The organism is Streptomyces sp. MB09-01 (assembly GCF_033794505.1).
Taxonomy (GTDB): domain Bacteria; phylum Actinomycetota; class Actinomycetes; order Streptomycetales; family Streptomycetaceae; genus Streptomyces.
In genome coordinates, this window is sequence record NZ_JARAYQ010000045.1 from 1 (window position 1) to 40,442 (window position 40,442).

Below are 40,442 nucleotides of genomic sequence, written 5' to 3' on the forward strand. Positions count from 1 at the left end.
CTCTGGGGGCAGGGGGGCCGGGCTACGCCAGCCCAGGGCCCCGGACCGGGATGTGGGTGAACGTCGGCTCCGGGGCCGGGTTCTGGAAGAAGTCGTTGCCCTTGTCGTCGACCACGATGAAGGCCGGGAAGTCCTCGACCTCGATCTTCCAGACCGCCTCCATGCCGAGCTCCTCGTACTCCAGGACCTCGACCTTCTTGATGCAGTCCTGCGCCAGGCGCGCCGCCGGGCCGCCGATCGAGCCCAGGTAGAAGCCGCCGTGCGTGCCGCACGCGTCCGTCACCTGCTGGGAGCGGTTGCCCTTGGCCAGCATGACCTTCGAGCCGCCCGCCGCCTGGAACTGCTCGACGTAGGAGTCCATACGGCCGGCCGTGGTCGGGCCGAAGGAGCCCGAGGCGTAGCCCTCCGGGGTCTTCGCGGGGCCGGCGTAGTAGACCGGGTGGTCCTTGAGGTACTGCGGCATCTCGGCGCCCGAGTCCAGCAGTTCCTTGATCTTGGCGTGTGCGATGTCGCGCGCCACGACCAGCGGGCCGGTCAGCGAGAGGCGGGTCTTGACCGGGTGCTTGGTCAGGGTCGCCAGGATCTCGTCCATCGGCTGGTTGAGGTCGATGGAGACCACGTCCGCGGAATCGTCGAGGTGAGAGTCCGTGGTGTCCGGCAGGAAGCGCGCCGGGTCCGTCTCCAGCTGCTCCAGGAAGACGCCCTCGGCGGTGATCTTCGCGGTCGCCTGGCGGTCGGCCGAGCAGGACACGGCGATGGCGACGGGCAGCGAGGCGCCGTGGCGCGGCAGGCGGACCACGCGGACGTCGTGGCAGAAGTACTTGCCGCCGAACTGCGCGCCGATGCCGATCTTCTGGGTGAGCTCGAAGACCTTCTCCTCCAGGCCGAGGTCACGGAAGCCGTGGCCCGTGGCGGAGCCCTCGGTGGGCAGCTCGTCCAGGTAGTGCGCGGAGGCGTACTTCGCGGTCTTCAGCGCGTGCTCGGCGGAGGTGCCGCCGACGACGATCGCCAGGTGGTAGGGCGGGCACGCTGCCGTACCGAGCGAGCGGATCTTCTCCTCCAGGAACTTCATCATGGAGGCCTCGTTGAGGACCGCCTTGGTCTCCTGGTAGAGGAAGGACTTGTTGGCCGAGCCGCCGCCCTTGGCCATGAAGAGGAACTTGTACGCGCCGCCGTCGGTCGCGTACAGCTCGATCTGCGCGGGCAGGTTCGAGCCGGTGTTCTTCTCCTCCCACATGGTGATCGGGGCCATCTGCGAGTAGCGCAGGTTCAGGCGGGTGTACGCGTCGTAGATGCCGCGCGACAGCGCCGCCTCGTCGCCGCCCTCGGTCAGCACGTTCTGGCCGCGCTTGCCCATCACGATCGCCGTGCCCGTGTCCTGGCACATCGGCAGCACGCCGGCCGCCGCGATGTTCGCGTTCTTGAGCAGGTCGAGCGCGACGAACTTGTCGTTCGAGGAGGCCTCGGGGTCGTCGATGATGCGGCGCAGCTGCGCGAGGTGCGCGGGGCGCAGGAAGTGCTGGATGTCGTGGATGGCCTCTTCGGCGAGCTTGCGCAGGGCCTCGGGCTCGACCTTGAGGAACGTACGGCCGTCCGCCTCGAAGGTGGACACGCCCTCGGAGGTCACCAGCCGGTAGGGGGTGGTGTCCTCGCCCAGGGGCAGCAGGTCGGTGTACGCGAACTCCGGCATCGTGTGGCCAATCCTCACTCGGCAGACAGCGCTGGCGACCAATTGGCAGCGCAGTCCACCAGCGTAGAACCTCCCGCCGGGGACGTGTCTGTGAGGTAAGGCTCACTCGGTAGTATCGCGATCTATCGTGTCTCGCTATGCTGGGTGCCGTGGACCTGGAAAAGCAACCCGCCGCCCCCGCAGCCGCAGCCTCTCCCGCCGAGTTGCGCGCCTCCGACGCCGACCGGGACCGGATCGCGCAGATCCTCGGCGACGCCCTCGCCGAAGGCCGGCTGACCTCCGACGAGCACTCCGAGCGCCTGGACTCGCTGTACGCCTTCAAGACGGTCGGCGAACTGGAAGGTCTCGTACGGGATCTGCCCGCGCCCGGCGGCGCCCATGCCCCGTTCGCGCACCCGGGCCCCGCGGCGCCGGCCGGTGGTGCGGCGCCCGCCGAGACGATCGTCGCCGTGTGCAGCAGCTCCGCCCGCAAGGGCCGCTGGCGGCCGGGCGCGCACACCCGCGCGATCTCCGTGATGGGCGACATCAACATCGACCTCACCGAGGCCGTCTTCGAACAGCAGATCACCCAGATCAACGTGACCTCCGTCCTCGGCAACGTCGAGGTCCTGGTCCCGGAGAACGTCACCCTGCGCGGCTACGGCAGCGGGGTCCTCGGCAACTTCGAGGTGCGCGGCGAAGGCCGCGGGGAGACCGACCCCCAGGCGCCGGTGGTGATCGTCCGGGGCTTCGCCCTCCTCGGCAACATCGAGGCACGGCCCAAACCGGGCGCCCGCCTGGTCGATCTGGCCCGCAAACTGCGCAAGCGCCAGGACGGCTGAAAGCCGCTCACGGCGGGGGTCGCGTTTCGGACGAACCCCCGCGGCACGGCGGCACCCGGTGCATAGGGGCGCGTGCAGCGGGTAGGGACAGGTGCATCGTCTCTCGCTCGCGTACCCGTCGTCAGGAGTAGACCGTGCCGCATCCGCCGCATCAGTCCCTGAAGGTTGCCGCCGTGCCGAAGCCGCGGGTGCCGGCGAGGGCTGAGGACGGCCCATGGCATGCGGAGGCGGTGTGCCGCAGGGACGAGGCGGGGCTGTTCTTCGCCCCCTCCAAGGAGCCCACGGCGGCCCGGCTCTCCCGCGAGGAGGCCGCCAAGCGCGTCTGTGCCCGCTGCCCGGTCATGGTCGCCTGCCGGGAGCACGCACTCCTCCAGCCCGAGCCGTACGGCGTCTGGGGCGGCCTCACCGCAGCCGAGCGCCGGGTTGTCCTGGCGCGCATGCGCCGCAGGGCCGCCGAGCTGCGCCAGGCCCCGGCGGCCGGACCCGTCGCAGCCGCGGGCTAGCCGACACCGGCGCTCAGGCCGACGGCCGGAGCGGGCCGCACCGCGGCCGGTCCGGGGCGCGCGCAGCCCCGTACAAGCCTCACCCCGTACGAGCCGCAGGTCCCCCGTACGCGCCGTAGGCCCCGTACGAATCCGCGGGGACACAGCGAGAGGGGCGGTCACCGCCGCACACGGTGACCGCCCCTCTCGCTGTGGACGCGCGCTGTCGGCCTGCTGCCGGTCTACTGCGCGCGGTCGAAGTCGATCGCGCTGTACGCGCGCAGCTTCGACAGGCGGTGCGTGGAGTCGATCTGCCGGATCGTGCCCGACTTCGAGCGCATGACCAGCGAGGACGTCGTCGCGGTCTCCGAGCGGTAGTGCACGCCGCGCAGCAGCTCGCCGTCCGTGATGCCGGTGGCGACGAAGAAGACGTTGTCGCCGGACACCAGGTCGTTCGTGTGCAGGACGCGGTCCAGGTCGTGACCGGCGTCGATCGCCTTCTGGCGCTCGGCCTCGTCCTTCGGCCACAGCTTGCCCTGGATCGTGCCGCCGAGGCACTTGATGGCGCAGGCCGAGATGATGCCCTCGGGGGTGCCGCCGATGCCCAGGAGCAGGTCCACGCCGGTGCCCTCGCGCACCGCCATGACCGAGCCCGCGACGTCGCCGTCCGAGATGAACTTGATCCGGGCGCCGGTCTCGCGGATCTCCTTGACGATGCCCTCGTGGCGGGGGCGGTCCAGGATGATGACGGTGACGTCCTCGACGGCCATGTTCTTGGCCTTGGCGACGCGCCGGATGTTGACCGAGACGGGGGCGTTGATGTCGACGAAGTCGGCGGCCTCGGGACCGGTGACGAGCTTCTCCATGTAGAACACCGCGGACGGGTCGAACATGGTGCCGCGGTCGGCGGCGGCGAGCACGGCGATGGCGTTCGGCATGCCCTTGGCGTTCAGGGTGGTGCCGTCGATCGGGTCCACCGCGATGTCGACCTCGGCACCGGTGCCGTCACCGACCCGCTCGCCGTTGAAGAGCATCGGGGCTTCGTCCTTCTCGCCCTCGCCGATGACGACGACGCCGTTCATCGACACGGTGGAGATCAGGGTCCGCATCGCGTTGACCGCGGCGCCGTCGGCGCCGAGCTTGTCGCCGCGCCCGACCCACCGGCCCGCGGCCATGGCGGCGGCCTCGGTGACCCGGACGAGTTCCAGGGCGAGGTTGCGGTCGGGGGCCTCCGGAGAGACTTCGAGCTGGGGCGGCAGGTTGTGCTCGGTCATCGGAGCGCACCTTTCTGTACGGCGACGGCCGGGAAGTGAGGGTGCTGGAACTCTATCGGTACGTCGACATATTGAGCAGAGCGGGTCACGTATGAGCGGAATATCGGTCAGGCGTTTGGCCTGAGCGGACATCTTGCGGGGCCCGGGGGAATCTCAAGCGTCCGCCGTGCGGCCCGCCGGCGCGACCCCGGCGATGATCGCCCCCCTGTGATGCGGGACGATGGTGCCGTGGCAGGTATGAAAGGCAAGCAGACGGTCTGGGACATGGTCCGGTCGCTGGGGGTGATCGGCATCGTCGTCGCCGGGATCTACCTCTTCGTCCCCCATGACGAGGAGGCCGATCCGACGCACGCGGTCGACTACCGGGTGGAGACGCTCACGGCCCGGCGCGCGGCCCCGTACCCGGTGGCGGCCCCCGTGGGGCTCCCGGAGCAGTGGCGTGCGACCTCGGTGACCTACGAGCGCAAGAACGCCAACGCCTGGCACCTGGGCTTCCTCGACCCGGAGAAGCAGTACGTGGCGGTGGAGCAGTCCACGGACACCACGCCCAAGTACCTCGCCCGGGTCACCCAGAAGGCGACGGCCACCGGACAGACCCAGCAGGTCGGCGACACGGCCTGGGAGCGCTGGGACGGCGAGAAGTACGACGCCCTCGTCCGCCGGGAGCAGGGCCACGTCACGGTGGTGACGGGGACGGCGTCGTTCGAGCAGCTGGGCGCGATGGCGGCGGCGTTGGAGTTCAAGCAGGGCAGCTAAGTACTGCCCCGGTCCGTCCGGGACGAGCCGGTGCCGTGCGGGACGAGCCGGCGCCGTGCGGGACGAGCCGGCGCCGTGCGGAAGCGGACCTCGGCCGGCCGGCCGGCGCGGATGTGAGAGAAGGGCCGTGCGCCCCGGGATCCCGGGGCGCACGGCCCTTCTCGCGCACTGCGGCCTGCGGCTACGGCCGCGGCCGGGCTCAGACGGTGGTGACGACCTCGTCGAAGGCCAGGCGAGGGGAGCGCGGGAAGGCGGCGTCCTCGCCCGGCTTGCCGATGTTGACGACCATCAGCGGGGTGTGGTCGGCGTCCAGGAACTCCTTCTGGATGCCGCTGAAGTCGGCGCCGGTCATCGGGCCCGCGGCCAGACCGGCGGCGCGGACGCCGACGATGAAGTACGCGGCCTGCAGGGCGGCGTTCAGCAGCGCGGACTGCTCGCGGACCGGGCGCTCGGCGAAGAACATGTCCTTGGCCTGCGGGAAGTGCGGCAGCAGCTGCGGGAGCTCCTCGTGGAACTCGTTGTCCGCGGAGAGGATCGCGACCAGCGGCGCGGTGGCGGTCTTCGCCGCGTTGCCCTCGGCCATGTGCTTCACGAGGCGCTCGCGCGCCTCGGGGGAGCGGACCAGGGTGATGCGCAGCGGCGTCTGGTTGAACGCGGTGGGGCCGAACTTCACCAGGTCGTAGATCGCCTGGACCTGCTCCTCGGTGACCGGCTCGTCCGAGAACGAGTTGGCCGTGCGGGCCTCGCGGAACAGCAGGTCCTGCGCGGCGGAGTCAAGAACGAGAGACATCGGAAAGCCTTCTTCCATACGGAGGTGAAGCGATGTCCCTGACTCTACGGCCGAAGTAGATGAACTTTCAACTAAATCCTCCCGAGGGTGACCGGGATCACTCCTCCTCGGCCGGTTCGCGCGCCGCCAGCGCCGAGTCCAGCCGGGCCCGGGCCCCCTCCAGCCAGTGCCGGCAGACCTTCGCCAGCTCCTCGCCGCGCTCCCAGAGCGCCAGCGAGTCCTCCAGCGAGGTCCCGCCCGCCTCCAGCTTGCGGACGACCTCGATGAGCTCGTCGCGGGCCTGCTCGTATCCCAGCGCGGTCTCGGCCTCTGCCATTCCCTTTTCCACCCTGTGTGTGTAGTGCAACCAGTCGGTTGCGGCCGTATGTCGTGTTTCCGGGGCCCGCTGCCCGGGCTGCCGGGTGCCCGCTGCCCGTTCCTCGCTACTCGGGCGGTGCGACCCGTACGGAGAAGGTGCCCTCCGCCACCCGTGCGCGCAGCACCTCGTCCGCCGCGAGCCCCTCCGGCGAACGCACCACATGCCCGTCGGCCCGCTGCAGCACGGCGTACCCGCGCTCCAGGGTCGCGGCCGGGGACAGCGCTACCACCCGGGCGAGGGTGTGGGCGAGCTCCGAGTCGGCCCGGTCCAGCAGGTGCCCGAGCGTGCGCCGGCCGCGCGCCAGCAGCGCGTCCAGTTCGTCCTCCCGCATCTCCACCATCCGCTGCGGGTGGACGAAGACCGGCCGGGCGAGGGCGTGCGCGAGCCCGCGCTCCTCCCGGTCGAGCAGACCGGTCACCGCGCGCAGCCCCCGGGCCTGCAGCTGGCGCACGCGCTCCAGCTCCTCGCCCACGTCCGGGACCACCTTCTTCGCCGCGTCCGTGGGCGTGGAGGCCCGCACGTCCGCGACCAGGTCCAGCAGCGGGGAGTCGGGCTCGTGGCCGATCGCCGAGACCACGGGGGTGCGGGCCGCCGCGACCGCGCGGACGACCTCCTCGTCGGAGAAGGGCAGCAGGTCCTCCACGCTGCCGCCGCCGCGCGCCACGATGATCACGTCGACCTCGTCCAGGGCGTCGAGCTCCTTGACCGCCTGGACCACCTGGGGCACCGCGTGCACGCCCTGGACGGCCACGTTGCGCACCTCGAAGCGGACGGCCGGCCAGCGGCGCCGGGCGTTCTCCAGTACGTCGCGCTCGGCCGCCGAGGCCCGCCCGACCACCAGCCCGATCAGCTGCGGCAGGAACGGCAGCGGCTTCTTGCGGTCCAGTGCGAACAGCCCCTCGGAGGCCAGCGACCGCTTGAGCCGCTCCAGCCGGGCGAGGAGCTCACCGATGCCGACGGGCCGTATCTCCGTGGCCCGCAGGGACAGCTGCCCGCGCGGGGCGTACCACTCCGGCTTGGCCAGCAGGACGACCCGCGCGCCCTCCGAGACCACGTCCGCGACCTCGTCGAAAACCTGGCGGAAGCAGGTCACGCTGACCGAGATGTCGTGCGAGGGGTCGCGCAGCGTCAGGAAGACCACCCCCGCCCCCGGCCGCCGCGAGAGCTGCGTGATCTGCCCTTCCACCCACACCTGACCGAGCCGCTCGATCCAGCCCCCGATGAGCCGGGACACCTGGCCTACCGGCAGCGGCGCCTCGGCCGACGTATTCAGACCCATGCACGCAGGCTAACGGGCTCCGCTGACAGCGTCTCAGGCCCCGGGGCGGGTGTCGGGTCCCGGGGCCGCGGAATCCACGGGTCCGCCGGGTGCGCGCGAGGCGCCGGGAGTGCCGGCCGCGCCGGGTGTGCCGGCCGCGCCAGGTGTGCCGGCTGCGCCGGGTGAGCCGGGTGAGCCCGGTCCGTCCGGTGTGAACGGTCCGGACGGACCGCCGCGCCGGCCGCGCCGGCCGCGCCGGCCGCGCCGGCCGCGCCGGCCGCGCTGGGCGACGAGCACGCCCAGACCCGCCACCAGCCACACCGCCCCCACCACCTGCGCCGTCCAGGAAGCCTCCACGATCACCGCGACGGTCACCGCGGCGCCGAGCCCCGGCATCACCAGGTGCTTCCACCAGACCGGCGGGCCCTCCCGCCGCTTCACCACGAACCACCCCACCACCGACGCGTGCAGCAGGGTGAAGGCCACCAGCGCCCCCACGTCCACGACGGACACCAAGTGGTCCAGCCCGTCGTCGCGCCGGGCCGCCCACACGGCGGCGACCAGCGTGATGGCGGCCGCCACCAGCAGGGCGAGTCGCGGGGTGCCGTCGGAGGTCCGCGCGAGCACCCGGGGCAGCCGCCCCTCCCGGGCCATCGCGAACACCAGCCGCCCGGCCGCCGCCTGTCCCGCCAGCGCTGCGAAGGCCGCCCCGATCGCCTTGCTGACCGCCACCAGGTCGTGCAGCCAGGTGCCGACCGAGGACTCCACCGCGTCGTAGAAGGCCGGTCCCTGCAGCCCCGGATCGGCCGCCAGTTCCGCGGCGGACACGGGCATGAGCAGCGCCGCCAGATAGCTCTGCGCGATGAACAGCAGCCCGGCCAGCGCCAGGCAGAAGAGCACCGCCCGCGCCACGCGCTCCGAGCTGCCCGCCCGTCGCCCGCCACCACCCTTCCGGGGTGCTCCGCGCCCCTTCTCACCCACCTCTTCGGCGAAGGAGGCGATGGCGTCGAAGCCGAGGTACGACAGCACGGCCACCGACACCGCGCCCAGCACCGCGGCCGTGCTGAAGCCGAGCGAGCCGTCACCGGTCAGCGGCGAGAGCCAGCCGCGCTGCGCCCCGCCCTGGGCCAGCACGGTCACCGCGGCGAACAGGAAGACCCCCAGGACGAGGATCTCCATGGCCAGCACGGCGAAGCCCACGCGCGCGGCCGCCCGTACGCCCCACAGGTTGAGGAGGGTGGTGACCACGACGGCCAGGGCCGTCCACACCCACCGGGAGACCTCCGGCACCAGCGCGTTCATCGCGATCCCCGAGAAGAGGTACGCGACCGCCGGGATCAGCAGGTAGTCGAGCATCGCCATCCACCCGGCGATCAGCCCGGGCCCCTCGCCCAGGCCCTTGCGGGCGTAGGTGAAGACCGAGCCGGCCTGCGGGGCGACCCGCACCATCTGGGCGTAGGAGAAGGCCGTGAAGGCCATCGCGACGGTCGCGGCGAGGTAGACGAGGGCGACCGCGCCGTGCGACGTGGCGTCCAGGGTGCCGAAGATCCCGACCGGGGCCATGGGGGCGATGAAGAGCAGCCCGTAGACGACCAGGTCCCGGAAGCCGAGGCTCCGCCGCAGCGGGCCGGCCGGGGCCCGCTGCGGTACCGGGGCCGCCGTACTGGGATCCGTACCCGACACCATCGGCCCTCCGGGGATGCTGTGAACACGCTTGCGATCAAGTGTGGGACGGACGGGGGACGAACGGCCTGCTGGGGACCCCCGTACGATGGAGGGCATGACTGCTGCCGCTTCCCGCCGTGTCCTGCTCGCCGCCCCTCGCGGCTACTGCGCGGGCGTCGACCGAGCCGTGATCGCTGTCGAGAAGGCTCTCGAGCAGTACGGCGCGCCGGTCTACGTCCGCCACGAGATCGTGCACAACAAGTACGTCGTCCAGACGCTGGAGAAGAAGGGCGCCATCTTCGTCGAGCGGACGGAGGAGGTGCCCGAGGGCTCCATCGTGATGTTCTCCGCGCACGGCGTGGCGCCGGTGGTGCACGAGGAGGCGGCGCGCGGCAAGCTCGCGACGATCGACGCCACCTGCCCGCTGGTCACCAAGGTCCACAAGGAAGCCGTCCGGTACGCGAACGAGGACTTCGACATCCTCCTCATCGGTCACGAGGGCCACGAGGAGGTCATCGGCACCTCCGGCGAGGCCCCGGACCACATCACGATCGTCGACGGCCCGGACGACGTCGCCAAGGTCGAGGTGCGGGACGAGTCGAAGGTCGTCTGGCTGTCGCAGACCACCCTCTCGGTCGACGAGACGATGGAGACGGTCGAGGCGCTGAAGACCAAGTTCCCGCTGCTGGTCTCGCCGCCGAGCGACGACATCTGCTACGCCACCTCGAACCGGCAGGCTGCCGTGAAGGTGATGGGCGCCGACTCCGACCTGGTCATCGTGGTCGGCTCGAAGAACTCCTCGAACTCCATCCGGCTGGTCGAGGTCGCGCTCGACGCGGGCGCGGGCGCCGCGTACCTCGTCGACTTCGCGAGCGAGATCGACGAGGCCTGGCTGGAGGGCGTCACCACCGTCGGCCTCACCTCGGGCGCCTCGGTGCCGGAGGTCCTGGTCGAGGAGGTCCTGGAGTGGCTAGCGGCGCGCGGTTACGCGGACGTGGAGATCGTCAAGACCGCCGAGGAGTCCATCGTCTTCTCGCTGCCCAAGGAGCTCCGCCGCGACCTGCGCGCGGAGGCTGCCGAACTGGTCGCCGACAAGTAACTCCTTTCGTACGGTATGTCCATGCAGATCTTCGGCGTGGACATCGGCGGATCCGGGATCAAGGGCGCTCCCGTGGACCTGGACCGTGGCGACCTGGCGCAAGAGCGCCACAAAGTACTGACACCGCAGCCGGCCACCCCAGACGGGGTGGCCGGCTGTGTCGTCGAGGTGGTGCGCCACTTCGACTGGGACGGCCCGGTGGGGGTCACCTTCCCGGGGGTGGTCACGGGCGGCGTCACCCGAACGGCGGCCAACATGGACAAGGCGTGGGTCGGCGTCGACACCGCAGACCTGATCTCGGCGCGCCTGGACGGCAGGCCGGTCACGGTCCTCAACGACGCGGACGCGGCGGGGATCGCGGAGATGACGTACGGGGCCGGGAAGGGGCGGGACGGCACCGTCATCCTGCTCACATTGGGCACCGGCATCGGGAGCGCCCTGTTCCGGGACGGGCTGCTCGTCCCCAACACGGAGCTCGGACACCTGGAGCTGAAGGGCCACGACGCGGAGACGCGGGCGTCGGTGAAGGCCAAGGAGGACCACGGCCTCACCTGGGAGCGCTGGGCGCACCGGGTGCAGAGGTACCTGGAGCACGTGGAGATGCTCTTCTCCCCCGACCTCTTCATCATCGGCGGCGGCGTCAGCCGCAAGCCGGAGAAGTTCCTTCCGCTGATCGAGGGCGTCCGGGCCGAGATCGTGCCGGCGAAGCTGCAGAACAACGCGGGGATCGTGGGCGCGGCGATGGCGGCGAAGGGGTCCACCCGGGGGCGGGGTCAGGGCCAGAGCCAGAGCCAGGGCCTGGATCCCGGCCAGAGCCAGAGCCAGAGCCAGAGCCAGGGCTAGGAGGTCGAGGCGGTCCGGCGGGGGAGCCGCCTCTTCCCGATCAGCACCGCCTTGCGTACGACGACGATCAGCGCGGCCACCAGCGTGCCCGCGTACAGCCAGCCGGCGTGCAGGGACAGGGCGGACACCAGCCCCATCAGCTGCCCGCCGAAGCCGCCGGAGCCGCCGCAGATGGGCCACACTCCGGCGGCGAAGGCGATGGGGGCGCTGATCGGCGCGGTGATCAGATCGGCGGGCCGTACCCAGAGCGCGGCGGCGGCCGCGACGGGCACGAAGAGCAGTCCGTAGACGAAGAGCGAGGAGCCGAAGAGCAGCCAGCAGATCCCGGCGACGAGCACCATGGCGGTGCACGCGAACAGCCCGCCGCCGAGCCCGGTCAGCCGGGGCCGGGGCATCCGTCGCGCCGCAGCGGGCCGCGGAGCGCGGCCCTGGGCGGGCACGCCCGTCGACGGCCGCCGACGCTGGGCCGGAGGTCGCTGCGGGTGAGGTGCCGGTCGCGTGCTGTATTGCTCCACCCCACCAAACTAGGCGGGGAGGCGGCCGGATCGGGCCCCGGACACGCGTACATCCACCGCCACTCATCGGAAAGTAAACTGTCCGGTGGCCCACCTCCGGGCCGCCGCCCCCTCCAGCTACGGGAAGTCGCCAACGTGTCGCTCACGATCGGAATCGTCGGCCTGCCGAATGTCGGCAAGTCGACCCTGTTCAACGCCCTGACCAAGAACGACGTGCTGGCGGCCAACTACCCGTTCGCCACGATCGAGCCGAACGTCGGCGTCGTCGGCGTCCCGGACCAGCGCCTCGCCGTGCTGGCCGGCATCTTCGGCTCGCAGCGGGTCCTCCCGGCGACGGTCGACTTCGTCGACATCGCGGGCATCGTCCGCGGCGCCTCGGAGGGCGAGGGCCTGGGCAACAAATTCCTCGCGAACATCCGCGAGTCGGACGCCATCTGCCAGGTCATCCGCGCCTTCAAGGACGAGAACGTCGTCCACGTCGACGGCAAGGTCTCGCCGAAGGACGACATCGAGACGATCAACACCGAGCTGATCCTCGCCGACCTCCAGTCCATCGAGAAGGCGGTGCCGCGCCTGACGAAGGAGTCCCGCCTCCAGAAGGAGAAGGTCGCGGTCCTGGCCGCCGTCGAGAAGGCCCAGAAGATCCTGGAGGAGGGGCACACCCTCTTCTCCCGCGGCATCACCAAGGGCACGGAGCAGGGCGACCTCCTCCACGAGCTCCACCTCCTCACCACCAAGCCCTTCCTCTACGTCTTCAACGTGGACGAGGACGAGCTGACGGACGACGCGTTCAAGGCGGAGCAGTCCGCGCTGGTCGCCCCGGCGGAGGCGATCTTCCTGAACGCGAAGCTGGAGGCGGACCTGGTCGAGCTGGACGACGAGGAGGCCCTCGAACTCCTCCAGTCGGTCGGCCAGGACGAGCCGGGCATGGCCACCCTGGGCCGCGTCGGCTTCGCCACCCTGGGCCTGCAGACCTACCTGACGGCCGGCCCGAAGGAAACCCGCGCCTGGACCATCAAGCAGGGCGCCACCGCCCCCGAAGCCGCCGGCGTGATCCACACCGACTTCCAGCGCGGCTTCATCAAGGCCGAGGTCATCTCCTTCGCGGACCTGGTCGACTGCGGCTCGGTCGCCGAAGCCCGCGCCAAGGGCAAGGCCCGCATGGAGGGCAAGGACTACGTCATGCAGGACGGCGACGTGGTCGAGTTCCGCTTCAACGTCTGATCGCATCCCTAGAGGCGCCCTGACCTGCTAGAACGCGGGTCAGGGCGTGGTGCTGTCCGCAACAGTCCGCAGATCGGGTCGGCCCAGAGGGGGAAGCAGTACGCCGCTGGGTCCTTCGAACTGTAGGCGCAATGTCGCGCAGACGTCGCCGTATTCGTGCGTTAGCTTGATCGTTCACGTCAGCGGTGGGGAGGGGCGTCGCGAGTGGGCTTGCGCCTGACTTGGAGTTCATCGCGGAGGGCATGATCCGCGGTTCCATGGGATTGATCGAGACGATGCGTGGGGCTCGGGACACCGCCATTGCGCTGGGGCATGAGCTGGCACGGCAGCAGGGGATGGCCGGTGACGACGACGCAGGACGCTCGTTTGCCAAGGTCTACGCGCCAGCGGCGTCCACAGCTCTGGACAAGATGGGATTCAGCTCCTACATCCTCGGGGCCACGAGCCGTGGTCTGATGCGTAATGCCCGTGAATTCATGGCTCAGGAGAGCCGCACGGCGTCGGCGTTCCTGGGGAAACAGGTCGACCTGACTGGGGGCATGGGTGACCCGGGCGCCGACTGCACGGAGAGCTACCTCGGCCTCGGGCAGGAGCTCCCCGGAGTGGTGGGCGAAACCGCTTGGTACGACCAGTACGCGCCAGCAGGACGTGGCGATCGGTTCCGTGGTTCACCGGAGAAGATCCGCGCCGTTGGTCGGTCCTGGCAGCACGCCGGCTCCCTCTTGCAGCGGTTCCTGGAAGATGCCCAGACCTACGCCTCGACCGCAAGTAAAGCGCACTCGGGGGAGGCAGCGGATGCCTTCCAGTCGTACTTCAAGCACTGTGTGGGTCTTACCTGCCCTCCAGCAAAGGCGCAGCAGGACGAGCCGTTGGTGACGAACCTGGTGGCCGCGTGCTCTCAGCTGGCAAAGGCATGTGCGCGGTACGCCGATCACGTGGAGGCCGCCAAGGCGAAGATCCGGGACCACAAGAACGACCTGTTCGAAGTGGACATGCCCTGGGACACACCCATGTTCGGAGGCAACGGCTACGACGGCGGGCTGCACGATGCCGTTCTCGGCGACTCCTGGATACACGACCTGGGAGACGTCGCCCACGCGCTCGACTCTTCCGCAGCGCGAGTCACGCTCCCCGATGCAGGAGGCCCGGCGGCTCCGGGGCTCCCCGGGGTGCCGTTCCTGCCCCCGCTCATCCGCCTGCCCGTTCCCTTGCCGATCAGGCTCGCGTCGTACGCGGGGACCCCTGCACTCCTGCCGATGGTCAACTCTGTTGACCCCGGCATCCCGTTCGCTGATCCCATTGCCCCGGTGCCCGGTACTACCAAGCTACTCACGGCCTCGGAGCAGCAGCAGTTCCGTACGTGGATGAACTCGCTCACGCCTGACGGCTTCGCTGGCGGCGGAGGCCCTAGCGACCCGGATAACGCCTATCAGCTGCGCACTTCCGGGTACCCGGAACGGGAGGTGCCACTGGCCGGGAAGAACCGTGGACTGATGGTGGACGGCATACGGCCCGTTGACGGATACCTCGTCGAGGCGAAGCACGTTCGTGATCCCGACTGCAAGAAGAAGAGCTTCCGATCCCTTGACCGCTTGGAAGAGACTCTGACCAAACCGGTCAAGGTGGACTCGCAGGGAAAGATCGCTTGGGATCCCGTCATCGACTCCATGTACGCCGGTGAGGAGAAGGAGCTGGTCCGGTACAAGCAAGCAATGGAAAACCCCGCAAACAGCGAGATACGGGGGCTGGAGATCGTCACGAACGGCAAGGACAACGCTGCCTACTGGCAGTCCATGATGGCGATGTCGGGTACGCCGGGCTCGACGCGATACGTGCCGTGAGACAGAGGAAGACCGTGCCCACTGAACGGAATATCCGAACCAATTTTGCCTTCTACCCGCCCCAGGGCGACGGCGGAGCTTGGCGAGCCACGGCCGAGTCTCTGGAGAGGGCTCTGAGGGAGGCGTTCCCCGAGCCGGCCGTGGAGTATCGGATCTCGGGGATCCACAGTGTGCCCGTCCTCGATTTCGAGATCGAGCTGGCGCCTGGCGTATGGATCGACGGGACGGCGTCGATGCCTGAGCCCGACTATGCCTACATCACTCTGACCGACGTGACCGCAGGCGAAGCCGCTGTCTTCGCGCGGTGGCTTCGGGACTCCTTTGTGCCCGCACCGCACCTCGTCTGGTTCGCGAGCAGCCTCGCTGTGGCGAACGGCGAGCAGGACCCGTGGCCGCTGCCGGCCGAGGGTGGGGACGAAGAGATCGCGGCGGAGCTGCGCAGGCACCTCGACTCCGTCGAGACCCCGTAGGCCAGTCCGCAGACAGTCCGCAGGACACCCGTAAGCGACCGTCGGGACCCAACGCTCGCCAACGGAGAAACGCCTGGTCAGGGTCCCTTACGGGGCTCCGCCGCAGGTCAGACTCGGGCCACAGACATTCCGCTTCAACGTCTGATTGGACGTGAATAGCGGCCTGACCTGCGAGAAGGCAGGTCAGGCCGTTGTGCTGTCCGCAGCAGTCCGCAGAACCTGGAGCGGCTACGTGTCGTAGACCGTGGAACGGTGTCCGACGTGCACGACCCACACCACTAGTTCCCCGTTGTCGATGGTGTAGACGACGCGATAGTCGCCGACTCGTAGGCGGCGGCGCTCAGGCTGGGATACGAGCGCGGTGGTGTTGAAGCCGAAAGGGTCGCTCTCCAGCTCTGTCAGTTTGGCCAGGATGCGAAGCGCCGTGTCGCGCGGGATCTTGCGAAGCTCGGTCTGGGCCTCGGGCCGGAACACCGTGCGGTAGTCACTCACTGCGTGCCAGCGTCTCCCTCATCACGTCCTCGATCGGGACGCCGACGGCCGGGCTCGCCATGCGCTCGTCGATGATGCGGTTGATCTCGCGCTCTTCCCACTCTTGATACTTGCGCAGCACCTCGATCGAGACCACGGCGGCGACCTGCTTGCCGCGACGGGTGATGACAGTGGGAATGTCGTCGCGGTCGGCCCGTTCGACGACTTCGGCCAAGTGAGCGCGTACGTCGCGGATGGACTCTATGGGCAGCGGCTGAGTCATGCCTCAAGGGTACCGAGTGTGCCATGTGTACACAATCTGAGTGGCATGCACTCGTTGGGATGAGCCACCGATTGGGTGGCCAATTCCGGGGACAGAGATCCCGCGGCCATGCGGCCCCCGCAGGAGCCCCCGCAGGGGCGCCCGCGTACGACGCCACGCCCCCGGCCGATGGACTGATTTCGCAAGCGTGCAGTCAGAAGGGGCCGACTCCTCCCGGAGCCGGCCCCTTCGTCATCACCGTGCTGGATGGTGCTGGATGCGATCTCCGAGGAGCGCGTTTTCGCAGGTGTGTCTGGTTTGGTCAAACGTGCATGAGGAAGGGGCTGGACTCGTCGAGTTCGACCCCTTCTGCATGCTCATGCCGACTTGGTGACTGGCGATCGCGGAACCGGAGGCAGGGTCAGGCGTGGGGTACCGCCGTGGCGAGGACCACCTCGAATTCCTCGAGGCTGCGGGTGGTTGCGCGAGCGTTCGCCGTGGCCTCTCCGCGGACCGCCGCGACGGCGCCACGGGATGCCACGAGTGCGTCGCGGTCGGCGTAGAGCGCGCCGACAGCGGCTCTGCCGCGGTCGCGATCGATGAGCAGGGAGATGCCGGCCAGTCCGGGGACCTTCTGGACCTTGGGCAGTGAGGTGTCGCGGAACGTGTCCACCAGCAGGTCGATGTCGGCCGGCTCGACGTCCATGTGGACCAGCCGGAACCCCGCGCCCGGCCCGAGTTCCTCTGCGCGCCGGGCGACCGCCGCTTCCCAGTTGTCGACCGTCACGGTCTGCGCGAAGGGCGCCATCATCTCGGCCCGCCGCTTGCTCAGGTTCTCGTAGCTTGCCTGCCGGGAGGCCTCGTCCTCCCACCACGATCCCACCAGGAGCTTGCCGAGCTCGCGGTCGGCGAACAGCCCCATCCCGCGAAAGCCCGGTTGCGCCGACAGCAGCGCACGCCCGTCGGTCCGGAGCGCCTCGGCGACCCCGTCGAGCTCGGCCGGATCACCCGTTGCATAGATGCTGCGAACGTACATAGCGCCCTTCCTGCCTTCCGGTGGCCCTGCGCGGGCTCGTGTTTCCACTCCATGCGATGACCGGGGTGGATGGGGGGCAACGCGGCAGGGGCATTCAGGTGAAGAGGTGAGCCGTTGGCCCCCTGCTGCTTCCCGTGCTGGGATGGCGCTGGGGCATCTGGCTCCGCGAACCAGCCTTCCGCGCGGGGCGGACGCATCCAGTCGGGCAGTGCGGTCATGAGCCGACCCTAGCGATTGCAGCCCTCATGAGGGGGCCGCAGAGGTGCAGGGAGACCTCGGGCCCTGGTCCTGATTCGGCGCCGGCTCGGTGCCGACTCCCCGTGGGGTCGGCCCCATCGGTGTTGCCGGGCCGGGGCGGCGCGTAGTTTCTTGCGGTGCAAGGTAGTGCGGGACTATCTTGTGGTGCATGACAAAGGAACTGCCCGCGACCGGTGACCAACGGCGCAGTCAGCTCCTGCGCGGGGTGCTCGACCTCTGTCTGCTCTCGCTGATCGCCGAACGGCCGAGGTACGGCTTCGAGTTCGCCGAGGCGCTCGCCGGCGGTGGGATGGAGCTGGTCAGCGACGGCAGCATCTATCCGCTGCTCGCGCGGATGGAGCGGGCGGGGCTCGTGTCCTCGTACCGTGCTCCGTCGCCCAGCGGCGGCGCCCCGCGCAAGTACTACCGCCTGACCGAGGCGGGGCGCACCGAACTGAGCGGAGGCCGGGCCGACTGGCAGGCCTTCGCCGGGGCGGTGGGCCGGATCCTGGCCGGTACGGAGTCCACGGGGGACAGCACATCATGACGAACGCGCAGATACTCGCCGCCTGCCGCAGCAACTGGGAGTACCGGGGGGTCGACGACGCCTCCATGCGCGAGATGCTCGACGAGCTCTCCGCGCACCTCGAGGACGCGGAGGCCGCCGGCCGCACCGCGCAGGACGTCGTCGGCCGGGACGTCCGGGCCTTCGCCGCGTCCTGGGCGCGGGCCCGCGCCCCGCTCTCCCGCCGGGCGCCGCGCACGGTGGCCATGGCCTGTTTCGCGGCCGGCTGCCTCCTGCTGGGTGCGTACCTGATCCGGTGGACCACCGAGGTGGATGTGGCCGCCGCCTTCCTCGCGTTCTGGCTGGCCACCGCGGCGGCCACGGTCGCTTGGGAGCTGCGGCGGGGCAGCATCGGCCTGGTGAAGAACTGGCTGGTCGGCCTCGCCGTCGGTCTGCCCGCGGCGATCGTCACCCAGCGGCTGGCCGGCGACGGGGTGCTGTTCGTCCTGCCGTTGTGGGCCGCGGCGCTCCTGCTGCTGCCCGGACTGCCGTACGCCGTCGCCGACGCGCGCGCGGCGAAGCGCCGGCGCAAGGCCGAGGTCAAGGCCGAGGCCGAAGAAGCCCCGTGACCACAGTGAAGAGCTGGAATGGAATGGCTCAACTCGCGCTTGTGCAACGGATGGTGCTGCGCAGCGCGGGCCAGGTCCGGATCTCCATGGCGATGCTGTCGCTGCTCTCCCGCCTCCCGGGCAAGGACCGGCTCATGGTCAAGGCCGTCGAGCCGATCCACAGGGCCGCCGCGGCGATCACGCTCAAGCAGTACTGACGGCCCCGGCCGCCGCCGCGCTCAGAGGCCGCGGACCGAGGCGACCGTGAACGTGGTCGGGGTGCCCGAGCCGGGGGACATCGGACCGCCCTTGTCGAACTGGGAACGGACCACCAGCGTGCGGCCCGGGGTGTGGGCGAGGGTGGTGGGGATCTGCAGCGACGGGTCCGTGATCGTACGGGTCAGGCGGGCGCGGGTGCCGTTCGCCGAGAGCTGCCAGCGGGTCAGCGTGTTGGTGGAGTTGTGCGCCACGCGCAGCGTGCCGTCGGGGGAGAGGTCGAGACCGTCGGCGGCCTTCAGGTCGCCGCCGGTGAGGGCGACCCGTCGGACGGCGCCCGTGCGCAGGTCGATGCGGAAGAGCTCGCCCTCCGTCATGTCGACGGTGAGGAGGTAGCGGCCGGTCCGGTCGGAGGCGATGCCGTTGAGGCTGAACCCGCCCGCCGGCCGGGGGCGCAGGACCGGGGTGAGGTCGTAGGCCTCGGTCAGGACGCCGCTGCCGGCGGCGAGCTGGTCCGGGGTCACGCGGTAGACCGTGCCGCGGACGCTGTCGGTCAGGTACGCGGTGCCGTCCGGGGTGACGGCCAGGTCGTTGACGAAGCGGGCGCGGCTGCCCGCGGCCACCTCGAAGTGGGCGATCCGCGTGCCGCTGGCGGTGTCGTAGACCGCCACGCCCGCGGTGGAGTCCGTCACCCACAGGCGGCCGCGGGCGTCGACCCGCAGGCCGTTCGCCGTGTGCCGGCCGTCGGTTCCGGCGGGCAGGAACACCTCCGCCTCGGGCCGGCCGGGGCGGGCCCGGTAGACGGTGCCGTCCGCGTACGAGCCGACGTAGACCGTGCGGGTGCGGGGGTCCGTGGCGATGCCCTCGGGGTAGACCTTCGCGCCGGGCAGGGCGAAGGCCGTGGATATCCGGCCGTCGGCCCCCTGCGCTGGTGCCGCGCCCACGGTGAGGGCCGCGGCCAGGGCCGTGGTGAGCGCCAGGGCCGTGGTGGGCAGGAACTTTTTCTGCGGTGCACGCATGAACAGGTGTCCTCTTCTCGACGTGTGAGGACGAAGGTAAATTAGAGTTCTAATGTTCACAAGGGCGCTTACTTGGCGACCGGTACTGACAGCGCGGTTCCGGCGAGATCCCCGTCCTTTTTTGCTCGGATTTGGAACTGTGCGGGGGTTCCGCGCATCAGCACTAGGGGATGCCCAGCCGTTCTGCCCTCGGGGGCAGTCAAGACCGTTCGGAGCGAAGTCCGTGCACCAGTACCCGCAGCGCCCGCGGCCTGATGACCAGCCGTCGTACGAGGAGTACCCGCCCCGGGGGCAGGGCCAGGGCCACTACCAGCAGCGGCAGCACCAGGAGCACCAGCAGCACGCGCAGCCGCAGCAGCAGGGGTACCAGGGCTACCCGGAGCACCAAGGGCAGCAGCCGCACGCGCAGCACCAGCAGTACGGCGATCAGCACCCCGCCGACCGGCCCCCGCAGCCCGGGCGGTCCCGGGGCCGAATATGGATCAGCGCGGTGGTCGCCCTCGCGCTCCTGCTCGGCGGCGTCGGTTTCGCCGCGTGGAAGCTCGACTGGTTCTCGGGCAACGGCGAGGCGGTGAGCTTCGGCAAGAACCCGCCCCCGGCCGCGGAGAAGAGCGAGGCCGGATCCCCGGCCGCCCCGGCCAAGCCCTCCGGGGACCCGGACGTGCTCATGCCGACCGGACCGAAGTCCGACTTCAAGCAGACGACCAAGCTCGACGACGGCACGATCATCGCCAAGACCCGCCTCACGGGTGCGAAGTCCGGCTTCGAGGGCGACGTATGGGTGTGGGCGCCCAAGCAGTACGACGACCCGAAGTACGCCAAGAGCGGCTTCCCGGTGCTCATCGCGCTCCCCGGCGGCAACGGCTTCCCGGCCAACTACTGGTCCGACCGCAGCCTCGGCCTCCAGAAGGCCATCAGCGACGGCGTCCAGGCCGGCACCAGCCTGCCGTTCATCGTGATCATGCCGGTGCTCAACCCGGACGCCAAGTACTACTACGACGGCTCCGACATCCCCGGCCAGGCCAAGATGGGCACCTGGATGGCCGAGGACGTCCCGGCCTTCGCCAAGGCCAACTTCCGTACGTACAAGTCCCGTGACGGCTGGGCCTTCATGGGCTCCTCCTCCGGTGCCTTCGTCGGCATGAAAACGGTCCTGCAGCACCCGGACAAGTTCAAGGCCGTGATCGCCAGCGGCGGCGAGATCGTTCCCGATTCCCCGCTGTGGAAGGGTCACCAGGCGGAGATGGACGCGAACAACCCCGAGAAGCTCGCGAAGAAGCTGATCGACACCAACGGTCCCGAGGTCTACATCAACTTCCAGATCGGCACGAAGGAGAGCGGGAAGGAGCGGATGACGAAGTTCCAGCAGCAGTACGGCAAGGGCCCCGTCAAGATCACCATCCGCGACATCCAGAACGGCGAGCACAACGGCTGGCACTACGTCCGGGGCATGAAGGAAGGCTCCCTGGAGTGGGTCAGCAAGGTGCTGAAGGGCCCGAAACCCGAAGCCGGCTGACCCCGCGCGGAGCACCACGTGGCCGCCGTTCGGCCGCCACGTGGTGCTCACCACGTCCCGCCCGTCCCAGGCAACCCATCCGGTCGTTCATACCTCTGTAAAGGGTGTAAGGGGGACCGATCGGTCCGACCCGCGCTCCGAGGTGAGCGCCGGAGAAGGAACGGGACAAAGACCGTGCAGCATGACCAGCAAGGCGACGGCAGCCCCATGACCAAGGGCAGCAGCCGTCGCCCCCACCGCCTGCGCCTGATTCTGATCAGCGGCGGACTCGCCCTCACCCTCGCCGGGGGCGGAGCGGCCGCCTACAAGTACGGCCTCTTCTCCGACATAGGGGATCCGGTCTCCTTCGGGAAGGTCCAGGAGAAGGCCGCCGTCGCAGCCGACGTTCCGCCCGAGGTGCTCATGCCCACCGGGCCGGCGGCCCACTTCGTCCGCACCAATCGGCTGCCGGACGGCACGCAGATCGGCCGGACCACCCTCACCGGCAAGAAGTCCGGCTTCACGGGCGACGTGTGGGTGTGGGTGCCCAAGGAGTACGACGAGCCGAAGTACGCCAAGAGCGGCTTCCCGGTCCTGATCTCCCTGCCCGGCGGCCGCGGCTACCCCACGAACTACTGGGGGACCGGCCCCGGCCTCGGCCTGCAGAAGGCCGTGAGCGACGGCGCCAAGGCCGGCACCAGCCTGCCCTTCATCCTCGTCATGCCGGTGCACAACGCCGACACCAAGCACCACTTCGACGCCTCGGACATTCCCGGAGAGCCCAAGATGGGCACCTGGATGGTCGAAGACGTCCCGGATTTCGCGAAGGCCAATTTCCGGACCTTCACCTCTCGCGACGGGTGGGCCTTCATGGGCTCCTCCGCCGGCGGCTTCGGCGCCTTCAAGCACGTCCTGAAGTACCCCGACCGGTTCAAGGCCGCCATCGCGAGCGGGGTCGACATCGTCCCCGATTCCCCGCTCTGGAAGGGGAACACGCAGGCCATGGACGAGAACAACCCCGAAAAGCTCGCCGAGAAGCTGATCAAGGCGGGCGGCCCGGACGTCTACATCAACTTCCAGATCGGCACCGCGGAGAGCGGCCGCGACAAGGCCGAGAAGTTCATGAGCGACTACGGGAGGGGCCCCGTGCACACCTCGCTGCAGGTGATCCAGGATGGTGAGCACAACGGAAAGTCGTACGTGCGGGGTATGAGGGAGGGCTCCCTGGAGTGGATCAGCAAGGTGATGAAGGGACCGACACCCGACCCCGCCGTGCGATGAGCACGGTGGTGAAGGGGGCCTCCGCGGCCGCCGCCGCGGGGATCGCGGCGGTGTGCGCCGTCGCGGGGATCGCGGCGCCCGGCGACCGCCCCGTGCTCCCCTTCCCCACCGTCGGCGTCCTCATGGCGGGCGGCGAGCACTGGTGCACGGCGAGCGTCGTCGACAGCCCGAAGGGCAACGTCGTCGCCACCGCCGCGCACTGCGTGGCCCCCGCCGGCGAGGACGGCCGGCCGGGCGAGGTGGCCCACGACGGCCTCGCCATCGGCGAGCTCTCCTTCGCCCCCGCCTTCTCCGGCGAGGGCGCCGGCACCCAGCCGCTGGGGGTGTGGAAGGTCCGCTCGATCCACGTGGACGACCGCTGGACCAAGTGGGGCGAGGACACCGCCGACTTCGCCTTCCTCACCATCGCGCCGGACGAGGACGGGCGCAGCGTCCAGGACGCCGTCGGCGGCCGCGCCGAGGCCCCGAAGCCCGAGTGGACCTCCGGGTACGACCGGGACGTGACCGTCGTCGGCTATCCGGAGTCCGAGCACAACCCGCAGAACAAACCCGTCTCCTGCACGACGCAGACCCGCCACGACGACGAGGACCCCGACATGCTCTACATGAGCTGCGCCGGGTTCTGGACCGGGACGAGCGGCAGCCCCTGGATCGCCGACCGGGGCGGGGCCGACCGCGCCGGACGGCTGATCGGGGTGCTGAGCGGCGGGGACACGGACGTGGACTCCACGGCCGCGCTGTTCGACGAGCACGCGAAGGCCCTCTACGAGAAGGCCGCACGGGGCTGAGCCCGCGCCCCGCGCCCGCTACTGCTTGCGCTCCGTGCTGACGATCACGCCCACCGCCGCCACGACGATCGCACCGCCGACCACGATCGGCCAGGTCAGGGCCTCGTCGAGGATCAGCGCGCCGAGCGCGACGGCCACGACCGGATTGACGTACGCGTACGTGGCCACCAGCGACAGCGGCGCGGCCTGGAGCAGCCACACGTACGCGGTGAAACCGACGAGCGAGCCGAAGAGCACCAGGTAGCCCAGGGCCAGCCAGGAGGCGGTGGAGAAGGCCGCCGGGTCCAGGCCGCGGTGCTCGCCGCGCAGCAGGCCGACGACCACCCCGCCCACTCCGCCGGCGAGCATCTGGTACGCGCTGCCCGTGAACGGATTGCCCGGCAGCGACAGCTTCGACGCCGAGAACGAGCCCAGCGACCACAGGACCGACGCCACCACGACCAGCAGCACCCCCGACAGCCGAACCGTCCCGCTGAGGCCCGGACTGGTCAGCACCGCGAGCCCGGCCAGGCCGACGAGCACCCCGCCCAGGGTGCGCAGCGGAGGCCGGTCACCGGTGCTCGCCCGCAGCACCACCAGCCACATCGGCACCGCCGCGACCAGCAGTGCGGCCAGGCCGGACGGCACGGAGGTCTCGGCGAGCACCACCAGGCCGTTCCCGCCGAGGATCAGCAACAGGCCCACCAGCACCGCCGAGCCGAGCTGCGCACGGGTGGCCTTGAGCGCGGCCGGACCGTACCGCCAGGCGACGGCGGCGGCCAGCAGCAGACCGGCGGTGATGAAGCGGGCTCCGGCGGAGAGGAAGGGCGGCATGGTCTCGACGACGATCCGGATGCCGAGGTAGGTCGAGCCCCAGACGACGTAGACGAGGGCGAGGGCGATCCAGACGGCGCCGGTGATCCTGCCGCGGGACGTGGCCGCCGCCTTGTCGTCCACCGGAGTTGATGTGCGCATGCGCGGATCCTATGGTCGTTGCCCCATGCAGGCTTCTGGATATCTCAGCCCTTGAGCAGGGCGTTCAGATCGCCGTAGGGGAGGGAGTGGGCGAGGGCCCCGTACGTGCCGTCGGAGAGCAGCTCCTCGGCGGCGCGCCGGACCACGGCGTACGCGGCTTCGGCGACCCAGGAGCCGAGGCTGACGCGGGACACGCCGAGGGCGCCGAGTTCGGCGACGGTCGGGGCGTCGGGGCCGAGGAGGATGTTGAGGGGGGCGTCGATGCCCTTGGCGAGCTCGGCGACGGTGGCCGGGTCGAGCACGCCGGGCACGAAGACGCCGGTGGCCCCGGCGCGGAGGTAGGCGGCGGCGCGGGCCAGGGTCTCGTCGAGGCGGGTCGCCGGGTCGCCGAGGCCCCTGAGGTACGTGTCGATGCGGGCGTTGATGTAGAGCGGCACCCCGGCGGCGTCGGCCGCGGCCCGGGCGGCGGCCAGGCGCTCGGCCATCTCGGCCGGGGCGCGGTGGGGGCCGTCCTCGATGTTGATGCCGACCGCTCCGGCGGCGAGCACCCCGGCGACGGTCTCGCCCACGGCGGCGGGGTCGGCGCCGAAGCCGCCCTCGATGTCGGCGGTGACGGGGACGGAGACGGCGGAGGCCACGCGGGCGACGAGGTCGAGGGCCCGGTCACGGGCGAGCGCGTCGCCGTCGGGCGAGCCGAGGGACCAGGCGACGCCGGCGCTGGTCGTGGCGACGGCGGAGGCGCCGGCGGCCTCGACGATGCGGGCGCCGGCGACGTCCCAGGCGTTCGCGAGGGCGAGGGGGGCTGCGGGGGTGTGCAGGTCCGCGAACGCGGTGGCCTTGGCGGCGAGGTCAAGATTCGTGGTCATGGGCCCACTTCACCAGACGGGGCCGCCCCGGGCTCGCGGTTTTCCGACATCAAGGCCGCCCCCGCCACCGGGGCTCCGCCCGCCGCCCCCGTACGGCGCTCCGCGCCCGCGCCTCAAATGCCGGCGGGGCTCAAAGAACGGGGCTCCGCCCCGGACCCCGCGCCTCAAACGCAGGCGGGGCTGGAGTGTGCCGGCGGGGCTGCACTGACCCGTGCAAGGCGGACCTTGCCCGCCGCCCGAACGGACGGCTGCGGCCCACATCCAGCCCAGCCGGTGTTGAGGCGGGTCAGGGCGGAGCCCGGGGAGGTGGTCCGTAGGGGCTTGCGGTGCTGGGCTCGCGCCAGTTCGGGCGCAGCCCGAAGAGTGGGGGCTATGGGGCCAGGCCCGTTTTGGCGCCTGCGCCGCAGAGGGGGATCACCGCGGTGCGGCCCTGCAGGGGGTCGGAGGGCGCGCCCGGCCCCACCGCCGCCCAACAGGCCGCCGCCGTCGGTTCGACGAACAGCCCACGCCGGGCCAGGTCCCGCTGGGCCTCGCGCAGCCGGGCGTCCGGGACCGTCACGAAGGTGCCGCCGGACTTGCGGACCGCGGCCAGGATCTGCCGGGCGCGCGGCGGCGCGGGGATCGCGATCCCCTCGGCCAGGGTCGGCAGCTGCGGAACCGGCTCCGCGTCCTCGGCGCCGGCCGCGAAGGCCGTGGCCAGCGGCGCCACCGCCTCCGACTGCACCGCGATCAGCGCCGGCGGCCGCACCCCGCGCCGGGCCAGCTCCTCCACGGCCAGCGCGGCCCCCAGCAGCAGGGTCCCGTTGCCCACCGGCACGACCAGCACCTCCGGGAGCCGCCCGCCCAGTTCCTCCCACACCTCGTACACGTACGTCTTGGTCCCGTGCAGGAAGTACGGGTTGAAGACGTGGCTCGCGTAGAAGACCCCGGGCGAGTCCGCCTCCGTACGGGCGGCCCGCGCCGCGGCCTCGCGCCCGCCCGGCACCACCCGCACGAGCGCCCCGTGCGCCCGCATCTGTTCGGTCTTCTTCTCCGACGTGCCCTCGGGCACATAGATTTCACAATCGAGCCCGGCCCGGGCGCAGTACGCCGCGATCGAGGTCCCCGCGTTGCCGCTGCTGTCCGCCACGACCCGTTCCGGAGCCAGCCGCCGGGCCAGCTCCACGAGCATCACCGCGCCCCGGTCCTTGAACGACAGCGTCGGCATCAGGAAGTCGAGCTTGGCGTGAACCCGCTCCGCCAGCGGGACCAGCGGAGTGTGGCCCTCCGCCAGTGACAGGGAGAACGCCCCCGGCAGCGGCAGCGCCGACCCGTACCGCCACAGCGAATTCGGCCCGGCGGCGGGCTCCAGCGGCGCGGCCGGATCCGGCGTGAAATCGAGGTCCCAGGGTCCGCCGCAGACCGGGCACCCCCAAGGAGCAGTCCGGACGTCCGCGCGTGTACCGTCCTCTGAGCAGACGTAACCGGGGGTTGCGTGCGTCATGTGCGGATCGCCTTTTCTCGATCATGGCCGCTGTATGGCACGGATGTTACGCGTCCGTTGTCCTCTTGTGGGTCGCGCCGGGGGTGGGCCAACCTTTCGAAGGCGACAGCCCGTTGGGCCATCTGCTTTGTCATGGCCACGCTTGCGCGGCGCCGCTTCACCCCCCGCAATGCACCACCTATGAGGAGGACCCGTCACATGCCCGTGATGCGTCACAGGAGCCGGAAAATCGCCGGCATCAGCGCGACCGCGGTCGTGGCCCTCGCGCTCGGCTCGGCCGCCGCGCTGCCCGCCTCCGCCGCCGACATCGGCGTACGGGGCGTGATCCAGAACGCCGGAGCCCCCGGCTCGGTCCCCGGCAGCTACATCGTGACCCTGAACGACACCGCCGCCCGCTCGACCGCCCCGAGCGGCAAGGCCGTCGCCAAGCGTTACGGCGCGAAGATCGACCGGACGTACAGCGCGGCCCTCAACGGCTACTCCGTCGAGGTCTCCGAGGCGCAGGCCAAGAAGCTCGCCGCGGACCCCGCGGTCAAGTCGGTCGTGCAGAACCGCACCTTCACCGTCAGCGCCACCCAGCCCACCCCGCCGTCCTGGGGCCTGGACCGCGTCGACCAGCGCGCGCTCCCGCTCAACCAGAGCTACACCTACCCGGACCAGGCGGGGCAGGGCGTCACCGCGTACGTCATCGACACCGGTGTCCGCATCACGCACCAGGACTTCGGCGGCCGTGCCTCCTACGGCTACGACGCCATCGACAACGACAACACCGCCCAGGACGGCAACGGCCACGGCACGCACGTCGCCGGCACCGTCGCGGGCGGCGCGTACGGCGTGGCCAAGAAGGCCAAGATCGTCGGCGTGCGCGTGCTCGACAACAGCGGCTCCGGTACGACGGCCCAGGTCGTCGCGGGCATCGACTGGGTGACCCAGAACGCCGTCAAGCCGGCCGTGGCCAACATGTCGCTCGGCGGCGGCGCGGACTCCGCGCTCGACGCGGCCGTCCGCAACTCCATAGCCTCCGGCATCACCTACGCCGTGGCCGCGGGCAACGAGTCGAGCAACGCCTCCACCAAGTCCCCGGCGCGCGTCACCGAGGCCATCACGGTCGGTGCCACCACCAGCTCCGACGCCAGGGCGAGCTACTCCAACTACGGCAGCGTCCTCGACATCTTCGCGCCGGGATCCTCCATCACCTCCGCGTGGGGTACGGGCGACACCGCCGCCAACACGATCAACGGCACGTCGATGGCCACCCCGCACGTCGCGGGCGCGGCCGCCGTCTACCTCTCGCAGAACCCGGCCAGCACCCCGGCCCAGGTGGCCACGGCCCTGCTCAACTCGGCCACCCCGGACGTGGTGACCGGACCCGGCACCGGTTCCCCGAACCGCCTGCTCCACGTCGGCGTCCAGGGGCCCGTCCCCCCGGGCAAGCGCTTCGAGAACACCGCGGACTACGCGATCAACGACAACGCGACCGTCGAGTCCCCGATCACCGTCAGCGGTGTCACCGGCAACGCCCCGGCGACGCTGAAGGTCCCGATCGACATCAAGCACACCTACATCGGTGACCTCCGGGTGGACCTGGTGGCGCCCGACGGCACCGTCTACGTCCTGCACAACCGTGCCAACGGCGGTGCCGACAACATCGTCAGGACCTTCACCGTGAACGCCTCGGCGGAGACGGCGAACGGTGTCTGGAAGCTCCGCGTGAACGACAACGCGAGCGCCGACACCGGGAAGATCGACTCCTGGGTGCTCCAGTTCTGAGCAGCCGGGACGGCGGGCTCGCGACCGAGCCGTGAACAACAGCGGGGGCGACCGACTTGTCGGTCGCCCCCGCTGCGTACTATTTCGCGCATTCGTTCGCGCATGCGTTCGCAGCCGCCGCGGATGACGCCCGTGCCGCCCCGCGATGCGCCTGCGATGTCCCTGCGACGCCCGATGCGATGGAGTCCGACCCCGTGAGCACCCCGCCGAGTCCTCCTCCCGGACCGGGCCACTCCTGGCCCCCGCCGTCCCCGCAGCCGGGCTGGGGGCCGCCGCCCGGATACGGGCAGCAACAGCCGCCGCCGCTCAACGGTTTCGCGCTCGCCTCCTTCCTGTCGGGGCTGCTGTGCTTCGCGCCGCTCGGCATCGCCTTCGGCATCGCGGCCCTCGTGCAGATCTCGAAGAACCGCGAGCGCGGGAAGGTCCTGGCGATCGCCGGCCTGGTGCTGTCCGTGGTGATGACCGGAGGGCTGTTCTTCGCCGCCGACCGGGTCGCCTCGGCGGTCGGCGACCGCTTCGACGGGCTGAGCGAGTACACCGAGGTCGAAGGCGTGCTCACGGACGTCGACGAACTGCGGGCGGGCGACTGCTTCAACGTCGAGGACGGTGAACTGCTCGACGAGCGGCCCCTGATGTACAAGATCGACTGCGGGGAGAAGCACCACGGCGAGGTCACCGCGGCGAAGCGGCTCGACGGGGTGGTGGACAGCCCCGACTCGGACGTGGCCCGCCGCGCGTCCGAAGACGCGTGCTGGCAGGCCCAGGACGAGTACGCGATGGACACGTGGGCACTGCCCGACCACGCGGAGATGTTCTACTACGCGCCCTCCCGCCAGTCCTGGGGCCAGGGGGACCGCCTGCTGCTCTGCGTGATCGGTACGACCTCGGTGGAGATGCGGGGCAGCCTGCGTCAGGACACCGGCATGCTCAAGCCCGAGCAGGTGGCGTTCCTGCGGGCCGCCAATGCCGTCGAGTTCGTCATGAGCCGGCCGCCCGAGGAGGAGGTCGACGAGGCGCTGGGGAAGCACCAGGCGTGGGCGCGCCGGGTGCACGCGGCGCTGGGCGAGGAGGCGAAGGTGCTCCAGGGGGACGCGGGGCGGCCGGGGCTGGAGAAGAAGGTCGCGGCGCAGCTCAAGGGGATCGAGGCGGCCCGCGCGGAGTGGCTGCGCGCCTCGCAGGCGAAGACGCCGCGGGAGTTCGACAAGCAGTGGGACCGGGCCGTGGCAGCGATGTCCATGGAGACGGAGCAGGCGCTGCGCGGCGCGTACGGACTTTCGATGGCGATCCCGGAGTGGCTGGAGGACGGCCAGGAGGACCCGGAGGACGCGGACGGCGGGCCCGGCCGGGGGCCCTCGAGGGAGGCGGCGTGACGTCGACGGGGTAACGCACGGTAACGGGTTTGAGTGACCTGGCTTCATCACTTCGGGTGAAACTCTGGCCCTTGCTTGCGGTCTACAACCGTCGGTTGCCAGGGTGTAGCTGTCTGTCAAGCTGATGGGAGTGGCCAGTGACTTTCGGTGAGCAGCCGGCCTATCTGCGCGTGGCCGGGGATCTTCGACGGAAGATCGTCGACGGTTCTCTGCCCCCGCACGCCCGGCTCCCCTCCCAAGCCCGCATCCGCGAGGAGTACGGAGTCTCCGACACCGTGGCCCTGGAGGCGCGCAAGGTCCTCATGGCGGAGGGGTTGGTCGAGGGCCGGTCCGGGTCCGGCACGTACGTACGGGAGCAGCCGGTCCCGCGGCGTGTGGCCCGCTCCGGCTACCGCACGGGCGGCGCGTCGACGCCGTTCCGGCAGGAGCAGGCGGACGCGGGGGCGCGCGGCACGTGGGAGTCGAGCAGCGAGCAGGCGGCCGCGCCCGCCGAGATCGCGAAGCGGCTCGGCATCGAGCCGGGCGAGCGGGTGATGCGGACGCGGTACGTCTTCCGCGACGCGGGGGAGGCGATGATGCTGTCGACCTCCTGGGAACCGCTCGCCGTGACCGGCCGGACCCCGGTGATGCTGCCGGAGGAGGGGCCGCTGGGCGGCTCCGGCGTGGTGGACCGGATGGCCGCGATCGACGTCGTCGTGGACAACGTGGTGGAGGAGGTCGGCGCGCGGCCCGGCCTGGCGGAGGAGCTCGTGCAGCTGGGCGGGGTGCCGGGGCACGTGGTGCTCGTGATCGGCCGCACGTACTTCGCGTCGGGGCGCGCGGTGGAAACGGCCGACGTGGTGGTCCCGGCCGACCGCTACCGCCTGTCGTACCACCTCCCGGTGCGGTAGCCGCCCGTCGGGTGTGCGGGTGCGTCGCCGATGCCGGGGCTCGGGGGCCGGCCCCCGACGACGGTCCGCACCGGAAAGCGAACAGCGGGGCACGGGGGGCGTAACCCCGTCGTGACGAGGGGGTCGGGGGTGTAACCGCCGGGCAACGGCCAAGGGTGACGGGGCGTCACATGCGGGCCCTACCGTCCGGCGGTATGACCGATACCGCCACCACCTCCGGCACGGCGGCGCAGCCGGCCCGTACCTACGCGAAGCTCGCCGCCGACGAGAGCCGCGAGGACTACTCGCTCAGATACGCGCCCCACTCCTTCCGCCGCTGGGGCCCCGGCACCGTCGCCGGCACCGCCCTCGGCGGCATCGCCTACCTCGCCGACTTCGCCATCGGCGCCTCCATCGTCTTCACCTACGGATTCACCAGCGGCGCCGCCGCGATCCTGGCCGCCGCCGTGGTCATCTTCCTGACCGGCATCCCGATCGCGCGCGCCTGCGCCACGTACGGCCTGGACATGGACCTGGTGACGCGGGGCGCGGGCTTCGGGTACTTCGGCTCCACCCTGACCTCCCTCATCTACGCCTCCTTCACCTTCATCTTCTTCGCGCTCGAAGGCTCGATCATGGCCCAGGCCATGCACCAGGCCTTCGGTCTGCCGGTCGAGGCCGGCTACCTCGTCACCACCCTCATCGTGATCCCCATCGTCTTCCGCGGCATGGGCGCCCTGGCCAAGGTGCAGGCCTGGACCCAGCCGGTCTGGCTGATCGGGCTGGTGCTGCCCTTCGTGGTGCTCGCCTTCCACGCCCCCGAGGCATGGGGCGCCTTCGCCGGCTTCGGCGGGACCGAGGGCGCCGGGTCCGGGTTCTCGTGGATCGGCTTCGGGTTCGGGACCGGCATCGCGCTCTCGCTGATCGCGCAGATCGGGGAACAGGCCGACTACCTGCGGTTCATGCCCGCCAAGACCCCGGCCAACAGCCGCAGGTGGAACCTCGCCGTCCTCGCCGCCGGCCCCGGCTGGGTGGTCATCGGCGCGGCCAAGCAGCTCGGCGGTGCCTTCCTCGCCTTCGTCGCCCTGGAGGCGGTGGGCCGGACGCACGCCCTGGAGCCGATCGCCCCGCAGGTCGAGGCCCTGCGCCCGTGGCTCGGCGGCTTCGCGCTGCCCGCCGCCGCGCTCTTCGTGATCGTCTCCCAGATCAAGATCAACGTCACCAACGCGTACAGCGGATCGCTGTCCTGGTCGAACTTCTTCTCCCGCGTCACCCACCGCCACCCCGGCCGGGTCTGGTACATCTTCCTCAACCTCGGCATCGCGCTGGCGCTGATGGAGCTGAACATGTTCGCGATGCTCGGCAAGCTGCTGGGCTTCTACTCCAACGTCGGCATCGCCTGGATCGCCGCGGTCGCCGCCGACCTCGTGATCAACAAGCGGCTCGGACTCAGCCCGCCCTACATCGAGTTCAAGCGCGCCTACCTCCACGCCGTCAACCCGGCGGGTTTCGGCTCGATGGTGATCGCCTCGACCGTCTCGATCCTCGCCTTCTTCGGGCTGTTCGGCACCTACGCGGAGGCCTTCTCCACCTTCATCGCCGCCGGACTCGCCCTCCTGCTGTGCCCGTTGATCGCCTGGATGACCAGGGGGAAGTACTACCTGGCCCGGCCCAACACGGTGACCGGTCCGGGCGTCGCCGTCGAGGACGTCACCGCCACCCACGTGTGCTCGGTCTGCGAGTCCGCGTACGAACTCCCCGACATCGCCGACTGCCCTGTCCGATCGGGGCCGATCTGTTCCCTGTGCTGCTCGCTCGACGCGACCTGCGGGGACGTCTGCCGCAATGAGGCGCAGGGCGGTGCGGTGATCCTGCCGATGCCGTCCGTGCGCCCCGTCTGAACCGGCGCGCACGGCCCACTCGTACGCATGGCCGGATGCGTACGCCTGCGAGGTACCTCTTCGTGAAAAACCGTATCCGCTGCGTGAAGGTCGGGCGTAAGCTCGGGCATATGCGCAATGCGGTTTCCCGGGCAGGTACGTCGGCGGAGGGTGAAACGCGATGAACGACAGCGGTGCCCTGCTCCCGTGGCTGGTCATACGTCAGGACGACAACGGCAACCGCTACCGGGTGGGCCGGTACTCCACCCGGGCCGAGGCCCAGAAGGTCGTCGACAGCCTCGACGACCGAGGACACAAGCAGCTCTACTGGGTCGAGCGGATCGGTCAGACCGCCACGATGAACTGAGCATCCAGTGTTGACATAGGCTCCGCCCATGACTGTACGAGTGGTCGTGGGCGGAGCCCTTTGTCATGAGGGGCGCCTGCTGGCCGCCCGCCGCAGTGCACCGCCGGAGCTCGCCGGACGCTGGGAGCTGCCGGGCGGGAAGGCCGAACCGGGTGAGTCCGTCCCCGACGCGCTGGTGCGCGAACTGCGCGAGGAGCTCGGCGTGGAGACCGAGCCGCTGGAGCGGATCCCGGGGGAGTGGCCGCTGAAGCCCGGTCTCGTCCTGCACGTGTGGACCGCCCGGCTGCTGTCCGGGGTGCCCGCTCCGCTGGAGGACCACGACGAGCTGCGCTGGCTCGGGCCGGAGGAGCTGGAGTCGGTGGACTGGCTCGACCAGGACCGGCCCGCGGTCGCCGAGGCCGGCCGACGGCTGCGGCGCGGGGAGGGCGTTCCGGGCGGCGTCCCTTGCGGAAGCCCGCACGTCGGCCCGGACGTCGGCCCGGACGGAGGTCCGGAAGGCGGCGGGGGCGCGTGACGCTCGCGCGGTAGGCCGTCTGTGCCACAGTGCGCCGGTGGGGGGGGATCGAGTGGTACGACGCCTCGAATATCGGGTATGTCGCTATTAATCCCTATCTCGTCCCTCTCTCGTCCCGGACGAACCGGACTGGGGTCGCTGCTGGCCCGGGAAGTGATCGGCGTGATCGACACAGACGGTGAATGCGCCGAGTGGGCCTTTCCCGCCGAGCCCGGTGCCGTCCGCACCGCACGCCACGCCGTGCGCGGCGCCCTGCGCGCCTGGGGCCTGGAGGCCGTCGGCGATGTGACCGTCCTGCTGGTCAGCGAGCTCGTCACCAACTCCCTGCGGTACGCCTCCGGACCCATCGGCGTCCGTCTGGAACGGCGCGATCCAGCCGCCGACAGCCCCGCGAGCGGTCCCGCGCTGCTGGTGGAGGTTTCGGATCCGCTTCCGGATCCGCCCCGCGAACGGGTCGCCGGGGCGGACGACGAAGGAGGCCGTGGCCTGCACCTCGTCGCCGTCGCCTCGCAGCGCTGGGGAACCCGCCACGGGAAGTCGGGCAAGACAGTGTGGTTCGAATTGGCTCTTCCTGGTGAGTAACAAGGTGAACGGTGGCGGGGGATCCCCCGGCGGAACCTCCCGGTGACGAGGGGAGGAGGAGTCCGGGGGAGATCACGCGAGATGGCTCGAAATCATCGAGACCGTGCTGTGATCGTGAACGCCGTGCCGTCCGGGGCCGTGGTGCTGAATACTGCGGTCATGGCCGGTCCGGTTGCGGTGAGCTGGAGGGGACGGTCGCGTGAGCGAAACACCTGCGCAGGCACATCAGGCCAATGTGCCTCGGGAGACATGGCACGACGCCCTGTGGCACAGCAGTCCGCCTGGCTCGATATATGACTACATAAAGGTCGCATCCTTCTCGATCGGACCCGACGGGTACATCGACCAGTGGAGTCTGCGCGCCGAGGAACTGTTCGGCCTGACGGCCGCCCAGGCGGTCGGCCGCGACCCGGTCGACGCCTTCATGCCGCCCGAGCTGCGCCCCGACGCACACCGCAAGGTCGCAGAGATCCTCGACGGCAAGGAGTGGACCGGTCTGATCCCCTTCCGGATCCCGGGCGGGGACGGCGCACACGGGGTGGCCGAGATCTATGTGATGCCCACACAGACCGAGACCGCCGAGCGGGCCGCGCTGTGCGTCGTCGTCGACGTCCGCGCGCTGCGGCGCATCGAGTCCGACCTGGCGGCCTCACAGGCCATATTCGGTCAATCTCCCTTCGGCTTCCTGCTCTTCGGCACGGACCTCACCGTGCAGCGGGCCAACCGCCGCTTCGCCACCGTCTTCGGAGGCAGCGCCGAGGAGCACCGCGGGCGCACCGTGCACGACTACCTGCCGGCGCACGAGGCCGACCGGATGGCCGAGGCCCTGCGCCGGGTGCTGGACACCGGGGACTCGGTCACCGACCTGCGGATCACCGGCGCCGCCCCCGGCAGCCGGGAGAACCGCCACTGGTCCATCAACCTCTACCGCGTGCACGGCGGCACCGGCCGCCCCATCGGCGTCGCCGGCATCGGCACCGACGTCACCCGACGCCACCTCGCCGCCCGCGAGGCCGCCGGGGTCCGGCGCAATCTCGCCCTGCTCAACGAAGCCGGGCACCGCATCGGGAACTCCCTGGACCTGGAGACCACCGCCCGGGAACTCCTCGACGTCACCGTCCCGGGCTTCTGCGACCTGGCCGCCGTCGACCTCTACCAGGGGCTGCTGCTCGGCGACGACGACCGGCCCGCACGGCCGCAGGGGCCGGGCGTGCCCAGCCTGCCCGGCCAGGGCCCGGCCCGGACCCCGTCCGCCGCGCTGCGCCGGGTGGCCTTCGCCTCGGCCGTCTCGGACGCGCCGCTGTCCGGTCCGGGCGCGCTGGTCTCCGTGGGCGACGTCCACCGCTACCCGGCGGCGTCGCCGGGCGCGCTCGCCCTGCGCACGGCGCGGCCGCGGCTGATCGAGGGCGGCGGACCGGAGGACCTCGTGCAGTCCACGCTGGTCGTGCCGATGGTCGCCCACGACACCGTGGTCGGGCTCGCGCAGTTCTCCCGTACGAAGGGCAGCGAGCCCTTCGGGGAACGCGACCGGGCGGTGGCCGTGGAACTCGCCGCCCGGGCCGCCGTGTGCATCGACAACGCGCGGCTGTACCGGCGCGAGCACGAGCGGGCGTTGATACTGCAGCGCAGCCTGCTGCCCCCCGGCGACCCGGAGGCCGCGGGCCTGGACATCGCCTGCCGGTACCTGCCGGGGAACGCGGCCACCGAGGTCGGCGGCGACTGGTTCGACGTGATCGAGCTGCCCGGGCACCGCACGGCGCTGGTCGTCGGCGACGTCATGGGCCGGGGACTGCGGGCCGCCGTCGCGATGGGCGAACTGCGCACCGCCGTAAGGACCCTCGCACTGCTGGACCTCGAACCGGCGGAGGTGCTGACCGCGCTGGACGAGATCGCCCGGGGCCTCGGCGCGCCCGGCGGCTCCCAGCAGGCCTCGCGGGCGGCCCTGCACTCGCGGGACGCCGACCGCTCCGAGGTCTACCTCGCCACCTGCGTCTACGCCGTCTACGACCCGGTGACGCGGCGCTGCACGATCGCCAACGCGGGCCACATGCCGCCCGTGCTGGTGGAGCCGCCGGACGAGCGCGGGAAGCCGAGGCCCGCACTGCTCCTGGAGGTGCCGCCCGGGATGCCGCTGGGCGTGGGCGGGGAGCCGTTCGAGGAGGTCGAGGTCGAACTCCCCGAGGGCGCCCTGCTGGCCCTCTACACCGACGGGCTCGTGGAGTCCCGGGACCATCCGCTGGAGGAGGGCCTGCGCGGCCTGCGGGCGGCCCTCGCAGACCCGGTCCGCCCGCTGGAAGACGTCTGCGACCACGTGCTGAACACGCTGGACACCCGGCACGGCGAGGACGACATCGCCCTGCTCATGGCACGTGTGCAGGGGCTGCCGGTGGACGCGGTGGGGGACTGGCAGCTGCCGCGCGAGGCCCGGTCCGTGGGACGGGCGCGGGAGCTGGCCCGCGCCAAGCTGCCGGCGTGGGGCCTGGAGGGCCTGCTGGACACCACCGAACTGCTGGTCAGCGAACTCGTCACCAACGCGCTGCGCTACGGGGAGGGCGAGATCCGGCTGCGGCTGCTGCTGGACCGGACCCTGGTCTGCGAGGTGTGGGACGCCAACCTGGTGCAGCCGCGCCGGCGGCGGGCCCGCGACACCGACGAGGGCGGCCGGGGCCTCCAGCTCGTGGGCCTGCTGTCCGCCGGGTGGGGCACCCGCCGGACCCACCGCGGCAAGACGGTCTGGTTCGAGCTCCCGCTGCCGGGCGCGGCGGCGGAGGCGGTTGCCGAACTGTCGGCGGAGCAGCTGCTGAGCATGTACGGCTGAGTGGGGCGGCGGGCTCCTGCCCCCGGACCCGCCAGGTCCGGGGGCCTGAGCTCATTTCGGGTCGGTGTCCTTGAAGCACCGGGAGTACACGGCGAAGGAGATCAGCGGCTCGCTTCCGCTGGCGCCTTTGAGCCACGTGGCCTCAAGCTGGGTGTGCGTCGTCTCGTGTGCGGCGAAGACCTCGATCCGCTTGCTCTCGGTATTGGTGTTCGGGCCGTTCTTCACGACCTTCCAGCCGTTCTCCGGCAGCTGCGCGCCCAGACTCTGTATGCCCTTGTCGAGGGTGTCGTTGTCCACGCCGTAAACGGACCAGACATGCCGTACATAGCGGAGACCCTTTTTCTTCTCCTCGCTCGTGCCGCAGGGATAGGTCACCGGTCCCATGTCCGTCACCTTCCCCTTGACCTGGGTCAGGTCAAGGGCCCTGCTCGACAGAGCGCCGACCTCCGCCTCCACCTCCTGGTGACTGCGGGTCTGGGGGGTGTACTTGCGCTGTGTGGAGGTCTCGTCGTCCATGAAAGAGCATCCTGCTGTGAGGGTCAGGGCGCTCAGGAGCGCCAGTGCGGTGACGTTACGCCTGTTCCTTCGATCCACTAGCGGGCCTTCCTCTCCAGGTCGACTTCCTCGTACTGCCCGGCTATGACGAGTGCCTGGTTCAGCAGGCTTTGAGACGGCTCGCCGCCCTCCTCGTCCCAGAAGTTTCCGTGGCCCGGGGAATCGCTCTGCATCTTGTTGGCACCGAATTCCTCGTCGGTGGGAATGACGCGGTTGTCACCGAGCCCCGTGTTTCGACCACCCCAAGTGACGAAGTTGTCGTCGCCCCCGCCTTCCATGGCCCACGTGTGCTTCGGCTTGAACCCCAGGTCCGCCGCATGGTCCGCCTGCATGCCGGGGCTGCCGACCGCGATCACATCGTCGACCGGCAGGGGGTTGGACCACCAGGTGTCGGCGTAAGGACTGCGGTACTTCGCCGTGTCGCCGATCAGCGTGGTTCCGTAACTGTGGCCGATGAGCGTCGTGTGCGAGCTGTCGCCACTGGCCGACTGATGGGCCGCCTCGCTGCCGTCGAGGAACCGCCGCAGGGTCGGTGCCCCCTGCTCGGCCCACTTGTCGTGGGGGGCCTCGGTGAGGATGGTGTTCGGGGCGTCGTAGTCGAACCAGGTGATGGTCGACACCGACTGTCCGGGCGTCCGCAGTGAGGTCTCGCGCCACAGGGCGTCGCTCTTCGCGGCCTCGTCCGAGATGCTCCCGAGCGTCGTCTTCGTACCCGGCACGAAGATGGCGGTGTGGTCCGCCGTGTCCGGATTCCCGTTGGCCAGGATCACGCGTCCGTCGTTGTTCGCCTCGGCGTCGAATCCGAGCAGGTACGCCTCGGGCAGTCCCCGCTCGCCGGTGGCGTCGAAGCGCTTCTGGATGGTCTCCATGCCGAACAGGCGGTCTTTCAGGTGGTCCCTCCGGTCCCCGTGCTTGTCGTTCCAGGCCTTCCACTCGTCGGTCTCTTCGCGCATCCAGGCGCGTCCGCGCTGGACGTGGTGGTACTTAGGCTCCGGTTCCTTGGGGATTGCGTTCAGCTCCACCTGGTACGCGCCGTGCTTCTCCGCGAGGACCGTTCGGTTGGCGCTGTCGCGGATGTCCGCAGGAAGCCCGTCCAGTGCTCCGACACTCGCCGGCTGGAGGGTGATGTAGGCCTCCCGCTCCTCCTCCGACAGCCCCTTCCACCACTCGGCGTTCAACCGGGGGTCGCTGCCCTGCGGCGGCGGGGGCTTGATGTGGCTGAGGTAGTCCTTCGCGCCGCTGTTGACATCGGCGGTGTCGCTCTGGACGTCGGCCCAGTCGGACTCGGAGACCTTGAGGTCGTCGTCCGCCTTGAGCTTGCGCAGGCGGGGGGCCCACTGGGTGTCGGCCTCGGTGGCCTCGGCGACCGCCTGGGCGATCCGGTTGGCTATCTCCACCGCCTTCCCGAAGTTCGGGTTGGGGTGGATGTTCGCGGCCTGGCGTTCCAGGGCGGCGGAGAGGTCGTTGGCGTCCTTGGTGGGGTCGATGACGTTCCCGGACGGCTTGCCCTTGGCGCTGCCGCTGACCGTGCCGCCCTCGGGCAGCTTGCCGTCCTTCTCCGTCCCGCCCGGCGGGAAACTCACCGAACCGTCGGCGCCGACCGAGAACTTCTGGGCCTCGGCGTCACTCACCGCCGCGTCCAGCTTCCGCTTCGCCTCGGTGAAGGAGGCGGCGAGCGCGTTGAGGGAGGTCGCGGCGAGTCCGCATTCGACCTGTGTGTAGTGGAAGTTCTGCGCGAGGCCCCGCAACTGCACCAGGGCCTCGTCCACGGCCTTCCCGCTGAGGCCGGCGCGCAGCCGGGCGGTGATCTGGCCTTCGGCGCTGCCGTAGGCGTGGTCGGCCATGGCGCTGACCGACTGGTAGCCGTCGGCGGCCTCTGTGAACTCCGACGGCTTGAGCGCCTTCAAAGTTGCGTAGTCCATGCCCGCCCTCACCGGCCCCCGTCGTTGCCGCCGGTGGCGGGCGTGTCCTTGTACGTATCGGTCATGCGGGCGAAGTCACCGCGCAGGGTCTCGTCGTTGGAGACCTGGCCCTTGCCCGCCGAGATCATCGGGCCCTGCAGCGTCGTGCACTTGCCCACCAGACCGTCGAGGTACGTCTTCCACGACTGGTACAGCTCGCCCTGCGCGGCGGCGCTCTCCACGCCGGTGACGGCGGCGCCCTTCTGGCTGGTCTCGAACCCGGTGAGGGCCTTCCTGATCGCCGTCACCAGCTCGCCGACGTCCTGGCTGCCCTTCTTCCAGACCGCCATGTCGGACTTGAGGTCCTCACCGCCGGACCCGCCGCCACCGCCGTCGGGCGCGGCGCTCGCCAGCCGCATCTGCGCGTCGGATGCGGATCCTTGTTTGAGCCCCGCCCACTCAGCGTCGAAGGACGTCATGCTCACCCGGACCCCCGTAACACTCTGCTATTGCAATGATCGGGTGATCCTAATACCTCGACAGTAGTGCTCGTCCCGAGCTGTGTTGCCGCGGCGTGCCGCCCCGACCCCCACAATGGACCGTAGCGTTCCGTAACATCACGTCCGCTTTCCCCGCGGTGGCGGTCAGGCGGCGCGCCCCTGTTTGAGCGCGGCGAGCCTGGCCTCGATCTCCGAGGACTTCCCGAGGTCCTCCAGGTACTCGAACTGGGCGTCCAGCGAGGAGGCCGCCAGCTCCTGCCTGCCCATCGCCATGGCCTCCTCCCGCCGGACCTTCTCCTCGAACCGGTTCAGGTCGCTCGTCGGGTCCATGACGTCGATGTTCTTCACCGCGTCCATCATCGTGTTCTGCGCCTGAGCGGTCCTGGCCCGGGCCACCAGCTCGTCCCGCTTGGACTGCAGCTCGGCCACCTTGCTCTTCATCGAGTCCAGACCCGACTTGAGCTTGTCGACGACCTCCGTCTGGGCGGCGATCGTCGGCTCCGCCGTCCGCGCCTCCTTCTCCGACTGCATCTGCCGGCCCAGCGCCACCTTCGCGAGGTTGTCGAACCTGTCGGCGTCCGCAGTCGCCCCCGCCGCCCGCAGCTCGTCCCCCTTCCGGCTCGCCGCGAGGGCCTTGACGCCCCACTCGGAGGCCGCCTCCACGTCCTCCTTGTGGTCCGCCTCCAGCAACCGGAGGTTGCCGATCGTCGTCGCGACGGCCTGCTCCGCCTCCGAGATGTTGTTCGTGTAGTCGCGGATCAGCTGGTCCAGCATCTGCTGCGGGTCCTCCGCCTGGTCCAGCAGCGCGTTGATGTTGGCCTTGGCGAGCTGGGTGACGCGGCCGAGGATGGTCTGCTTGCTCATGACTCGTCTCTCCTGGTGGGGGATGGTCCGTCCGTCGCACGTTCAGAAGCGGCCGCCGCCACCCATGCGGCCGCGCGTTCCGCCGCCGCCGAAGGAGCCGGGGCCGCTGCCGCCTCCGCCCCCACCGCCGAAACCGCCGCCGAAC

At 70.7% G+C, this 40,442-nt stretch carries 40 protein-coding genes and 1 pseudogene; 22 read left to right on the forward strand and 19 right to left on the reverse strand.

All coding sequences use genetic code 11. The annotated features are described in order from the left end of the window. Positions 1-22 precede the first annotated feature (22 nt). Positions 23-1,690, reverse strand: a complete 1,668-nt coding sequence (locus PV721_RS12570; protein ID WP_319723367.1) for a fumarate hydratase — start codon at positions 1,688-1,690, stop codon at positions 23-25. A gap of 149 nt (positions 1,691-1,839) precedes the next feature. On the opposite strand from PV721_RS12570, the gene PV721_RS12575 reads away from it, so the two are divergent. After that, the gene (locus PV721_RS12575) at positions 1,840-2,511 is read left to right on the forward strand and encodes a DUF1707 SHOCT-like domain-containing protein (RefSeq protein ID WP_319723369.1); all 672 of its coding nucleotides are present in this window, start codon (positions 1,840-1,842) and stop codon (positions 2,509-2,511) included. Between the two features lie 134 nt (positions 2,512-2,645). Continuing rightward, the gene (locus PV721_RS12580; RefSeq protein WP_319723370.1) at positions 2,646-3,014 is read left to right on the forward strand and encodes a WhiB family transcriptional regulator; all 369 of its coding nucleotides are present in this window, start codon (positions 2,646-2,648) and stop codon (positions 3,012-3,014) included. Between the two features lie 221 nt (positions 3,015-3,235). Here the strand turns inward: PV721_RS12580 and glpX are convergent, their stop codons facing one another. Continuing rightward, positions 3,236-4,267, reverse strand: coding sequence for a class II fructose-bisphosphatase (gene glpX, locus PV721_RS12585; protein ID WP_030159594.1), 1,032 nt, complete (start codon positions 4,265-4,267; stop codon positions 3,236-3,238). A 237-nt stretch (positions 4,268-4,504) separates the two neighbouring features. On the opposite strand from glpX, the gene PV721_RS12590 reads away from it, so the two are divergent. Further along, positions 4,505-5,023 (forward strand): DUF4245 domain-containing protein, encoded by a 519-nt coding sequence (locus PV721_RS12590; RefSeq protein WP_319723434.1) that lies wholly within the window; start codon positions 4,505-4,507, stop codon positions 5,021-5,023. Positions 5,024-5,222: 199 nt separating this feature from the next. On the opposite strand, the gene PV721_RS12595 is transcribed toward PV721_RS12590, so the two are convergent. The 4 genes from PV721_RS12595 to PV721_RS12610 form a co-directional block, all read right to left on the reverse strand. Continuing rightward, complete coding sequence (locus PV721_RS12595) at positions 5,223-5,813, reverse strand: malonic semialdehyde reductase (RefSeq protein WP_319723377.1); 591 nt, start codon at positions 5,811-5,813, stop codon at positions 5,223-5,225. A gap of 97 nt (positions 5,814-5,910) precedes the next feature. Beyond that, positions 5,911-6,129 (reverse strand): exodeoxyribonuclease VII small subunit, encoded by a 219-nt coding sequence (locus PV721_RS12600; RefSeq protein WP_319723379.1) that lies wholly within the window; start codon positions 6,127-6,129, stop codon positions 5,911-5,913. 106 nt (positions 6,130-6,235) lie between these two features. Continuing rightward, the gene (gene xseA / locus PV721_RS12605; protein WP_319723381.1) at positions 6,236-7,450 is read right to left on the reverse strand and encodes an exodeoxyribonuclease VII large subunit; all 1,215 of its coding nucleotides are present in this window, start codon (positions 7,448-7,450) and stop codon (positions 6,236-6,238) included. A gap of 33 nt (positions 7,451-7,483) precedes the next feature. Beyond that, positions 7,484-9,115: an APC family permease gene (locus PV721_RS12610; protein ID WP_416371082.1), complete on the reverse strand. Its 1,632-nt coding sequence runs from the start codon at positions 9,113-9,115 to the stop codon at positions 7,484-7,486. Positions 9,116-9,200: 85 nt separating this feature from the next. Here PV721_RS12610 and PV721_RS12615 point away from each other — a divergent pair, with 85 nt between their 5' ends. Further along, entirely contained in the window at positions 9,201-10,193 is a 993-nt protein-coding gene (locus PV721_RS12615; protein WP_319723383.1) for a 4-hydroxy-3-methylbut-2-enyl diphosphate reductase, read from the forward strand. Between the two features lie 21 nt (positions 10,194-10,214). Then, on the forward strand, positions 10,215-11,036 hold the full coding sequence (gene ppgK / locus PV721_RS12620) for a polyphosphate--glucose phosphotransferase (protein ID WP_319723384.1): 822 nt from the start codon (positions 10,215-10,217) through the stop codon (positions 11,034-11,036). On the opposite strand, the gene PV721_RS12625 is transcribed toward ppgK, so the two are convergent. Next, positions 11,033-11,431 (reverse strand): DUF6542 domain-containing protein, encoded by a 399-nt coding sequence (locus PV721_RS12625; RefSeq protein WP_319723387.1) that lies wholly within the window; start codon positions 11,429-11,431, stop codon positions 11,033-11,035. The genes ppgK and PV721_RS12625 overlap by 4 nt on opposite strands. A 255-nt stretch (positions 11,432-11,686) precedes the next feature. Between PV721_RS12625 and ychF the strand changes: the two genes are divergently transcribed. From ychF to PV721_RS12640, 3 genes are all read left to right on the forward strand, one after another. Continuing rightward, positions 11,687-12,775, forward strand: a complete 1,089-nt coding sequence (ychF, locus tag PV721_RS12630; protein WP_319723389.1) for a redox-regulated ATPase YchF — start codon at positions 11,687-11,689, stop codon at positions 12,773-12,775. 221 nt (positions 12,776-12,996) lie between these two features. Continuing rightward, complete coding sequence (locus PV721_RS12635) at positions 12,997-14,616, forward strand: restriction endonuclease fold toxin-2 domain-containing protein (protein ID WP_319723391.1); 1,620 nt, start codon at positions 12,997-12,999, stop codon at positions 14,614-14,616. Beyond that, entirely contained in the window at positions 14,613-15,086 is a 474-nt protein-coding gene (locus PV721_RS12640; RefSeq protein WP_319723392.1) for a hypothetical protein, read from the forward strand. The genes PV721_RS12635 and PV721_RS12640 overlap by 4 nt, the downstream gene beginning before the upstream one ends. 228 nt (positions 15,087-15,314) lie before the next feature. Here PV721_RS12640 and PV721_RS12645 read toward each other — a convergent pair whose 3' ends face one another. From PV721_RS12645 to PV721_RS43870, 4 genes and pseudogenes are all read right to left on the reverse strand, one after another. Then, on the reverse strand, positions 15,315-15,578 hold the full coding sequence (locus tag PV721_RS12645; RefSeq protein WP_319723393.1) for a type II toxin-antitoxin system RelE/ParE family toxin: 264 nt from the start codon (positions 15,576-15,578) through the stop codon (positions 15,315-15,317). After that, the gene (locus tag PV721_RS12650; protein WP_319723395.1) at positions 15,571-15,840 is read right to left on the reverse strand and encodes a type II toxin-antitoxin system Phd/YefM family antitoxin; all 270 of its coding nucleotides are present in this window, start codon (positions 15,838-15,840) and stop codon (positions 15,571-15,573) included. Before PV721_RS12650 ends, PV721_RS12645 begins: the two co-directional genes overlap by 8 nt. Before the next feature lie 400 nt (positions 15,841-16,240). Continuing rightward, on the reverse strand, positions 16,241-16,855 hold the full coding sequence (locus tag PV721_RS12655; protein ID WP_319723397.1) for an antibiotic biosynthesis monooxygenase: 615 nt from the start codon (positions 16,853-16,855) through the stop codon (positions 16,241-16,243). A 149-nt stretch (positions 16,856-17,004) separates the two neighbouring features. Further along, positions 17,005-17,073, reverse strand: a pseudogene (locus tag PV721_RS43870) (Uma2 family endonuclease); the annotation flags it as partial. 188 nt (positions 17,074-17,261) lie between these two features. Here PV721_RS43870 and PV721_RS12660 point away from each other — a divergent pair. The 3 genes from PV721_RS12660 to PV721_RS12670 are packed head-to-tail and all read left to right on the forward strand — an operon-like array spanning position 17,262 to position 18,423. After that, a complete protein-coding gene (locus PV721_RS12660; RefSeq protein WP_319723399.1) occupies positions 17,262-17,639 on the forward strand; it encodes a PadR family transcriptional regulator in 378 nt (125 codons plus the stop codon). Further along, positions 17,636-18,226 (forward strand): hypothetical protein, encoded by a 591-nt coding sequence (locus PV721_RS12665; protein ID WP_319723401.1) that lies wholly within the window; start codon positions 17,636-17,638, stop codon positions 18,224-18,226. Before PV721_RS12660 ends, PV721_RS12665 begins: the two co-directional genes overlap by 4 nt. After that, positions 18,223-18,423, forward strand: coding sequence for a hypothetical protein (locus PV721_RS12670; protein ID WP_319723403.1), 201 nt, complete (start codon positions 18,223-18,225; stop codon positions 18,421-18,423). Before PV721_RS12665 ends, PV721_RS12670 begins: the two co-directional genes overlap by 4 nt. 21 nt (positions 18,424-18,444) lie before the next feature. Here PV721_RS12670 and PV721_RS12675 read toward each other — a convergent pair whose 3' ends face one another. After that, positions 18,445-19,440, reverse strand: coding sequence for an SMP-30/gluconolactonase/LRE family protein (locus tag PV721_RS12675; RefSeq protein ID WP_319723405.1), 996 nt, complete (start codon positions 19,438-19,440; stop codon positions 18,445-18,447). Positions 19,441-19,663: 223 nt separating this feature from the next. Here PV721_RS12675 and PV721_RS12680 point away from each other — a divergent pair, with 223 nt between their 5' ends. From PV721_RS12680 to PV721_RS12690, 3 genes are all read left to right on the forward strand, one after another. Further along, complete coding sequence (locus PV721_RS12680; protein ID WP_416371083.1) at positions 19,664-20,956, forward strand: alpha/beta hydrolase-fold protein; 1,293 nt, start codon at positions 19,664-19,666, stop codon at positions 20,954-20,956. Positions 20,957-21,130: 174 nt separating this feature from the next. Beyond that, complete coding sequence (locus tag PV721_RS12685) at positions 21,131-22,216, forward strand: alpha/beta hydrolase (protein ID WP_319723407.1); 1,086 nt, start codon at positions 21,131-21,133, stop codon at positions 22,214-22,216. Beyond that, positions 22,213-23,004, forward strand: coding sequence for a trypsin-like serine peptidase (locus PV721_RS12690; protein WP_319723408.1), 792 nt, complete (start codon positions 22,213-22,215; stop codon positions 23,002-23,004). The genes PV721_RS12685 and PV721_RS12690 overlap by 4 nt, the downstream gene beginning before the upstream one ends. An 18-nt stretch (positions 23,005-23,022) precedes the next feature. On the opposite strand, the gene PV721_RS12695 is transcribed toward PV721_RS12690, so the two are convergent. From PV721_RS12695 to PV721_RS12705, 3 genes are all read right to left on the reverse strand, one after another. Continuing rightward, entirely contained in the window at positions 23,023-23,958 is a 936-nt protein-coding gene (locus PV721_RS12695) for an EamA family transporter (protein ID WP_319723409.1), read from the reverse strand. Between the two features lie 44 nt (positions 23,959-24,002). Continuing rightward, the gene (locus PV721_RS12700; RefSeq protein ID WP_319723410.1) at positions 24,003-24,824 is read right to left on the reverse strand and encodes an isocitrate lyase/phosphoenolpyruvate mutase family protein; all 822 of its coding nucleotides are present in this window, start codon (positions 24,822-24,824) and stop codon (positions 24,003-24,005) included. A 370-nt stretch (positions 24,825-25,194) separates the two neighbouring features. Beyond that, the gene (locus PV721_RS12705) at positions 25,195-26,307 is read right to left on the reverse strand and encodes a threonine synthase (protein WP_319723411.1); all 1,113 of its coding nucleotides are present in this window, start codon (positions 26,305-26,307) and stop codon (positions 25,195-25,197) included. Between the two features lie 198 nt (positions 26,308-26,505). Here PV721_RS12705 and PV721_RS12710 point away from each other — a divergent pair, with 198 nt between their 5' ends. The 8 genes from PV721_RS12710 to PV721_RS12745 all read left to right on the forward strand — a co-directional run bounded on the left by PV721_RS12710 (position 26,506) and on the right by PV721_RS12745 (position 36,477). Next, on the forward strand, positions 26,506-28,077 hold the full coding sequence (locus PV721_RS12710) for a S8 family peptidase (protein WP_319723413.1): 1,572 nt from the start codon (positions 26,506-26,508) through the stop codon (positions 28,075-28,077). 194 nt (positions 28,078-28,271) lie between these two features. Next, the gene (locus PV721_RS12715; protein WP_319723415.1) at positions 28,272-29,447 is read left to right on the forward strand and encodes a DUF4190 domain-containing protein; all 1,176 of its coding nucleotides are present in this window, start codon (positions 28,272-28,274) and stop codon (positions 29,445-29,447) included. 137 nt (positions 29,448-29,584) lie between these two features. After that, complete coding sequence (locus PV721_RS12720) at positions 29,585-30,337, forward strand: GntR family transcriptional regulator (RefSeq protein WP_319723417.1); 753 nt, start codon at positions 29,585-29,587, stop codon at positions 30,335-30,337. A 194-nt stretch (positions 30,338-30,531) separates the two neighbouring features. Further along, entirely contained in the window at positions 30,532-32,217 is a 1,686-nt protein-coding gene (locus PV721_RS12725) for a hypothetical protein (protein WP_319723419.1), read from the forward strand. A gap of 160 nt (positions 32,218-32,377) precedes the next feature. Continuing rightward, entirely contained in the window at positions 32,378-32,563 is a 186-nt protein-coding gene (locus tag PV721_RS12730) for an SPOR domain-containing protein (RefSeq protein WP_319723421.1), read from the forward strand. A 28-nt stretch (positions 32,564-32,591) separates the two neighbouring features. Further along, a complete protein-coding gene (locus PV721_RS12735; protein ID WP_319723423.1) occupies positions 32,592-33,077 on the forward strand; it encodes a (deoxy)nucleoside triphosphate pyrophosphohydrolase in 486 nt (161 codons plus the stop codon). Positions 33,078-33,230: 153 nt separating this feature from the next. Then, positions 33,231-33,659, forward strand: a complete 429-nt coding sequence (locus PV721_RS12740) for an ATP-binding protein (protein ID WP_319723425.1) — start codon at positions 33,231-33,233, stop codon at positions 33,657-33,659. A 235-nt stretch (positions 33,660-33,894) separates the two neighbouring features. Next, positions 33,895-36,477 (forward strand): SpoIIE family protein phosphatase, encoded by a 2,583-nt coding sequence (locus PV721_RS12745; RefSeq protein ID WP_319723439.1) that lies wholly within the window; start codon positions 33,895-33,897, stop codon positions 36,475-36,477. A 51-nt stretch (positions 36,478-36,528) separates the two neighbouring features. On the opposite strand, the gene PV721_RS12750 is transcribed toward PV721_RS12745, so the two are convergent. From PV721_RS12750 to PV721_RS12765, 4 genes are all read right to left on the reverse strand, one after another. After that, positions 36,529-36,993 (reverse strand): hypothetical protein, encoded by a 465-nt coding sequence (locus PV721_RS12750; RefSeq protein ID WP_319723426.1) that lies wholly within the window; start codon positions 36,991-36,993, stop codon positions 36,529-36,531. A 77-nt stretch (positions 36,994-37,070) separates the two neighbouring features. Continuing rightward, on the reverse strand, positions 37,071-38,954 hold the full coding sequence (locus PV721_RS12755) for an alpha/beta hydrolase (RefSeq protein WP_319723428.1): 1,884 nt from the start codon (positions 38,952-38,954) through the stop codon (positions 37,071-37,073). Positions 38,955-38,962: 8 nt separating this feature from the next. Continuing rightward, positions 38,963-39,418, reverse strand: coding sequence for a hypothetical protein (locus PV721_RS12760; RefSeq protein ID WP_319723430.1), 456 nt, complete (start codon positions 39,416-39,418; stop codon positions 38,963-38,965). Between the two features lie 159 nt (positions 39,419-39,577). Next, positions 39,578-40,297: a PspA/IM30 family protein gene (locus PV721_RS12765; protein ID WP_319723432.1), complete on the reverse strand. Its 720-nt coding sequence runs from the start codon at positions 40,295-40,297 to the stop codon at positions 39,578-39,580. Positions 40,298-40,442 lie beyond the last annotated feature (145 nt).

Excerpts from the sequence above, each read along its gene's own strand:
- PV721_RS12570 (WP_319723367.1), bottom strand. The coding sequence starts at position 1,690 with ATGCCGGAGTTCGCGTACACCGACCTGCTGCCCCTGGGCGAGGACACC.
- glpX (WP_030159594.1), bottom strand. The coding sequence starts at position 4,267 with ATGACCGAGCACAACCTGCCGCCCCAGCTCGAAGTCTCTCCGGAGGCC.
- PV721_RS12590 (WP_319723434.1), top strand. The coding sequence starts at position 4,505 with ATGAAAGGCAAGCAGACGGTCTGGGACATGGTCCGGTCGCTGGGGGTG.
- PV721_RS12595 (WP_319723377.1), bottom strand. The coding sequence starts at position 5,813 with ATGTCTCTCGTTCTTGACTCCGCCGCGCAGGACCTGCTGTTCCGCGAG.
- PV721_RS12600 (WP_319723379.1), bottom strand. The coding sequence starts at position 6,129 with ATGGCAGAGGCCGAGACCGCGCTGGGATACGAGCAGGCCCGCGACGAG.
- xseA (WP_319723381.1), bottom strand. The coding sequence starts at position 7,450 with ATGGGTCTGAATACGTCGGCCGAGGCGCCGCTGCCGGTAGGCCAGGTG.
- PV721_RS12610 (WP_416371082.1), bottom strand. The coding sequence starts at position 9,115 with ATGGTGTCGGGTACGGATCCCAGTACGGCGGCCCCGGTACCGCAGCGG.
- PV721_RS12615 (WP_319723383.1), top strand. The coding sequence starts at position 9,201 with ATGGAGGGCATGACTGCTGCCGCTTCCCGCCGTGTCCTGCTCGCCGCC.
- ppgK (WP_319723384.1), top strand. The coding sequence starts at position 10,215 with ATGCAGATCTTCGGCGTGGACATCGGCGGATCCGGGATCAAGGGCGCT.
- PV721_RS12625 (WP_319723387.1), bottom strand. The coding sequence starts at position 11,431 with ATGCCCCGGCCCCGGCTGACCGGGCTCGGCGGCGGGCTGTTCGCGTGC.
- PV721_RS12650 (WP_319723395.1), bottom strand. The coding sequence starts at position 15,840 with ATGACTCAGCCGCTGCCCATAGAGTCCATCCGCGACGTACGCGCTCAC.
- PV721_RS12655 (WP_319723397.1), bottom strand. The coding sequence starts at position 16,855 with ATGTACGTTCGCAGCATCTATGCAACGGGTGATCCGGCCGAGCTCGAC.
- PV721_RS12660 (WP_319723399.1), top strand. The coding sequence starts at position 17,262 with ATGACAAAGGAACTGCCCGCGACCGGTGACCAACGGCGCAGTCAGCTC.
- PV721_RS12665 (WP_319723401.1), top strand. The coding sequence starts at position 17,636 with ATGACGAACGCGCAGATACTCGCCGCCTGCCGCAGCAACTGGGAGTAC.
- PV721_RS12675 (WP_319723405.1), bottom strand. The coding sequence starts at position 19,440 with ATGCGTGCACCGCAGAAAAAGTTCCTGCCCACCACGGCCCTGGCGCTC.
- PV721_RS12690 (WP_319723408.1), top strand. The coding sequence starts at position 22,213 with ATGAGCACGGTGGTGAAGGGGGCCTCCGCGGCCGCCGCCGCGGGGATC.
- PV721_RS12695 (WP_319723409.1), bottom strand. The coding sequence starts at position 23,958 with ATGCGCACATCAACTCCGGTGGACGACAAGGCGGCGGCCACGTCCCGC.
- PV721_RS12700 (WP_319723410.1), bottom strand. The coding sequence starts at position 24,824 with ATGACCACGAATCTTGACCTCGCCGCCAAGGCCACCGCGTTCGCGGAC.
- PV721_RS12705 (WP_319723411.1), bottom strand. The coding sequence starts at position 26,307 with ATGACGCACGCAACCCCCGGTTACGTCTGCTCAGAGGACGGTACACGC.
- PV721_RS12710 (WP_319723413.1), top strand. The coding sequence starts at position 26,506 with ATGCCCGTGATGCGTCACAGGAGCCGGAAAATCGCCGGCATCAGCGCG.
- PV721_RS12725 (WP_319723419.1), top strand. The coding sequence starts at position 30,532 with ATGACCGATACCGCCACCACCTCCGGCACGGCGGCGCAGCCGGCCCGT.
- PV721_RS12730 (WP_319723421.1), top strand. The coding sequence starts at position 32,378 with ATGAACGACAGCGGTGCCCTGCTCCCGTGGCTGGTCATACGTCAGGAC.
- PV721_RS12735 (WP_319723423.1), top strand. The coding sequence starts at position 32,592 with ATGACTGTACGAGTGGTCGTGGGCGGAGCCCTTTGTCATGAGGGGCGC.
- PV721_RS12750 (WP_319723426.1), bottom strand. The coding sequence starts at position 36,993 with ATGGACGACGAGACCTCCACACAGCGCAAGTACACCCCCCAGACCCGC.
- PV721_RS12755 (WP_319723428.1), bottom strand. The coding sequence starts at position 38,954 with ATGGACTACGCAACTTTGAAGGCGCTCAAGCCGTCGGAGTTCACAGAG.
- PV721_RS12765 (WP_319723432.1), bottom strand. The coding sequence starts at position 40,297 with ATGAGCAAGCAGACCATCCTCGGCCGCGTCACCCAGCTCGCCAAGGCC.